This is a genomic window from Lysinibacillus sp. DFXJR4, assembly GCF_057196045.1.
The window spans coordinates 1,261,640-1,319,310 of sequence record NZ_JBXUNW010000001.1 but is presented as its reverse complement, the minus strand read 5'-3'; the positions used below and the strand labels follow the sequence as shown (position 1 = coordinate 1,319,310).

The following is a 57,671-nucleotide window of genomic DNA, read 5'->3' as shown; positions in this document are numbered from 1 at the left end:
ATATTTATCCTTACCCTGACAGTGAGGTGCTTGCCGACTCGCAGCGACTAAAAGTTGTAGTTGTGTATGAGTATTTGTTTCAAGATAGTGTGCCACTTCAAATGCAATGGCAGCGCCCATACTATGACCAAATAATACTACCTTTTTATTTATTGAAATCTGTGAAATTGCCTGGGCTATTTTGACACTTACCCCTTTTATGTTCAAAATCGGCTCTTCACTTCTTCTTGTTGCCTTCCCCGGCAGTTCTACACTATACATATTTACTTGCGTACATTTACTTACCCACTCTTTATAATTTGAGGCTGATCCACCAGCATGATGAAAACAAAAAACATTGATATCACTATGATTATCACATGAGAATGGAAACCATATTTTCAAATCCATTTCAGCTTTCTCCTTCCGTATTTTCTAAAACAAATATTCGCTGTCCTAGTGGGTATAGTTTATGACCCTTATCAGGTTGTATCGAAATACATCTGAAGCCCACCTCATTAAAAATTTCCAGCCATTGTGCAGTCGTTAAAAAAGTAGAGGCTGTTTCCATTCTTTTATCATTCGCGGGCTCCATCATAAATACTTGCGAAATTAACATTTGTATAGACTCACCATCTGCTTCTGTTAAAATGACTAAACCATCTTTTTTTAATAGCGATTGAAGCATCAATAATATTTCCTTTGTATTTTTTACATTGTTTAACACACCAGCGGCTAGAATTATATCCTGAGAATTACTCTCAACTAAAAACAGATCCTTTCTATCTTCTACATCTATTTTCATAAATTCAAGCCAACTGATGTGCTGCAATGTTTTCTTTGCTTCATGAATAAAATAATTTGAAATATCACTAAATAAATAGCAGTTCATGTTATTTTGTAGCTGATTGTTTAGAATACTTTCAATGACTACTGTTGTGGTTGCACCAGTTCCTGCCCCAATTTCTAAGATATTTACCTTATCTTTTATTGCAATCTGTGCCGTGACAATGCTGGCGACTTCTTTATTCAGAAAATAAGCAATCATTGTATCCTTATATAAGGATGTAGCTACATCCATCTCACCCTCTTGAAAAAGCAACTGGACAGCAGATTGTTTACCCTTTATTAAATCTCCTAGTAGTTCAGCGTGTTTATAAAAGTAATTCATGACTTTGGCAGGCATCAATTGATCCGCCCATACTGATTTAAGCTCTTGCCACGCCATCTCTAGCTCTTCTGAAGTCAACACTGGATAATTTAAAACAAAGCCTGTATTTAGACAAAAAATATAACCATGATTCGTAAGTGCCGTTAACCATCTTTTAACTATAAATTGAAATCTATCATCGATTTGGAGAGCCTGAGAAATTTCTTCAACACGATATATCTTGTCCTTTGAAGTGAAGATATTGTTTTTTTGAAGCTCAAGTAGAATCGTTTTTAAACAAACCTCATTAAATTTTGTTACAGCCTGTTGAACACCATCCGTTGTTAGCAGCTCATAGCGCGCTTCCATTGATTTTTCTTTCCGAAGCTGTAATTTTATGTCTTCAATATTTAAAAATGGCTGAGGGATTCGCTCACAATCATTTGGATAACCTAAGGCACTCGTTAGTCCGCTCCATAGCTGTGCAGCTTGAATCATCTGCTGCCCCTCTTTTGCCATCTCGATCGAATGTATATCATGGGTAATCCAATTCGCTAATCTTTCAATATCCTGTAAAATAGCAGAAGGCCAAGTTTTTGTCAGAATGTCATGATAGGTAGCGTTATTGTTTGACGCAAAATCCTCTATCACAGGGCTAGTGAGCGGAAGAGAAGCCTCCTGTTTCAAGCCTTTTGGAACTAGTGAAATAGCAGGTATTTGCATTCTAGGTGTCCATATTACGGGTCCATTCGTATCAAAAAGAGTCAATTTTCCACTATCGAACCCTAATGTAATATGATGCATTAAGTGCATATAACTATCAGAGACAGCAACGTCTACTTGATTTTGTGCTCGTATCGTTGTTGGAATATCTTTTAGCATGGCGGAAAGCAATTGAAACGGCATATTGCCAGTAATCGTATCCTTTACCTCCCAGGGCTGAATATTCCCAAGCAGTTTTGTTAAAATATGAGCTAGTGGAAATGAAACCTGGGTTGCCATATCGATATTCAAATATAAAGGTTTTTCTTGCTGTATTATCGTTTGAGCCGCTTCTATAAATTTCTTGACGAAGGGTAAATGACCGTATAAATCTCCAACCATGAACTTAACACGCCGTTGTTTGGCCATCCGGTAACAGTCTATTAAATTTTGATAATGTACAGGCTGTTCTAATATGACATGAATGCCTCTTTTCAAGAATGCTATTGCAAGCTCTGTGCCCGAACCTCCCATAACGCTTGTAGGAACAACAATGCAAGCAATATCAATGTCATGAGGTATGTCCTCTATATCCGTATATAAATTTGTCTTATATACACTGGCACACTGCTTTGACCTTTGACTGCCTTGTGCAAGAATGCCTGCTAGTTCAAAAAGCGCCGAATATTGGATAGCCTCTAAATAAAATTGGCCAAATCTTGTGCCGCATACAAGTACACGTAACTTTTGGGTCACTACTGTATCACTCTCTCATTTATCTAGTTTTTATTAATCGAATAAATGACACGGTGGTGCCACTGCAAAAATGGCACCACTGCACATTTTGTTTAGAGCTAGTAAATATTCAAATAAAAAATACCTTCTTCTCTATGCAACATTTTATAATGTACCAATAACATGTGCTTCTTCCTTATTCTGATCATTCTTCTGTGCAACGAGATGTGCAGCCATGTCTTCAATGGTAGGATGTAAAAATAATTTCTCTAACGTTAAGGTATACCCTAGTTCACTAAGACGATTAATAAATCTAATTGCTTTAAGCGAGTCACCACCATGCTCAAAGAAGTTATCATCCACACTGCTATACGCCGTTTCCAAAATTTCTTTCCAAGCTTGAACAATAGTTTGCTCTTCTAGCGTTACTGCTTGTCTCCCCTGTTCTACAAGCTCAGTTTGATAAGAAATTTTATAGTGTGCTAGCTGCTTGCGGTTAATTTTTCCGTTAGCTGTTACTGGGAAGGATTCATGAACGAAATAATCATCTGGACACATATATTTAGGAAGAGTATGCTCTACCTCTTCTTTAAATTGAACAAGGTCTAATCTTTGAATATTAGAAGGTCCTTCTACCATCATGATGTATTCACCAAACCATTTAATGTCATCTCGCGGCCACTCCAATAAATAGTTAAAACCTTCCTCTTTCCATAATTGTTGCCAAGTCTCGCAATCTAGTAACGGTAATTTCTCTACCTTTCTAGCATCAGCAAGTTGTTGGTAGCCTTCTTCATAAAATGCCACGGTAATTAGTAATAGTGCATTATTCTTAACATTCTCAGTTAGTATCATAAGACCATCTGGCTTTAAGAGTCGCTTTAAATAGGTCATCGTATTATTTAAATGACGACTTCTATGGAGTGTATTTTCTGCAATGATTAGATCATAGGTATGAAGATCCATATCCTGATTATCAGGAGGGAGATTAACATCATATTGCTTAAATTTTACATACTCGTGAGTTGCCGCCGCCTTTTTACGATGTAGAAAATCAGATGATTCATCAGCATAGGTATATTGACCAGAGCTACTAAAATGCTGAGCAAATTGATGACTCCCCTGACCTGTTCTTGTGCCAAGCTCCAAGACATTTAGTCCTTGTTCTTCATTAGATTTTGATAATATGCTTATCATATTGTTCACTAAATCCTGTGTATATTGACTCCATAAATTATAGTGACCTAATTGTTCAGGTGTTAAAAATCCCTGAGAATCTACTAAATAAATCTTTGCTTGCTGCTCGCCTTTTAGAATGGCAAGTCTGGCCTCTTGAGAAGCGATTAGCTGCTCCTTTAATTGCCGGAATATTGGCTGTGTTTCACCAAGATGAAAATCATTTAATTTATTATTCATATATTGTAAAGCGTCTTCTTTACTGAAATTAACGATATAACTTGCCTGTTTCCTCTCTATAAAACCATATTCGACTAGATAATCTAGCCAATGACCGATTAACGATTCATACGTATTCGCAACAGCTCCTATTATTTCTGCTTTCATCAATACTTGACCCTGATTTTTAAAGATGTTCAATACAGATAAATCTAAAAACATCGTACCGACACTAAGCCATTCAATTGCTGCTGTATAATCGGAAAGTTCAGTCATAGGAAGGGTTGGCTTCATATGCTCTAATTCATTTTTTATTGTCTCAAGACTGATAGAAAGTTTCGTATCTGTTGTCATTGTTTCAACTAGATCATGCTGAATACCCTTATGAAGCTTTAGATGGCCTATTAACTTATTATCCTGCATGATGACAGCAGCCTGCTGTACAATCGGAAGCTTGCATAAATTGGCTTCAATATCCCCTAATTCTACTCTATGACCATTCATTTTAATTTGTTGATCTTCACGACCTAAAAATTCAATATTACCGTCAGGAAGATATCTGGCTAGATCTCCCGTTTTGTAAATCCTAGCTCCTGTTGTTGGATGGTATATAAAATGGGCATTCGTTCTCTCCTGATCATTACAATATCCTGTCGATAAACCGGTACCACCAATATACAAATTACCTTTTACCCAAACAGGACTATCCTCATAATTGGCATTCAATACATACAACTGCTGATGTGAAAGTGATTTCCCATATGGAATGCTCTTCCATGAATCTTCTATCATTTCTACCATAAAATAGTTGGACCAAATGGAGCATTCTGTTGCTCCTCCTAGACTGACAACTTGCGTATCTTTGAAAATACTTTTTATTTTTTTGGGAAGGGTTAATGGTATCCAATCACCACTTAATAGCACCCATCTTAGAGAATGCCCCTGCTCTGCAATAGTAGTAGCTGTTTGATGGTAATTCACAAACATTTCCATAAAGGTTGGTACTGTGTTCCAGATCGTAATGTGATGTTTATGCATTACCTCTAACCAATGCTCAGGGTCCTTTTGCCTCTTCACTTCAGGTATGACCACTGCCCCACCTGCAGCGAGTAAGCCAAATGCATCGTACACAGATAAATCAAAAGTAAAATTCGATAAAGCTATACTACGGTCAGAAGATGTTACTTCAAAACGTTTGTTTATATCTAAAATGGTATTCACCACACTCCGATGAGTAATTTCAACCCCCTTAGGCTTGCCTGTAGAGCCTGATGTGAAAATAATATAAGCTAAATCATCAGGTAATACTGTACGAAGTGTTGTCATTTTCTCTGACCGAGCTTCAATAAGTGACTCAACTGTATAAATGTTTAAACTTAAATGCCTGAATCGACTATATAAAGACTGTGTAGTAATAATTGTTTGGATATGTGCTTGCTGGATAATCTGCTGTAGTCGTTCTAAAGGTGTATCCACATCTACGGGCAAATATGCTGAACCTGCTCTCATAATTCCTAGTGCTGTAACAATTTGCTGCCATCCCTTTTCCATTAATATGATGATTGTCTGAGGTGGCTCTGTACGAATAGCTGATGCTATATTTTTTGACATTTCACCTAATTCTTTATAGGTAACTGTCTTCGTTGCATCAATAATTGCTGGATTCGCCGCAAATGTAAGCCATTGTTTTTCTATTAGACTGACAAGCGTTTCTTCCGATGTTGGTATTATGGCAGCCTCATGAATGATCTCCCGTTGTTTTGCATCTGGTAGGCTAATAACAGTAGATATCTGTTGCCACGCTGTCATACCCTGACTTAGTTGATCTAAAAGCTGCAGATACACATCAAACATTTCAGCCAATAAGTCTGAAGGGAATAAATCCTCTACACCGTCCCAGGATAGGATGAGCTCCCCATCTTGCTCGAATACTTGATGATCTAACCAAACTTGAGGTGTTTGTGATGCCCCATAAATGATTTTTCCTAGATAAGAAATATCCTCCAAATGATCTTTATTCACGCCAATGCCACTAGTAAAGACGATTGGCATCACAATATCGTTAAAATGGTTCCTGTCTTTTCGCAGCATTCGCTCGACTTCCACACCACTCACAAGTGTATGTTCAAGATCCTGCAATAATTGCTTTTGCACATCCTGACAGCGCATAATGAAATTACTATTGTGACGATGATCTATTTCAATCAATACTAAAGAAGTAAAATCTCCTACTAACTTATGAACATCTTCGTGTAAAGGTAGACGGTTAAAATGCGTTAAATTTAATGTAAAATGCTGATGACGGCTATATCTGCCTAATACCTCTGCATAGGCTGCCATAATAATTGTAGAAGGCGTCAAATGAAGTAGGTGAGCCATTTGTTTCATAGCACCCCATTTATCCTTCGTTAAAACTGCCTGATAGCGTGTAAATCTTTGTTCTTTGATTTCATTTGGCTGCTTCGCTAGTGGTAGCTCTGGGGCAGACGGTAGCTTTTGAACACGGTCTTCCCAATAATTCATATCATTTTTATACTGAGTGGAATTTTTTAAATCCGCCAGTGCAATAGCATAATCTCTAAAGCTGATATTGATGGTAGGTAAATTTTGAGTCGGCGTATAAGATAATTTATACCACTCATCAAATAGCAGAAAAATGCTATAGCCATCAAATACGGTATTGTCAAAGCTAACATGTAATCGTGTTGTCTGATCTGGACTTAAGCTTGCCTCAATATCAAATAATGGCCATTTGCTAACATCAAACCTACGCTGGGACATTTGATTTCTAGTTGCTTGTACTCCATTAGTAAAAGCTAAATGATCCTCATTCCTGTAATCATTAATGTGAATTTGATAAGCTGGTACATCCTTCAAAATTTGCTGAGACAATCCATTATTCAATACAACCACTCGCATGACATCATGACGCTGAATTAATTGATTCCAAGCCGCATTTACTGCCTCCATATCCAGTTCGCCACATTCAAGCTCAAAATAACAATGAGCTGACACATCACTTAAGTCATATACACTATTTCTTCCGAGCCAATAGGATTGTTGAATATCCGTTAATGGGAATGGCTCATATAGATGGGTTGTATCACTTTCTATATTTGCAAAAGATGTAATCATTTTTTCCTCTGTTTCAGCCATTGTTTGCTCAGCAATATAATGAGTAAAATCACTAAACTTTGGATATTTAAAAATTGCCTCTAAGGAGGTGGGTACATTCAATTTTTTCTGTAATTGACTATTAAGTTGTGTGGCAATTAATGAATCTCCACCAAGTTGATAGAAATTATCGTCTAGGGAAATATGCGATTTCTCTAATACCTCTTTCCAAACATTTGCAATTTTTTGCTCCATAGTCGTCATTGAACGTGTTGGTTCTGCCTGCTCCTGAGCCTCTATATCAATGCTGGCAAGTAATAGCTTACGATTTAGTTTCCCATTATTCGTTAAAGGCATTTTGCGAAGTAAGGTTATATGTCTAGGAATCATATAATCTGGCAATTGCTCTCTAGCATAGTCCTCTAGCCTTCTCTGATTAAATTGTTTTTTCACAGGAGAGGACTGAGCAATAAAAATATGGTGCGCATATAGGTGTGGATGATTCATCACATTCACATTTGAAAAACCAGCTTTTTTAAAAACCTCTAGCCATTGAGTATCCGCTAATAATGGCTGACAAATTTCTTTTCTTTCATCTTCAAATTGTGTAAATCCTTGTTCCTCAAAGCCTGTTGTAATGAGCTGCAGACTACTATTCATCGTGTTTTCAGTAGTGATCATCAAGCCATCCACATCTAAAAGCTGCTCAATAAAAGGCATCGTTTCTGGTAAATTTTTTATTCTGTGTAGCGCATTATTGGCAATTATCAGGTCATATTTATGACATGTATAGCCTTGTAAAATAGGGTCAATTTTCATATCCAAAGTAGCAAATTCTATCTGGTCTGAAAGAATGGAATCGAATTTACCTTTAAAATACATAGAAGCATCCGTGATTGTATAATGATAATCAACACCTGCCAATTGCTGAATGATAGCTTTTGTAAATGAGCTACTTCTCGCTCCAAGCTCTAAAATGTGTATCGGCTTTTTCTTAGCTGTACTAATCCTATTAATAATGGTTGCTACTAGACGATGACTTTCTATAGCCCCTGGTTCTTCACATATCACCTCCATCGGTGATAATGCATTTTCAGAAAATAATAAAGAAGCTGGTGATATTTTTCCTGTTAGTAGTGCTTGCCCATTCTCAATAAAGGAAGTACTGAATTTCATCATATTCGGGTAATGTGCGAGAGGAGGTAGCTGACAGGCTGCTAAATCCATCTTATTTGTATAGGTGATATGATCTATAGTCGCTACTACATGTAGCTGATGTAGTAAACTAAACCATTGGAAAATAAGCTCATAATACCTCGTATCTACCTGCTTTTCTTCTATTAGTTGTTTAATATTGTAGCTTTCTCCTTTATTCATAGGAAAGTCCATTTGCTGTAGAATCGATGTTATCCCATAGCAAGTTAATTGATCGATTTCTTGCATAAATTTCTGCATCGCTTCTAAATAATCAAAGTCACTAGTGTCTGAATTTTGAGAAACTGATTCTATCACGCTTCTAACAAGTTTAGGGATGTTGGAAGATGTCGTCTGAAAATCAAAAAGATCACCAACATCCTCAGCTGTGATAAAAGCATGAAGTTGATTTCCGTTTTTTTGTTTAGTGGCGAGAACTACCGCATCTTTAATACACGATTTATTTTTCAGGCTTCTTTCAATCTCACCTAATTCAATCCGATGTCCGTTAACCTTGACCTGTTCATCTTTTCGACCTAAAAATAATAAAACGCCATCATCTACATACTTGCCATAATCCCCTGTTCGATACCATCTTTGTCCATCAATAGAGATAAACTGGTTATTCGTTTGCTGGCTATTTCCCTTATAGCCCTCAGCAATACTGTTACCGCCAATCCATAGTTCACCTGCAACTTGGTTTGGACAATCCTCGCCTCTTTCATTGACGACACGATACTGCTGATTTGGTAACGGGAACCCATAGGGAATACTCGGATATTTATGAACAGTATCATCCGTTACTTTAAAATAATTAGACCATATCCCACCTTCAGTGGCTCCACCCATGGCTATCAAGGTACCATGAGGCGTTTTTAATGATATCTGCTGTACTAAATCTGGTTTAATCCAATCTCCAGATAAATAAATATGCCTAATTGATGGGAGGCTTTTCTCCTCATGCTCTAGCTCTGCACATAACATCTCAAATAAAATAGGTACAGAATTCCATAATGTAACACCAAATTCTTTAATGTAGTGTACCCATTTATCTGCACGTCGCACTTCCTCTTCACTTAGTAATATGAGCTTGCCACCAACAGCCAACAAGCCAAACATATCATAGACTGATAAATCAAATTCAGATGCAGATACAGCTAATACACAATCTTCACTATTGATTTGATTAAGCTGATTGACAGCATAAATGGTATTCCATGCAGCTTCATGCGTCATCTCTACACCTTTTGGCACACCCGTTGAGCCAGAGGTGAAAATAATGTAAGCAGGAGAGGCTGCATCATAGATGATTTCAGAACATTGCTCGCATCGTTCTGCATCTTCAACAGATAAATACCAAACGCCACTGTCATCATCTAGGTGAGGTTGGTCTGTTACAATAAACCGGATATCCGCTGCTTCATAAATTTTTCTTCTTCGAGACAATGGCTGCTTTAGACCAATTGGTACATACACTCCTCCTGCGGCTAAAATCCCTAAAATTGTAGCAATCTGAGAAATGCCTCGTTCCATTAATAGTCCAATTGCCTCCCCCTTTTGGATACCGTTTAGGTGCAAATATTGAGCAATGCGTCGTGCCTTTTCCTGTAAAGCACCATAAGTGATTGATGTCTGTAGCGCAGGAAATATCAATGCTTGCTCATTAGGGATTTGTTGAGTTTGTGTAAAAAATGGCGCATGTAGGCAAGTTGGCTCAACTGTCATTTCCGACTGAACATTTTTTCTAATCGCTAATTGCTCTGTTATCGGAATATGGAGTGGCATCGACCAATCATCCCTTTTAGCAACACTATCCACTGTTTGTTTAAAGCTTGTAAACATTTCATCAAGGACCTGTGGCTTAAATACATCATCAATACTATCCCAAATTAATAGTAAGCCACCATCCTGCTCAAACACTTGGAAATCCAACCAAACCTGTGGTGTTTGGGAAATCATATAATGGATATCGCCAAATACTGATTTAAACTCTTCATTCAATAAAGGCGATCCGATATTACAGGAAAAAACAACAGGAGCAATTTGTTGTTCACTGTTATGCAGACGCACATAATCCCTTTGCACATCCACACCAGAGTAGGCTGTATATTTCATATCTGTATGAAATTGGTTTTGAATGGTTTGTATATCCTGTAAAAATGTTCGTTGCTCCTGTAAATCAACCTCGACTAGAAGGATTGTTGTAAAATCAGCCACCACTTCTTCAATCGTATGCTTTGTTGTTGATTGCCGATTAAATAATGGGAGATTGATCAGAAAATGATTATTTTCGCTCCATTTATTAAGAATTAGACTATAGATGGTTAGTAGTGTCATAGCAGGAGTGACGCCTGATCTTGCTGATGTATATTTTAGTTTTTCCCATAGCTCCGCTCGTAAAAAATAAGAGCGTCGATAAAATGTTGCATCTATTTCAGACTTATTCGAGACTGGTAATTGAGGCTTTGTGGGTAGTGTTTCTAGCCTGTTAGTCCAATAGACCATTGCCTCTTGTCTCTCCTGGTGATTTTCTTCGTTTTTTTCCACTAAATATGATGCAAAATTCCATTCGAGAGGCGCTTGGGGCTCCGCGTTGCGATTATACAATGCAGCTAAATCCCTTAATAGTATTTGATAGCTTTGGACATCTGCTACTAATAGGTCTATATCGAAAAACATACGGCCTTTATTTTCTGGTAATAAAGTGATTTGTAATTCTGCCACTTGCCCCTCGTCAATCTTTAGTAGTCTATGAGAAGTTTGCGTTCGTATTTCCTCTAAATGGTGTTTGATCTGCTGCTCATCCGCCATTCGATAATCATGAACGATTAAGGGCTTCACCTGTGATTGTTTTAAAATAAATTGTTGCCCATCTGCTGTAAAACAGGATCTCAGCATTGGATGATGCTCCTGTAGCCTCTTCCATGAAGCTGCTAATCTGTCTGTATCAATCTGTTCCACATTAATTTCTAAATAGCCATGACAGCCTACATTGCCTAGATACTGTCCATCGTATCTACCAACCCAATAGGCATGCTGAACTTCGGTTAAAGGGAAGGGCTCATACATATCCACATACTTTTGGTTCTGCATATGAGGGAACTGTTCCTCAGAAATTGCCTCCTCTAACAATAATTGTCGCCAGTCCTTTAAGTAAGGTTTTTTTACCAACTGCTCAAAAGTCAATCGATAACCAAGTTTTTTACTTACGTTAATAAGCTTCATCATTTCAATAGATGAAAGGCCCATATGTAGTAGGTTTGCATCGTCCGCTATTTGCCCACCAGAATTCAACATATTGCATACTTCATCTCTAAATGCTTGCCATTTTAATAAAACCTCTGTCTCCATTGAAGTTCCTCCTAAGCTAGATATTGTGCGACTAATTTTTTCTTGTCGGATTTCCCTACATTAATATAGGGAATAGATTCTACATACACTAATTGATCAGGAAGTTTAGTATTTGCTACACCGTTCTCTATCATAAATTGACAAAGCTCCGTTAACGAAAGCTCCCTATCTTTTTTTACAACAAATGCACAGATTCGTTCCCCTAATTCCTGATCAGCAACACCTACAACGGAAGCATCCACAATGTCATTATGCTCAAGAAGATAGCTTTCAATTTCACTCGGGATTACGTTTTCCCCAGCTCGATTAATCTGCTCCTTCACTCTTCCAAGAATTTGAATATTCCCCTCCTCTGTTATACGTGCTTTATCTCCTGTTTTAAAAAAAACATCTGTCGTAAAGCTTAACTGATTTATTTCTGGTAACTTATAGTAACCAAGGAAAGTGTAGGGGCCTTTTTGAATCAGCTCACCTGCTTCTCCCAGCGCAACCTCATCACCGTTCTCATCAACAATTTTAAATTCATCCCCTTTTGAGATCGGCTTACCTTGACATGAAATAATCGTGTCAATATCATCATCTGGTGAAGTGAAGCAAGTAATACCTTCTCCTAGACCATAACCCTGAATTAGCTGACATTGAAATTGTGTCATCAATTGGAGAGCCAATTGCTTCTCTAGCTTAGCTGCTCCTAATAAAATATAGTCAAGGGAAGATACATCTGCATGCTCCTCCAAAGCGAGAGACTCTACCCATAAATTTGCTATAACAGGTACGATAGAGGTAAAGGTAACTCGCTCTTTTTCAATCCATTCTAGTGCTTCATCAAATGTACTCGTTGAGCTTAATACAACCTTACCGCCTTTACTTAAAGTCCCTAGAACACCCGGTGAACAAAGCGGATAATCATGTGCAATGGATAATACCGCAAGATAAGTACTATTTTCTGTCACCTGACAACGGTCTGCTGCTGCTTTTGCATTACATAAGTAAGCAGTATGTAATTTTGGAATGACCTTTGGCGATCCTGTCGTACCTCCTGATAGTAAAAATAAAGCAATGTCTTGATAAGAGGATTGATGCTCCATGAAGTCATCCTTCTGTGCACAAAACTGGTTTTCTAAATCTCCCAATGAAATACATGTATCGTTTGGTTCATCTGTAATGATTAAGGAAATACTTGGCTGTTTCATTGCTACCTTTTTAGCCATAGATTGATAGTCATAGCCGTGGAATGTGGATGGTATAATGATTGCTACAGGCTCTGTAAGGTTAGCGACATTCGTAATATCTTTTTCTCGATGTGTCGGCAATAATAATATAGGTCTTGCGCCTATTATAAATAGTGCAAAACAAGCCTTTACAAAAAATATATTATTTGGTAATTGTAGTAGTACATTGTCCCCCCTTTTAATACCTTTCGCTAGTAATCCCTGTCCTAAGAAGTTAGCTGATTGATACAGCTCCTCATAAGTTAATGATCCTGCTTGATCCACAAGGGCTACCTTCTTCTTGTACATAGTTGCCCAATTTTTTAAAGCATCTGCAAGCGACAATGGTTCCAAATAGCCCTCTTTCTCATAATGCTCCAAAAATTTCGTAATCTTTTCCTCTATCTGTATGCTGCTCATCCTTTTTAACCTCCAGTATGACAATATCTGAATCCGTAAAATGTTTCCTAGCAATATATAAGTTGACCGGTTGGAGCAGTTGCTCGAACTCACTTTCAGTTCTTTCCTGGCCATTACACAATGTCCAAATATGCATATCCCCTAAAAAAGCGGGTAGTGCTTGTCTTGACACTTTTTCAGGAAGTATTTTTTCAATAATCAACAATACATTATCGTTAGCCATTACCGCTGCAATATTGCTGAGTATGGCTGTAGCCTGACGATCGTCCCAATCATGGAGAATTCTTGATAAGACATACATATCCGCCTTATGCTCAAGAGGTAAAAAGAAATCTCCTTCGATGAATTGGCATCTCTTCTGTAAGCAGGATATACGAATCGTTTCCTCTGCTTCTGCTTTGATATAGTCTTTATCAAGGATGATTCCCTCCGCTAATGGAAATCCTTGTAAAAGCTGTGTTATTACAACACCAGCACCACCTCCTATATCAACAATTCTCTTAATATCAGCCACTTTTCTTGTCTGAAATAATAGCTCTAAATTTAACTGTGAACTTGATTGACGCATCATGTCATTAAATGTACCTAAGCGATTTTGGCTCATTTCATTGATTTCAAAAAATGCCTCTCCCTCCATCAATTCAATAGGAGAAAGATTATTTTTTAATCCTTCATAAAAATAGCCCCACGCTTTCATGCATATACGGCCATTAAATAAAATCATTGCAGCCATGGAATCTTCACTATCATTTGATAATTTTTCACCTAGAGATGTTAACGAGTATTGATCATTTTCTTGATAGACGAAATCCATTGCTATCAGAACCTTCATAAATCGCTCTAATAATAAAGGAGAAAGATGAAGCTCTTTGGCCAATTGTTGATTTGTCATGCTTTTGGAAAACAAAGCATTAAAAATGCCAAGTTCAACCGCGCTATATACGATATATGAGTGAGAATAGCCCTGTATCATGTTAATGACTTTCATTTTTTCTACATCCACATTATTTCTCCCCTATAATTGAAATACATTCCGTTTTTATGAGTTGTTGCATCAACTCTTCCACATCAACTATTGATTGCGCAAAGTAACACCCTTTTTTATTTGTACTATTCCTTTCTTGCATTTGCATCGCCACACAAGCAGCTACAACTCCAGAGCCATAGTTCCAATTCATATTACTTTGTAAGTAACTTGTTTGTGTTTTACCATTTTCTTCTGTTTCAACATATATAATAAAACCCTCATGTTCATCATCTTGTGTATGGTAGGTCTCAATTAAACGATGAGCAGAGGCACGCTTTTCCTCCTCAGTTTTATATAGCTGCATAGCCTTTATCATAATAAAATCACTCAGTATTTTAGACGTAGCGAAGGTATTATAAAAATAGGCATTGGCAATTCTATATTCTTTTATACAGGCTATAAACTCCTCGTTCATCAAGGGGAGTGTGTATACTTGATGAAATGGAGCAGGTAAAAGCTTTTGGCTCCCTATTCCTGAAGTTAATTTCTTTATATCCCCATTCCTGTAATAGGACATTCCATAGCCCTCATCTTTTTCTAAGCTGGAGATAATATCATAAGCCCCTGTTTCAGAAAAGCTACCTTTACCAGCAAAATAGCAGCTAATACGTTCGACCCATTTTTGGCGTAATAAATATGCTACAAACATTTCTGTCAAGCCAGGATAGACACCGCCAGATATGGCACATGTTATAGGATTATTGTGTTTTGCAAGAGCATCCTCTATTGCCAATTTCATTGCTTTATCACCAGATACATCAATATAGGTAGTATTCGTTACTAGACAAGCTTCAGCAACTCGTGCAAGTATGAGGGAAGAGGGTCCAGCCGCATTTATAACCAAGTAACAATTCTCACAGAAGGCTTGAATACTAACTTCATTAAAGACATCTACTGCTTGGTATTTCATTGTCTCAGACTCTTCCCCAAATTGTTCCATAAGCTTTGCTATCTTCCGACCTCCTAGTAATAATGAAGCTGAATAATTGTTCAATAAAGTTTTAACAGTTCCCACACCAACCTGACCTGTTGCGCCAATGATTCCTAAGTATTTTTTATTCATATTGACTAATACTCCCCATTTGAATTGGTGCTAGCAAGATGTCAGCCACACGAGATGCATTGTCATCATCTTCAATACATGTAATGTGATTCCCAGCAATCGCTATTTCCTCAAAATGACCAATGCACAGGTCTTTCCAAAACTTTAATGTGTCCTGCCTATCAGTAAAAATAAAATCCATATCCTCTTCTGCCACTAAATAGCGAATATCTCCGAAATATGCCATTGGTCGCACATTGGACCCTTTAAAGCTGTGTAAATAAATGTTATAGTATCCCTCTAGCATCTCATCTGGAATGATTTCACCCGTTTTTTTCTCTATGGCAGCTCGATAATCCTGAAAGCGCTGTTTTCTGCTTCGTTGTGATAAATTCTTGATAAAGCGGTAAATTTCTTTAAACTCTTCTACATGTTTAAGCTCCTCAAGACTTGATGCGCTTAAACTCTTATTATGTTGATAGAAAATATGCATAATAGCTTCCATCAAATGTTGATTGGATGCACCTTTATAAACATCCTCAACAGTAATATAGAAATTCGTAATAAAGATTAATTCTAGTGCTATAGAATCCTCGATATCATATAAAACCGGCGCACTATCAATTAACGTAAAATCAATTATTTCCACACCTCTTTCCATCAGTCTTCTAGCCATTTCAAGAGCAATCAGCCCACCCATGCAATAGCCAATTAATTGAACTTGCTTCACTTGTTTTGCCATAATTTGTTGTACATAATCATCTGCTAAATGATCAATTAACATGGCACTATCTAGGGCTAAATACTGGTCAATATCTTGAATAGAAATACTGATAACTGTTCCTAAATCTTGTTTTGCTAAATGCTTGTTTAAATATTTAAAGGCGTTCATTGTGCCTAATCCTGCATGAACGACAATTCGGTATGGTTCACCATGAGAGGAGGATTCCTTCTTTAATAAACCTATCGTCTGGGCTTGATTTCTTTTATTTATATGTTGATTTTCCTGCGTCTCTGTCACTGTATGTTGCATTATTTTTTGTGCAAGTAATTTAATAACTGGCTCATTTAACAATTGACGAAGAATAAAGTCAAAAGTAATTTTATGATATTGATTTTCATTCTCAATTGATTTTTTTATCTTCCCTGCCAATTGTGATAAGGATAAGGAATCTGCTCCATAGTCATATAAATTTTTATCCACCTGAATATGTTCGATCTGAAGAATATCTTGTGCAAAATGGAGTAGTGTTCCCTCTAATTGAGTGATTACTTTTGCCTGTTGTAGGTTCTCTTCAGCTTGAACCTCCTGTACTAGCTGCTGCACCTGTTTCTTGATCAATTGGCGATCTAATTTATCATTTGCATTTAGTGTAAGCTTCGATAAAATAAATAATTTGACGGGAACCATATAGGACGGTAGTAGCTGTTCAAGATAATCAATGAAATCATTACATAGTACATTGTTTGGAGCATACTCTGCTAGTTGAACGACAGCATAAAGATGCTTATTATCTAGTACGACTGCACAGGAATCGTCTACTTGCTCATGTTTATTTAATAATGATTCAATTTCCCCTAGGTTAATAAGATTTCCACGTAACTTCACTTGATTATCAAGACGTCCGATAAATTCAATTTCTCCATTGTCCAAATATCTTCCATAGTCACCAGTTCTATAGAGCCGCTGCTGTTTAATCGTTGTGATAAATCGTTCATTTGTCATTTCAGTATTCTGATAGTAGCCTTGTGCAAGACTATCTCCCGCAATATACAGCTCTCCACGAACCCAATTCGGGCAGTCCTCATTATGTTCATCTAAAATATAAAAGCATTGATTTGCTAAAGGGTAGCCATAAGGTATAGACTCTCTCTCAAAGTCTTCTTCACTGCAAATATGATAATTGGACCAAATACCCGCTTCTGTAGCACCGCCTAGGGCAATTATGGTACTCTTTGGAAATGCAGTTGCACATTGCTTAACCATTTTTGGTGGTACCCAATCTCCTGATAACAGTATCGTTTTCATGGAATCTATTACGAATTGCTCCGTTTCATCAACAGCTAGTAGCATTTTCATTAATGCTGGCACTGTATTCCATAATGTTATCTTTTTAGTTTGCAGACATGATAACCAATAGTTTGCATCATACAAATGACCTTGTTCTGGATAGACAATCGTACCACCAGCAGTAAGCAAACCAAAGATATCATAAACTGATAGATCAAAGTTAAGCTTAGATAGGGCAAGAACACGATCATGGCTAGTAATACTAAATCGCCTATTAATATCTGTAATTGTATTCATGGCTGCAGCATGAGACATGGCAACACCCTTTGGCTCTCCTGTTGAACCAGATGTAAAAATAATGTAGGCTAGTTCATCCGGATCACCCTTATAAACGTCATAGGAAATGCTTTCTCTTTGTTCTAGTAAATTAGCTGCAATGCATTGTACCTCTAAGCTTTCATAGATTGGCTGATGTTCATCCACAAGGATAGCCTTTACTTGACTTTGATCGATTATTTTCTTGATTCGACTAATCGGCTGAGCCTTATCAATCGGCACATAGACTGCTCCTAGCGATAGAATAGCCAGCACACTTGCCACTTGACAAATGGATTTTTCAGAAATGATGGCCACCTTATCCCCTTGTTGTAGCTGATGTTTTTGAAGTAGATTACCTACTGTAAACACCCTATCTCTTAGTTCAGCATAAGAGTATTCCTGCTCCCCTTCGATGACCGCGATTTGTGTAGGCTGCTGACTTGCTTGTTCGAAAAAGCCTTGGTGTAACAAATGTTTTGCTTGGTTCAAATAGGTATTATTGACACTTGCTCTTTGTCTTGTTTGTTCATTTGGCAAGTTTACCAAAGCTGCTGATTCCCAGGCTTGATCTTCATGGACTAATTTTAATAAGGCGATTTCGAATGCGGAAAACATATCAGCTATTACATTGGCTGGAAATACACCCTTCCTCACGTCCCAGTTCACACGCAAGCCATTGTCATCATCCATGACCTGACAATCAATAAATACTTGTGGTGTTTGACTAATACCATACTCATTCATTTTTCCGATTAATCCATTGGAATCGATAAGATTAATAGCACTTGTGAAGACAAAAGGCATTAAAGCATATGCTTGTCCTTTTTGTCTTGTTATTTCTCTCAGTACCTCTACGCCCGAGAAGCTGCTATGGTCTAAATCTCGAAACATTTGCTGTTGAATCTGACGAACATGATCTATAAAAGGCATTTCAGCTCTTCTACAATCAACCTCTGTTAAATTAATAGATGTGAAATCGCCAACAATTCGGTGAACATTTGGGTGGACAGGTAATCTATTTAAAAGAATTAAATTGATGGTAAAATGCTTGTTTATGCTCCATTTCGCCAGACATTGGCTATATAAGGCGAGCAAAACACTAGTAGCCGTTTTACCTTTATTGGAAATGGAAGATTTAAATTTATCCCAAGCGGCTTTATCTAATTGAATAAAATAGCGTTCAAAGCATTTTTCATCCTGTACTAATGACAATTTAGGTAATGTCGGTGAAGGCGGAAGTGTTTGAATTCGGTTATACCAATAGTCTTTATCCTCTTGATAGTTCTTCTGGTACCTCATCTCCTCCTCTATCTTTACATACTCTTTAAAGGTGAAATCATTTGCTGGTAATATAACATCCTCATGAAAATAAAGCTCTTCAAATTCTTTTAATAAAATCCAAATACTTGCCCAATCGACAATTAAAAAATCAAAGGAAATATGCATAGTCGTGCCATGTAATCGTTGACTCAATGAAATATCAAAAAGCGGCCAGCTTTCAGGTGTATAGATTTTATGCCCCAAATGTTGCCTAATTTCCTGTAGTCGCTCCTTATCTTCGGCACCATTCCTCATTAAATCTTCAAATGCAATTTCAATGTTCGGTATGTCATCCATGACACTTTGATAGCCATTCCGATGAATGGTCGTTCGTAGCATTTCATGCCGCTCTATTAACGTCGTCCATACTTGTTTAACCCTCTCACAATCAAGATGGTCATATTCAAGCTCCATGTAAATATGGCTGGAAACACCACCATATTCAAAGCTGTTCATGCTGCCCAGTAGATAAGCAGATTGAATAGGGGTTAATGGGAATGTGTTAGCTTGCGCTTCTTGCTCCAAAGCAGTAATTATCGCCTCTTTATTCATTTTTAGAAATCCCATCACTTCTTCAGTCATCTGATTCTTACCTGCTTTAAAATGAAGCTTTCCCTGATTCGTCCATAACTCAATTCCCTGTGCCTTTAACTGGATTATTTCTTTTTTTACTTGCATCCTATTTTCACTCCTCACCTTTTTCGTAACTATGTACCCTCAGTGTATTAAATTTGCTCCATGTAGTAATTTAGTATCAACTTTGTCTGTCAGTCCTTCAATGGTAATACCATCTATGTTAAATTTTTTAGATTCCTTAATTGTTAGCATTGCCTTATCAACTAGCAGGGTATTTAATATTTCTGCCATTTCATCTGGACAGCTAATCGTCAAGGAATGAATATATTGAGAGCCGTTTGAATGCTCAATCTGCTTTGGCCTCTGAGGTGTATTATAGGCTGATACAACAAAAGGTAAATCGCAAGGGGACAGCGAAAAGAATCCATAGGTAACAATTTCTCCTGTCGGTTTCTTTCGTCGTCCATTTAACACCTTTGATGTACTAATACCTAAATGATTGAGTTCATTTCTCACTAAATGTAAATTTTCTTGCTTTGCAATATCCTCTTCATAGCCTTCTAATGCAAAATCTATAAGCCCTTCACGCTGAATCATCCATTTCACCCAGCGCTCTCTCATCGATCTACCATAGAGAATCCCTAATGGAAATTGTATCGGAGACATAAATCGCTTCATTTCAAATAGTTCAATAAATGGCCCTTGATTGAACCAGATAAATGCATTTAGTGAATTTTTAGGGTCTCTTCCCCATTCAACCTGAAATCCAGCTTTTTCATAATCATGGACAGCCTTTTTAATATCATATACCCTGCACTGAATATGACTAATTTTTAACACATAAATTCAACACCTTATAAGTTATTTCAAATCCTTGAAAGTTCAGTCTACTTAATTGATAATGATTATCATTATCGACTACTAACATAGATTCTAAAATATTGTAAAAATAAATACAATAGTCTTTATTGGTTATTTTTGAAAAAATATTTTACCTAAAATAACAATTGACAATGATTCTCATTTTCAAATATACTCGACATGAGTATAACCCTAAATATTCCAAAAAAAAAGGAAATAACCTGTGATGATTATTTCTTCATTTCGAAAGGAGCTATTCACATGATAAAAAATCTCACATTACGGACGGAAGACTTTATGACAGTAGGCATTTATACAAGCATTTATTTTGCCTTATTATTTACCATCTCGCTATTAGGGTATATCCCCATTTTCAATGCTATCTTACCAGCCCTAATCGGTATTTTTGGAGGTGTTCCCTTTATATTATTTTTAGCAAAAACTGAGAAATTCGGCATGATTACGATGAGTGGTATTATTTGTGGATTAATCATGATGTTAATGGGCGGTAATGGCTTTTATCCCCTTCTAACAGGTCTAATTTGTGGCTTCATTGCAGACATACTTTTTATAAAGCTAAAATCAAGTACATTTTCCATGACATTATCCTTTGCTGTGTTTAGTTTATGGACAATTGGTCTATATCTTCCTATTTATCTTCATCGAACTACTTACTTTTCTAATATTACTGTTCAATATGGTGCTGAGTACGCCAATAAATTAAACAGCTATATTCCTGATTGGACACTATTTCTATTTATTGTCATGACTTTTGCTACAAGTCTAATAGGAGGCTTGATTGGTACTAAATTATTAACAAAGCACTTCAAGAAATCGGGGATTGTTTAATGAAACGACGGATACAAATAGATCCACGTACTAAGCTGCTGTTGACAGTTACAATAAATATCATTACTGTAAGTGCTCCACAAAATGGCTGGTTTCTGTACATATTACCGATTCTATGGGGAATTCCGGCTATTTTGCTATTGCTGTATCAGAAATACAAAATAGCCTCCTATTATTTGATTTTACTAGTATCCGTTACAACTTTTCAGTACACGGTAGCCCCTTATATACACGGTGTATTGTTCTTTCTGTTATTAGGGATTATCTCCATTTCCCTAAGGCTACTTCCAGGTATTATGATGGGCTATTTTCTTCTATCTACAACATCTATAAGTGAACTTGTTGCTGCTTTGGAAAAACTACATATGCCAAGGGGATTCATTATTTCACTCTCTGTTATGTTCCGTTTTTTCCCAACATTAAATTATGAATATATTTATATACAACAAGCTATGGCATTCCGAGGCTTAACAGGATTTTCAATGCTGCTGCACCCAGTAAAAGCTATGGAGTATCGTCTTATTCCACTTATGGTATCAGCCTCAAAGATTGGTAATGAATTAACAATGGCATCCTTAACTCGCGGTTTATCTGCTCCTAACAAAAGAACAAATGTCAGTCAGCTTCAATTTTATCTGCAGGATTTTCTATTAATCACCACTTGTATTGTCGTTTGGCTTATTTTTATTTGGGAGGTGTTTTTATGATTCAGCTTCAAAATGTTTCCTTTCAATATCAATATCAATCGAAAAAAGCGCTAAACGCTATTGATCTAGAGATTTCAGCTGGAGAGGTTATTGTGCTCTGTGGAAAGTCGGGCTGTGGAAAAACTACGATTACTCGATTATTAAATGGCCTTATCCCCTATTACATTAATGGCGAATTACAAGGGACTATTCGGGTAGCCAATCAAGATATTCAAGCAATGGAAATTCACGAAATTTCAAAGCTTACAGGCTCGGTTTTTCAAAATCCTAAAACCCAATTTTACAATATCGATACTGACAGCGAGCTAGTTTTTACAGTAGAAAACTTTGGCTTGCCCTCTGATGAAATACTAAATAGAAAAGCTATGATGGTAGAACAGTTTGAACTACAGCCACTTTTACAAAGAAATTTATTCCATCTTTCAGGTGGAGAAAAACAACGAATAGCCTGTGCATCAGTTGCCATACATAATCCTCCCATCATTATTCTAGATGAACCTACCGCAAATTTAGATAATGAGGCAACAGCTCAGCTTGGGGAAATGATTGCTTTTTGGAAAAGTCAGGGGAAAACGATCGTTATTTCTGAACATCGACTTCATTACTTACAGAATCTTGCAGATCGATTTGTTTATTTGGAGGACGGGCAAATCAAGCATATTTTTGCCCAAAAGGAGATGCTCACTATGTCAAATGAAGCACTTTATCAATTAGGGCTTCGAGCGATTCATCTTGAGGAATTGATGCCTCAGCATGATCGTTTGTTGGATCAAGGAGCACGTTTTAAATTGGAGACACTCTCTTATTTCAATCATGATTTTCAGCTAAAAATTGAAGGGTTTGACCTTCCATTCCCTGCTATCATGGCTATTACTGGTCACAATGGTGCTGGGAAATCGACATTCGCTAAATCCCTGACAGGTCTCAACCGAAAAGCCTCCCCTACCTTTCACATCAATAATGTGAAATTTAGAAAAAAGCAATGCCTTCAGGCTAGTAGCATGGTTATGCAGGACGTACATCACCAGCTTTTTACAGAAAGCGTGCTAGCAGAAATCTTACTCTCTATGCCAGAGCCAAATGAAGAGCTAGCATTAGATCTACTGGCTTTACTGGGCGCCTCTGAATTAAAAGACGCACATCCACTGGCTTTATCAGGTGGGGAGAAACAGCGTGTAGCCATACTTTCTGCAATTGCCGCAGATAAACAAGTGATGATTATGGATGAACCAACGAGCGGACTTGATTATCATCATATGAGAAAATTTGCAAATTGCATGAATATTTTGCGTAATCAAAATAAGCTTGTGTTCATTATCACACATGATCCTGAGATGATTGCACTTTGCTGTGACGGAACCATTGAATTATCGCAGGGCATGATGAAGGACATTACATTATTTAACAAGCAAAGGGTGTGAAATGGTGGAACAGATTGAAAAAAAAGAACATTGGATAAAGTCTATTCTCCAATTTACAGGGAGCTCTAAAGTACCACTTGCTTTATCCGTTATCTTGGCCATTATGAGTGTCATAGGCGGGCTAGTTCCATATGTGGCTGTTTATCAAATACTACTGCTTTTAATTGAAAGAACCCAAACAATGCAGCGTCTTCTTTTTTGGATTGCTATTGCAGCTGCTGGGTACATCGCTTTAACAGTATTTCATGCAATTTCTAGTTATTTCTCTCACCGTGCTGCCTATCATATTTTGGAGGAAATTCGTCTGCAACTAGCTGAACGATTAATAAGAGCACCTCTAGGTCATGTTTTAAATCAACCAGTTGGTACGATTAAAAATGTCCTCATTGATCGCGTGGAAACTTTAGAATTGCCATTAGCACATATTATTCCAGAAGGTATCTCAAATCTCTTTCTGCCTATAGGTGTTTTTATCTATATGCTGACGATTGACTATCGACTAGCTCTTGCCTCTCTTATTACAGTTCCAGTTGCACTGATTGTGTATGCCTTTATGATGAGAAATTTCAACACCCAGTATCAACACTATATGGAGGCAAGTAATCATGTAAATAGTGTTATCGTAGAATATGTGGAGGGTATTGAGGTCATTAAAACCTTTAATCAAACAAATGCTTCCTATGAAAAATTCACGAATGCTATTACAGATTTTAAAAATTATACAATGCAATGGTTTCGTGGCACATGGCCATGGATGACATTAGGCAATGCTATTTTACCATCTACCCTTGTCGGTACTCTGCCCATCGGTTTATGGCTATATTATCAGGGTGCTATTAATCCTGCACAATTAATTATTTGCCTTATTTTATCCATGGGGCTTATTTATCCACTTATGAAATTTACTGTTTTTGTCAATGATTTCAAGGCGATTGAATATGCCATTGCTGATACAAAAGCATACTTAAATTTGGAATCACTTCCTATTACAGAAGAAATAATAGCTTTGGAGCATTATGATATTGTCTTCAATGATATTTCGTTTAGCTACAATGATGAGCAGAATGTACTTCACCAACTTTCTTTAACCATTCCTGAAAAAAGCTATACAGCACTTGTTGGCCCTTCTGGAAGTGGAAAATCAACAATTGCCAAGCTATTAGCTCGTTTTTGGGATGTTACTGAAGGCTCCATTACGATTGGACATACCAATATTCAAGATATTCATCCTAATGAGCTGGCAAAAAAGATTAGCTATGTAGCACAGGATAATTTTTTATTTAAAACTAGTCTTTTTGAAAACATTCGAATGGGAAATCCACACGCTAGTGATGAGGAAGTCTATCGTGCCGCACGTTTAGCAAGATGTGATCCGTTTATTGCCCGACTAGAGAACGGCTATGATACTGATTCTGGTGAAGCAGGCAACAAGCTATCTGGTGGGGAAAAGCAACGTATCGCCATAGCACGTGCTATCTTAAAAAACGCTCCAATTATAATACTGGATGAAGCAACAGCGTTTACTGATCCAGAAAATGAAGCAGAAATACAAAAAGCTTTTAACGAGCTAGCGAAAGATAAAACACTCATTGTCATTGCTCATAGATTATCCACGATTAAACATGCTGATCAAATTGTCGTGTTAAAGGATGGCAGTATCCATAAAATTGGCACCCATAACGAATTGCTCGCAACGAATGAACTTTATCAAACATTATGGAAGGCTCATATTGGTTCAAAAGAACATGGACTCCTCTCTGATACGAATCCATCTCAGGAGGTATCTTTAAATGATTAAAATAATAATGAGAATTATCCAGTGGATTGGCCCATACAAAAAACGTTTATACCTTGGATTTATACTGTCGTTTTTGCAGTCTATTTGTATTGCCCTTCCGATTGTTATAACTGCCCATGGTTTGCAAATGATGCTTGATGACTATTATGGAAAAAATGCTTTAGAGATAGATGCAATCTGGTTGCTGTTACTGCTATTATTGCTCACCATTTTCGGTCGTTTTATCTTTGCCTATTTAAAGGCACGTTATCAGGAGAGCATTGGCTATGAAATAACAGCAGATCATCGGATCAAAATGGGACATACCTTGAAAAGGGTCTCACTTGGATTTTTTCAGCAGCATCGGATAGGTGATATTAATAGTACTGTTACCACAGATTTGTCCTTCTTTGAAATGATGGGGATAAAAATGATTGATGTCGTTATCAATGGCTATATTCTAACATGTACAATGATTTTATTTTTATCATTCTATCAGCCAATTATGACTCTCGTAGCAATTAGTGGTATTGTTGTATCGTCTATGTTCCTACGACTATTACAAAGACATAGTCGTAGAAATGCTACCTTCCATCAGCAAAGTCAGCATCAGCTTGTTAGTGCTACTTTAGAGTACTTACGTGGCATGTCTGTTATTAAGAACTTTAATCAGGAAGGTATTGCTTCCCGTAATATACAGGATGCCTTTCGCAATAGCAAGCAAGTTAATATAACTATTCAGAAAGGTTTCGGTGTTTTCAATGTCGGACATCGACTAGCCTTAAAGTTGGCTTCTATATTACTTGTATGTGTTGCCTGTTATTTAGTGATGAATGGAGAAATGACACTTGCGGATATGTTCCTAATTACGTTATTTTCATTTGTCATGTTTGATAGTATAGAGCCCATTAGCGATGCAACACATGTGTTGGAAACGATTAATCATACGCTCAATAAACTTGAAGCCATTGAAAATACCACATTTATTGACGAAGAGGGTCAAGATACCGAGCTAACACAATATGCGATCCACTTTGACCAGGTTTCCTTTGCCTATGATGAAAGACCTATCATTCAGGATGTATCCTTTACCGTTAAGGAAGGTACAACTACAGCGATTGTTGGACCATCTGGCTCTGGAAAAACAACCCTTTGCAATTTGATTGCCCGATTCTATGATGTTGATTCTGGAGAAATCTCTATTGGTGGCACTAACATTCGCTCTATGCAGTTAAACAGTTTATTATCATCGATTAGTATGGTATTTCAAAACGTCTATTTATTTAATGAAACCATTTATAATAATATACTTTTTGGGAATCCGAACGCTTCTAGAGATGATGTTATAGAAGCTGCAAAAAAGGCACAATGCCATGACTTTATTATGTCGCTGGAATATGGCTATGATACGGTTCTTAGTGATGGTGGTTCCTCTTTATCTGGCGGGGAAAAGCAACGAATCTCGATTGCCCGCGCTATTTTGAAAAATGCACCCATTATTATATTAGATGAAGCAACTGCAAGTCTTGACCCAGAAAACGAAACACTTATTCAAGCTGCATTAGAAAAATTAATTCAAGGAAAAACAACCATCATCATTGCCCATCGATTAGCAACAATACAGAATGCCAATCAAATTATTGTTTTAGAAGATGGTCAAATCATTCAACAGGGAACACATCACTCATTAATGAAAGAAAAAGGTGTATATCGTCGCTTTATTGAAATTCGACAGGACGCAGAAAACTGGAATCTTACCACTTGAAAAAATACCAAAAAACAAAAAGTAGTACAGACTATGAATAAATGGTTGTACTACTTTTTTAAAATTTACTATTTCCCCTCCCCTTATTTTCTAGCAAATATTTTATTCTTCTATTAACAAGTTTGTAAATATTGTTAAGTTTTAACATTTATGTTTGAATTACCAATAAATTATGCTACTCTATAAATAGGGTAAAACCTACAAAAATTCCTATAAAAGGATTTTCATTAATGAAAGCCTTGAGGGATAATTTCAAAGGAGTGGTGTTCATGTTAGGTTGTAGTAGTTTAGCGATTCACACAACAGATCAGAAAAATCTATTTGCTCGAACAATGGATTTCACAATGGAACCAGATAGTAAAGTTATCATTGTGCCACGTAATTATGGAATACGACTGCTTGAAAAGGAAGATGTTGTTATAAATAATCAATATGCATTCATTGGGATGGGTAGCACTGATATTTCATCCCCTGTTCTATACGATGGTGTTAATGAAAAGGGCTTAATGGGAGCAATGCTATACTATGCAACATTTGCGACGTATGCAGAGGAGCTTGAGGAAGGTAAAAGAGGCATAAATCCGGTTTATGTAGTATCACAAATTTTAGGTAACTGTGTAACCATTGATGATGTGCTGACAAGATTAGAGGCATTTACACTTATTAATGAAGCCAATGCCATTCTTGGATTCGCTCCTCCTCTGCACTTTACTTTCACAGATGCCTCAGGTGAAACAATTGTAATTGAGCCAGATAAAACAGGAATTACCGTCCACCGTAAGACAATTGGTGTAATGACAAATAGCCCTGGCTATGAATGGCATCAAACGAATCTGCGGGCTTATATTGGTGTTAATCCTTACCCACCAAATGATATTACAATGAGTGATTTAGAGCTAACACCATTTGGACAAGGTGCAGGTGCATTAGGTCTTCCAGGCGATTTCACCCCATCAGCTCGTTTCCTACGTGTTGCTTACTGGAAGAAGTATACGGAAGAAGCGAAAAATGAAGTGGAGGGCGTAACAAACCTATTCCATATCCTTTCTTCTGTTAATATTCCAAAGGGTGTTGTGCTCACAAAGGAAGGAAATACGGATTATACAATTTATACGTCAGCAATGTGCTCACAAAGTAAAAACTATTACTTTAAGCTCTATGATAATAGTAGAATTTCTTCTGTTTCTTTAATGGATGAGAATTTAGATAGCTCAACATTAATTACCTTTGAATGGGAACGTGCACAGGATATAAAGCAACTCAACAAAGTTAATGTTAAAAGCTAATTACTCTTTCGTTCTATAAAACAGGTAAAGGACCAGACTCCATCTGAATGGAGTACCTGGTCCTTTTGATTGGATTAGTTACTGTAAACTTATTCAAGTTTGTTTTTCTTATTACTTATAAAATCGGTGGAAACTAGAATACCAACTATTATAAAGCTTAGGCTAACAAGACGGAAAATCATCTCTAAGCTCATCCATTCTGCTAAAATTCCTAATACAAAGGCGCTAATGCCAACACCAACATCAAAACTAGAAAGGAAAGTTGCATTGGCTGCCCCACTTTTTGCTTCATCTACTTTTTGAACAGTCCATGTTTGTAGGCATGGCATCATTGTTCCATAACCTGCTCCGAATAAAATCGCTGCAATGATCAGCATTAAATTATCTGTGGTATAGGATAACACGACAAGTGATAAAAATCCTAATATGGCTGACACAATGATAATAGACCATGGTCCATTTTTATCAAACCATTTTCCTGTAAATGGTCGTAATAAAGTGGAAACAGTCGCATTGATAAGAAAGAATAAGAAAATATGTTTTATATCCTTTTGTTCCCCATAAAGTACTAAGAAGGTTATAATCGCTCCAAAGCCAAGTGTCGTAATAACGGTCAATAAAGCTTGGAACCTTACATCCTTTTCAAAAATCGCTTCTACAAATCGAAATGACTGCTTCTCATATTTAACAGGAGTAGATGAAGAGACAAATTGAAGTGCTACTATCGCTAACAGACTAAGTATTACTGATGAATAAATTAATATTTGGAAGGAAAAGGTATTATAGATAAGAATACCTATACTCGGTGCAATAATAGCGCCAACTGTTGTTGAAATAGAGAAATACCCCATTCCCTCTCCTAATCTAGCTTTAGGAATTAAATCGACAGCCATTGTACTATTGGCCGTAGTTGATACCCCCCATGCCGCTCCATGGAAAAACCGTAACAATAGGAAAAGCCAAATAATGTTAAGAAAAGGATACAGCATAGTAACGATCAATAAAGTCATACCTGCTCCGATAGCAAGACTTTTTCCTTTATTATCAATCAAATAGTAGCCTACGAAAGGTCTGATTAAAATTGCACCTATCGTAAATATAGTTGTTACCAAGCCTACTTGAATAGAAGAGGCATTTATGCTTAATAAATAGGCTGGTAAAATTGGTAATAACATTTCAAAGCCAATAAAGATTAAAAAATTACTTATAAATAAAAAAAGAAATGATGGTGTAAAAATTTTTTGCTTTTTCATAGTTTGTGTCCTCGCTTCTAATTATTTTCTAAATTAGAAGCGTATCGCACACTGAAACATTCCTAAATTGTCTAAGTTTTTTAAACAACAAGTCTCACCCTTTCTAACACTGTTATATTGAGGGATTACAATAATCTTTGTGACAAACATCTCATCATTGTGTCCATCCCAATTCTTCACCTGTAGAACACAAAAAGACGCCATTAAATCCGGCGTCTAATCATGGCTTTGTATATGCACAAACATTAAAAGTTCTAATTTTAGAGAACAAAGGCAAAAAGCTTCCGGCTATTTTCTATATGAAGTTTACTTAAAAAAGTACAGACTGGTCCCTTTGACAGTAAATCATCAAGTTGTAAATATGTTTTTACTTCTGTTGCAATTCTTCTGAAAACAGTTTCCATGACTTTTTGCCTCCTCTCTCATTATTAATTAATAGTATTAGTATAATTTAATACAAGTTGATGAAAAAAGCAAATTCTCCTTTCAATATTTATTGCCTCTACATGTCATTTTCGAGGAAATAGCCCCCTTATCAAAAATAAGAGAGCTATATATATATTTCAAAATCTATCACTTATCTACAACTGGCTTTAATAGATTTGCTGGAATAAAATCAAAATTCTTATCTCCCACCATCAAATAACCATTGATCTCAATTCCTGATGAATAAAAGACAGTTCCCTTCAATTCTTTTCTAGAGTATCTTGTAATCATTGGACCATTATATAGCTCTGTATCTTCTGTTAATATATAGGAGCCTTCATTTCTTGTTATCTTTTCAAAAATTCGAATATCAGTGCTATCAAAAATACCGGTATTAATTACAGGTCCTCCTTCAATATCTCCTGCACAATAATGGCGATATAATTTGCCCTTCTCAATAGAAACTAGTAATGATGCTGGAATACAAACCTCTTCACGTTTTCCAACTTTTAAATACTCACCATATTTGATGTAGGAATATGGATATCCAGGATTTTCAACACCAAGATGATTAATCATGACCAATGCCGGATTGTTATAGAAAGATGTACGAATATCGATTGGTACTTCTTTGAAAACTACCAAATCCGTTGCTTGTACCCGATATTGCCCCATTTGATAAAATGTTTTGCCATCATATTTCTCAATATCATACGTTTTAAAGAAATTATTGCGCTTAACCATCAACGAATCAAATGTGCCATCTGGATTTTTCTTGTATACCTTGATGTCTTTTTTAAAGGTCATTTTTCCAGTTTGACCTTTCACAACTTCTGCTCCATCATACATCACTTTTGCTTCTGAATTTGTTGGACTTACTACTGCAAATAAAAATGCTGCTAGTAACACAATAAATGATTTTTTCATTATTCTCCTCCTACTCAGGTTTAATTTTGGAAAAATTAATTTCTGAATATACTACTGATTTTAATGGAAATATAGCGATGTAAAAAATCAATAATTTCAGAGTATTTAATATAATTTTCCCTCACTTCTTGTCCTCACCAAGCTAAAACAAATACAACTAACCACTCATTCTTTATAGTATCTATTAGTTTTGAATCAATTAATAAATCAAGTATTCATTAATTATTTGTATTCCAAAACCCAATACTTTTCTCCAGGTTTCCCTTCTTCAACAACTTTCCTCCAACCCTTATTTTCATAGAATTTGAGTGCCTTATAATTTTCTGACACACATTTCAAACTTAATGGTGTATTCATTTTATTGATGGAGGCATTCAATAATAAACCACCAACACCCTTACCAGAGCAAGTAGGATCAACAAAAAGACAATGTATAAAGTTATCTGCTAAGTATAGTGCCGCAAACCCTAGAATTTTACCGTCTTCCTCAACTAAAATTACATAATCTTCAGTTGTATCATTATCAAAATCCTCTAATGTCAATTCCTCTGCATTTTCCCAATGGAAGTTTTTGCGGCGTGATTCCAGATAAATGCGCCTTAAATCAGGATAATCTAATTCATTTGCTTCTCTAATATTCATCATATCACCCTCCAATTCTATTAAAATATAACATAAACCCCATCTATCAACTTATTTTTTTTAAATTGAAATCAAAATTTTATTTCTTTCACTAAACCCTGGAACAGAGGTACTACCTAAATGATATATATCTATGATTTTATTCCCAAAAATAAGATTCAGTTCTTCAACCTCTTACATAAACATTGGAATCCATTTCTCATAGTACGAACTTACTTCTACCTTTCGTAAATTATCCCCTCTAAATCATTTTTTTATTTTATCTCACTTGATTTAATAAATTTCTTAAACAACTATTCTGCACCGTTCGTATTATAAGGTCAGCCAGATATTTCTGGTTGACCATTTTTTATATAGTTTTATTATAGCAGTAGCCAGGGTAGAACGTATCTGCACGTGGGGCTTGACCCCGTCAACTAAACCGTTCGCCCCCTACTTGCAGAAACATGATTGAGGCTGGTTGGGACTTAGATCTCGTATAACAAGCGAAGCTATGACACTGCATGGAGGATTAGGGGTAACTGGCAAACTATGATTTAGGAGGAGATTAATAATGAATCCAGTCGTTGGTCTGGATATTTCAAAAGGAGAAAGTCAGATTCAAGCATTCTTAGATAAAGGCAAACCATATCGTAAAAGTTTTAAGGTGACTCATACTTTAGAAGGTCTTAATGACCTTGCTATATTTTTTAGAGGATGTAAAAAACGAGGCTGGTATGAAGCCTACAATCATTTTAGAAGCCACAGGACATTATGGTGCTCCTGTCATACATCATTTAGAAGAACGAGGATATTTATTGATTATTATTAATCCGTTAATTTCTTATAAGGCAAGAGGATCGAGTTTGAGAAAAGTAAAAACGGATGCCATTGATGCCTATCTACTTTGTGAATTGTTCTATAAAGAGGTATTAGAGCCATATAAAAAGCGTGGTGTACAGTTATTAAATCTTCGTAACCTTACAAGACAACATGAAAATATAACTGGCGTAATGATTCAAACTAAGTTGCAATTTCAGGCAGTCCTTGAACAGGTATTTCCTGAATATAAAGGGGTATTCGGAGATTTATATTCTAATGTTTCACTATTAACTCTTTCAGAGTTCCCTTCTTCAGAAGATATTTTGAAAGCAAGTGAGGAATCCATTACAGACAAAATATATGAACTATGTAAGAGTAGGTCCATTAGATGGGCAAATGAAAAAGCCTTACATCTAAAAGCCGCTGCAGCTCGTAATCCTTTTGAAAAAACAGTTTACCAGAGTCATATTTTAAGTCTTGATATGTATATCAAGATCCTTCTTCAATACAAAGAGCATCTATCAAAGTTAGAGTCAGAAATAAATGCCCTCGCTAAAGAAATTGAAGAATATAGTATTATCAAATCTATCCCAGGTATCGGTGAAAAAATCGCTGCAACGATTATTTCTGAGATTGGTGAAATAGATCGATTTAACACCCCTAAAAAGCTTGTGGCTTTCGCTGGAGTTGACCCAAGTGTTTTCGAATCAGGTAAATTTTCAGCGACCAAAAATCGAATTGCAAAACGAGGTTCAAGCAGACTTCGTCATGCCTTGTTCATGGTTGTTCGTTGTGCAATACGAGATTGCAGGAAAACTAAAACAGACGATACAATCATTCCTCGAAACAAGAAATTACGTGAATTTTACGATAAAAAACGTGACGAATGAAAACCTTTCAAAGTAGCAATGATAGCTTGTATTAATAAACTATTACATTGGATTTTTGCCTTATTAAAAAACAAATCTGCGTACCAAGATTTAGCTTGATAAGTAAGTACAGCTAAATCGAACAAAACCTTCCAAAAACAAACTTTAGGAAGGTTATTTGTCAAGCACTTTTTAGTATAGCACTCTCCTATTAAACTTTTAACAGAAAATTATTGACAAACTATTAGCTGGTTTAGTTTATTAGTACACATTATTTAAGCAACGTTTGAAGAGTTATTAACAAAGGTGTACACGATTAGTGTACACTGGAATTATTAGTTGGGTTTATTTAATGTTCAATCTTTATTAGAAATCATTTCACAGAATTTCAAAGAACAATATTATTGCAATAATGTATTTTTATAGTTAGTTTTAAGTATTGCCATAATAATTTCATCCGAATAATTGCCATTGTAATATAACGATTCACGCAAGACGCCTTCTTTTACAAAGCCAACCTTCTCATAGGCTCTTATTCCTCGCAAATTATGGTCAAATACTTCTAACTGAAGACGATTTAAATGTAGTTCCTCAAAAACAAATTGTAATACAATCTTAATAGCCTCTGATCCATATCCTTTGCCAGTTAGCTCAATCGAGCTCATAGAAATTCTAAATCCTGCTTTTTTATTGTCTTCTTCAATATCTAAAATAGATAGTTCACCTATCATCTGGTCATTTTCTTTTAAACAGATTGCAAAATCATAACGTGATGAATCATTATTTATCTTTTTAATATGGGCTTTAATCTGATCTAATGTAAAGTTAGGTTTCGTTCCTGTCATATATCGAATTTCTTCTTCTGTAGTAATTCCAAGTATAACAGGTGCATCTAATTCTTGAAGGGTGCGCAAATAAATTCTTTTACTTTCTAAGTTCATATTAAATTCTCCTCAAATTATTATTTAGTATTGATTCCTACTTCCATATTACATTAATCTTGTAATGCTTCGATATGCCTAAAACAATTAATAAATGTTTTATACCTACTAAAAAAATTCGCTATTTAGTTGCCATTTAACTTGAACTGAAAAAAAAAACTAGAACATTGATGTAACAATGCTCCAGAAGGGAAGACAATTCTTGACGACCATTAAGAATTATTTTTTATTTTGATGGGTAAGTTTAATCAAGATTTTCATCATTTCCTCGATCAATCTTTTTTGAGTAAACAATTTTTTTTATGGTTTCAATTGAGAGACAATATTCAACAGCTAATTGTTGAATACTTATTCCATTGTTAAAAGACGCTTTGATATTACTGTTTCGGTGGTCAATGAGCTGCTTTCCACCACTTACAGTTCCCCATTTTTGATAGTTTGTTTCTTGTTTAGGTATGTACAGATTTTCTCCTTGGACATACTGTTGTATTTCTAGTAATAACTTCTCAGGTAAAACTTTTGAGGCATTTACATATTTCAATCTTGCTCGCTCCCTATTTTAAATTAGAATAAATAAGGTGCAAAGCCAAAATATTAGTTCAGTTTAGTTTGTATGGCGATAAAACTAAATATTTAACCCCATGCAAAGTATCGCTCTTCTAATAATTAGCTTTGCATGAGTGTGAGAATTTGTTCCAGATAATCTTAAATGATTTTTCATGTCTAAACTCCTCCTTTTAATTATCTATTATAACAATATGTACCATTATGAATGAAATAGTAGCTTTTAGATATTTTTATGTGTTAACCCTAATATAGAGTAGATTTACAAAAATATGCTATTTAAATATAAAAATTTCTCTCTATTTTTTAATGGCTAACCTTTATTAAATTTCATTAACCATTCAGCCAATTATCTTACGATGATTCACCATACACTGTTGATTGTGTATGCCTTCTTTTAACCGGTTATAGAAAGATACTGACGTTTTTATATGGTGTTTCTTCTATAATGTGATGTTTTACTAGGCTTCAATTTAGTACGCCTTACAGCTTTACAATCAGATTGACCTTGAAATCCGATAAAAGATGATGATGGAACTCCCTTAAATTTTATCTTTACAAATTTATGGTCAGTCGGAATGTAAATTTTAAGATCATCCAGGAGCAACTAGGTCACTCTGATATAAAAATACAATCAACCATATAGTCATTTAACCAAAAGGATAAAAATGATGCAAGCGACCATTTCGATGATTTAAATTAATTAGTCACTTGCTCAATTTTTCATTTTATATCTGCTCACATAATTCCCTAAAATTACACCCACGACAATGCCATTTTTCAAGTGTTTGATCAAAATCCTCGATGTCTAGAGGCTCATTTGAAAAAATATCAGCTTGGTACTTTTTCATTTCCAAGACACTACGCTGAAAAATATACAAAATATTATCCATATCGATGTTAGTAAATACATATTTCTTGCGTTTTCCTGTTAATAAGTATTCGTTATATACCTCGATTTGTTCAAGTGATACACGGTATTTTTGCTGTACATAATAGGCATAGAGCGCTAATTGCTGACGGTCATCGTCAGACTCACTCCCCGTCTTCCAATCGACAATCACCCACTTATCCGTAAGCTCATCATAGTAATGGAAATCCATTACGACAAATACTTGGATATCGTCTATTTTCATGGAGCGAAATTGTTCAGGCTCACCAATACGTAGAGAGCCTTTTTGTGCTGTAATTTGCCGGAATGTTTCACTCATCAGAAAATGGTTAAAGACAAGCCGTAAACGTTCTTTATAGTCCTGAATAAGTTCAGGATTAAGCTTCCCATTATAGTAGATTTCCTGCATCATATAATACTTTGTGGGCTTTTGTCTCCATAATTCAGAATGGCGTGTAGAGTCAATAAAAGCTGCATTAAGCTGGCCCCGTGCCCAATGTATCAGCTCCTCTACAGTTGGCGCCTTTCCTGTTTGTAAATAATCATTAATTGCCTGCTCGATATACCGGTGGACAATTTGCCCAAATAAAATCGGCATGGATTGTAGCTTTTTTAGGCGATAGACATGTTGATGAAAAGGCTCTACATTGTAGCTTAGCCAGCCATTATGTGAAAAATAATAGTCATAGCCATATTTTCGTGCACAGCTGGTTAAGGTTTTATGACGAGAAAGTGACCACGAAAAGGTTGGGTATGGTGTAATGTCGAACATATGAATCGCCTCCTTAGAGCTGTTTCATAAAATCATAGACAAGCTGTAATATTAATACAATGGTTACAATACGCAGCAACAGCTTTACTTGTTTGGCATTGACCTTCCGAGCAAGGACAATACCAATCTGGGCGCCAATCGTTGAACCGATCATTAAAATAAGTGTTAGTGGCCATTCGATTTTTCCTGTGGCAATATACGTTATCGCTGCACCAGAGCACATGGCAAAAACGCCAACACGTGATAGCCCTACCGCTTTTATATAAGATAATTTCTCATGGGCATATGTATAAAGTGCCAGTGTACTACTCCCTGGACCAAACATTCCATCATAAAAACCAACACCCAGTAGAATCGGACCATTTTTACGATTCATAATAAAGTGCTCCCTATCGCCAAAGTCAGCCCCGCCGATAAATGACATAATCAAGGCAAACCCTAATAAAATAATGGCGATAAGCGTCAATGCCTGACTGTCCATTAATGATGCAAATAAGCCACCAAGTGTCCCTCCAATCAGCGATACCAGTAAAACGGAGCGCATTTCTGACCACGCCAATTCTTTTCTTCTATAAATTGTATAAAAGCTGGAAAAAGCACTTACCATATTAGACACCTTATTAGCGCCAATCGCTGAATGGACGGGCACTCCCATTAGCATCATGGTCGGTAGGGTTATCAATCCTCCACCTCCGACCAATGTGCCAATAACATTACCAGCAATTCCAATGCTTAAAAATAATAAGTATTCCATGTAATCCTTCTTTCTGTACCACACATGTTGTCATTCTATGATACAGTATAACAGAATGCTATTTTGAATGACGAAAAGCGAGGTGAATCAATGCACGGGCAACAAAAAACACCTACGCCACGTTTTTGTATGCAACTAACATGGATTGTCGGCACTATTTTTCTTGCGGGTGTTACTGCAACGCTTATTCAATATCATAAGCTGCCAGGTTCAATACCCGTTTTACAAAGCTTTACAAGTGAACATGCACAGTTTGGTCCAAAAATCGCTATTTTTTATTTACCTTTTGTTGCACTTATGCTATTTTTGCTACTACATTACTTAGAGGTCAGGGCTGCCTACCCAGTTTTACGTAAAAATAAACCGACTCTTTCCCATGGTCAGAGACAAAATGGAATTTTAACGTTTTGTCTCATTAAAAATAGTATCTTACTATACTTTACGTACTCACTTTTCAACGACTTAACGGTTGCATTAGGCCATAATCGTATTTTACAGCAATGGCATGCCTATCTTTTTCTAGTTTTATTAAGCCTAATATTTATCGTAGGCATCATACGTGGTGTTTTACTAGGAAAAAAAATTTAACAGTTTACCATTGAAAAAACACCTCATTGTTGATGTACTCAACAAAAGGTGTTTTTGAATTACTAGGATTAATAGGTCATGATCACAAAAACAAGTGCAACAGTAATAATACAGATTTTTATGGTTTCTACTTTATAGATAGCATAATGCTTGATGTCTCGTTTGAGATTATACCAAATGATGACACCATAGAAAACGGCGAGCACAAGCATCAATGGCTTATATAAAGGGCCCACCCAAGTTGCCCAAGCAAAGATACCGAAAACTACTGATAGGATTAATAGTAATAGCCACCATTTTTGCTTAGGTGGTTTATAATTATCTAATTTACGCCGTTTATAGTAGGAGGCTGAGAATAAATTGACTATGATGACGACAAGAGGCAGGATTAAAAACCAGGGTTTTGTATTTACACTATATAATAATCGAAATACTTCGCCATACATATCTGATGTTCCCACAAAAAACTGCCCACTATCAATATTTAGCATGCCTGTATCAGAAATCTGGTAGTGCTCCTCTTGATTATCCCTTACAACGACTACATCTGTAATATAATTACCTAGCCTACCATCTCCCTCTTCAACATAATGTGTAAGGTCTTGAAAAAAGTTATAGATTTTTCTATCGTTAACCCTTTCCACTGATGTATACAAGTCTGAACCTCGTGCAAAGAATTTCCCTTCTTCTCCTCCAAAATACTTATATATCGTTTGAATGGATTGATTGGCGCTCTGTGGTAATGGAGAATTTTGTGGTAATAGGATTAAAAATAGAGCAATCATAGCCGTTGTTAATAATAAAACACCTTCCTTCCAGATTGTTAACCCCTTTTTCTTCTTGTGCTGAATACGCTCATAAATACGCGACTTTACAGCCTGATCCTCTGGTAAATTATTGAGTTTCTTTAGTCGATTGTTCAAATCCAAATTCGTCACCTCCCAATATTTTCTCTAATGCTTTTAGTGCATTTCGCTGTGTATTTGCTACTTTTACTGTAGACCACCCTAAAATTTCACAGGTTTCAGCTAATGTCAGTTCTTCAATTTTTCTGTATATCACTACTTCACGATACGCTGGCTTTAATAATTGGATGGCTTCATAGAGCAATCGACGATCCTCAGACTGGATAATCCATTCATGTGGCACATAATGTGTCTCTCGTTCCTCATGACTTTTTTGAAATGGTAGCCATTTAATTAACGCTTTTTTTCTATACGAATCATAGACCATATTTCGTGCGATTTTTCTGATATAAGTACCTAAAGCAGCCTCATTTCGAAATTGTCCTTTATAAACCCGCAGAAATGTTTCCTGTGTTAAATCCTCTGCTAAACTAGAATCTGAAACCATATAATAAATAAATTGATAAATACGTTGAAAATATTGTTCATATAATTCATCAAATTCCATCTTTTCACCTCTCTTACATCGTTCAACTGGCGATTTCTACTACATTTTTTAAGCTTCACTATAATAGACGAAGCAGACAGCATAATTTGTATAAATTTTTTTATTGCAAGAAAAATAAGCTACCTGATGCCAATTAGCGTCAAGTAGCTTAGATTCTTTTTTACATTTTCTTTTGCATCTCTTTAAATGAATGGGTTAATGCATATTTTTGTACACCGCGTGCCAGATTAATGCTTTCTGTCTGATACTGCTGAAATGCGTCTTCATTTTTTATGGTATATGCATAAATCGCTTCAATCGCTGGCTGCATCCATGGCTGTGTAAGCTTAGCACTTCGCATATCTGCTGTTCGTCCTTCAAGAGCAGCGATATAACATTTTGCATAGCTTGCTAATGGCTCTTTATTTATTTTATCTGCTGCATCCTTTGCTTCCTCTATATTCTCTTCCATGATAGCTTTTATAAATACATAATTGTACTTCACTGCTGGCTGCTTATACTTCTTAATAACCACATCTAATGACTGTAACTGATCTTCCTTTGTTTCATAAGCTACTGCATAAAGATAAGCAAAAAATGGCTCTTTTTTGCGATCTTTCACAAGCTTATCTACCGACTGCATATTATTTGTTCGAAATAAAATATGTATTTGTCTATATATTATTGCTAGTACAATAAGCGCAAATATAGCAAGTGAGATTGATAGACGAACGCCTGCTAGTGATAGCATCATTGCTAGTATAATAATAACCAAATAAAAAAGGGTAAGTTTTACAAGCCTCATATAATCCTCCTACTGTAGTTTCCTTCGCATTTTTCGAGAAAAGATATAGCCCGCTCCAATAAAGAATACAAGTGCCATAAACTTCATGATCGGAATGATAAATAATTTGCTAATGATGAAAACCACCAAAATATAATAAACGACCATCGCCAGCAAAAATAAAGTCAACTTATTCATCTTGCATCCTACTCTCTTTCAATGCCGCTTCAATTGCCGCAAGTGCTTTCGGACCCATACCATGTAAATGCTTTAACGTTGATAAATCCACCTTTTGCAATTGCTCTAATTGAGTATATCCGGCTGCATTTAATGCTCGTATAGCAGGCTTCGCTACACCCTTTGGCCATTCTGTCATTTATGCTCGCCCCTTCCTTTTTCGACTGTTAAATATCTCTGTACCTATAATGCCTATCAACAGTATAACGATGGATGCAACATGATAATCAACAAAAAAAGAAGTAAACGCTATTTGAAAGTAATGGAGTATTACCGTAAGAATACGTCCTCCCATTAAAACTAAACCAATAATTAAGCAAGCCTTTACTATTTGTTCGATAAATTTCACTTCTAACACCTCTAAGCTATTATGCAATTGAAAAGGATGAAATGCAAATTAGTCAATATGCTTTACATATAGAAAATACTCATTAGATGTTGCTATCAGCAAATTCTAAAAAAGATGAAAGGAGTATATTTGTTTTATTTCCTAAAATGTATTTTAAAAAGTTAAAAGCGCCTCCCCATTTTTTAGGGGGCGCTATTGCTATGCAGCCATTTCCGGACGGTATAACCATATAGACGATTTGGTTGAATATATCTATAAAAAAGTTTGATTGATTTAATGATCTTGATTTTCAAATTCACTCTTTAATATAGACATAATATGTAAAGATTCGAAGCCTTTTTCATTTTTTAGGCATTCTCTTAATGTTCCCTCAACCACAAATCCCTGTTTTTTATAAAGATGAAAAGCACGCATGTTATTTACTTTTACATCTAACCATAGACGATTAGCATTATGGTTCGTAAATACCCAATTTTTGATAAGCCTAAATGATTCCTTCCCATAGCCCTTTCCTTTTTCACCTATCGTTATCCTTACAAACTCAAGGCTTAAATTAGGATTCTCTAATCCAGCAATAATAATATATCCTACTGGATAATGCCATTTGCTATCTTCTACAATCAAATGTAATATATCAGTGTTTTCAATTGCCTTTTCATGCTTTTCTTTAGACCACGGGATAATAAATTTTGCATTTTCTTCATTTGATTCTAAGCTACAAACAAAATCTAAATCTCTTAATTCAGTTTTTCTTAGTGATAAAATGTCAGATTTTAAAAACAAACATATCTCTCCCTATTTTTCTACACCTGTATGTATTTTTTAAAATTTGCTAAACATAGAATAAACAGTACACTTTTCCACCCTAACGTCGTTTTCAAAACTTTTCGATTGCCTTTTCATATTCTAGTTCGACATCTTTGCTTCATAACCTTTCTGGATTTCTTACTAGAATGTTTTTAAACCTATCTTGTATGAACTAGTCTATTATTCATTGTTGCATTAAAAAACATTAAACAAAGCGAAGAAGGAAACAATCAGATTGCAAAAGCTGTGTATACACCAGCTCGTGATTATGGAGCCATTGGATTTTTTTTCGTTCATCCACCCCATTAAATAACCTGCTAATCCCGTTACAATCACAACTAACACTACAACTCCAAAAGGAATGGAAGAAAATAGCATCAATCCATGAATACTACCAAAAAGTAAGCTTTGCAGAATATTTCCTATCTGAAAGCCAAATGTATGTGCAAATCTTTTTAATAAAAAGCCCCTAAAAAACAGTTCCTCTGACAAGCCCGTTTGGATAATTGCGTAAAGAAGCACGGGGATAATCGCCGCAAAGCCAAGTCCTGCAAAACGATTTGATGCTAAAAGTGAGCTGTCTATATAAAAAAAGACGATTAGGTTAGACGGTGCGAATAATAAAAAAATCGTGAGTAAAAACCATACAGTATAATTTCCTTTATTTTTGATGACAGGCTTTTTAATACCGAGCCATGATAAAAATGATTGTTTCTTTCTTGCTGTGAAAAACCACCAACAAAATGGTATTACTGAAAATAAAATAACTTGAATAATGGCACTGATAGCAATGTTGATAATCATAATTTTTCCCCCTGCTTCGTTTTCTTGGTCATTTCTTCATGTTAAGCATATAAAACAATTGAGAGGAAATCAATATAATTTTAATGATAAACATTAAATAATTAATTTAAATGATTAAATAATGAATGTTAATCATAAAAAAGCGACTAGAATCTACTAGTCGCTGTCATTGTTTATTCGGATTTCGTTCAATAAAATCAGTAATTTCATCCTTTAGATCATAAACCAATGTAAAATACTGATGCTCGTTCATGGCACCCTTCTCTCGCCATTTTTGCATTTCTTGATAATGAAAAGTCACAAAATAGCTGATGATCTCACGACGCTCTAAACCCACTTTATCAGCCATATCAATGATGGATAGACCCTCTTTCCAGTATTGATCATATACCTCTTGCGAAATACCGAGCACCTTACAAATAGCATTATAATCGTACTTTACATGATAAACGACCTGACCTTCCTCTCCATTCGCATGTTGTTGAATGACATTATTAGCATAGCCGACTGGTGCAAAGCTCATTAAAAGTATGCTGATTAGCATTAAATTTTTTACTACTATTTTCACGCTAGACCTCCTTCACAATTTAGTGTGTGAGGTTTTAACAATCATATTCCTTATTAAGATTTTTAAGCTGACTACTACCAATATTTAATATAATGAAAAACATCCTGATCTATTTTCATTCCAAGCTTTTCATATAGCTTTTGAGCTTGTTTATTATCAGTCGCTGTTTCTAAGGTTATATATCGTGCATCCTCATTTTTACAGTATGCATAACATTCTTCAATTAAACGCATTGCCACTCCTTGCTTTCTCGCATGTTCTGCCACAAATAGATCATTTAATAGAAAGGCTTTTTTCATCGCAACTGATGAAAAAATAGGGAAAAGCTGGACAAAACCTACTGGCTGAGCATCTAAATACGCAAGGAAAATAATTGATTCCTCCTTCTGCAAACGCTCCTTTAAAAATTGCTCAGCTTGCTCTAAATCTGAAGGTTGGTTATAAAATTCTCGATAGGCATTAAATAATGGGACTACCTCTTTTACTGTTGCAAGTGTTACTGTTTTCATTTCCATTGCAAATCTCTCCATTTCTTTTTATCGGTCTTTCTTGTATGATAATAAAAAACATTCTGACATATAAAAAGTGACAAAAATAAATATTTCAACATGTCAGAAAGGAGCCTTATGAATGATTTTATTTTTTTCTTTACAGATAAAGAGGCAAAATATAAGCAAATTTATCAGCAAATCAGAACTTTAATTGAGCAAGGTAGCTTAAAAACAAATGATACGCTTCCCTCTATTCGTAGGCTAGCAGATACACTACAGGTGAGTCGCAACACGACCTTAACTGCCTACGAGCAGCTTGTCGCAGAGGGATATATACGTGGAGAAGGACGAAAAGGATATTTTGTCAATGAATTTGAGCAGGTATTTTTACATGATAAGCCAGGACCAAGGATTCCCAATAAAAAGCAAATCACTGGAAATATCACCATTGATTTTCGAGCAGGTGCTGTCGATCAAATGTATTTTCCGTTAAAGATTTGGCGACAAATGGCCAATCAAATATTACATGGGGAAGAATGCTATACATATGGGGACCCGTTTGGTGAACCTCGTTTAAAGGAACAGCTTGTGGGTTATTTATTACAAGCTCGCGGTGTTCATGTTGATGCAGAGGACATTTTTATTGGCAGCAGCACACAGCAACAGTTAATTTATTTAGGCTTTTTATTAAAAGAGGATTTTGACAGTATTATTTTGGAGGATCCCGGTTATAATGGAGCGCGTGAAGCCTTTAAATTACATAACTTCAAGATAGAGTCATTGCCTGTTTTGGAAAACGGGGCACAGCTTCATCACTTAGCACATTTACATGCACGTCTAATTTATATTACACCTTCCCATCATTTTCCCTATGGCGTTTCGATGAGCATCCAGCAGCGACAAGCCTTGATTCAGTGGGCTAAACAAGTGGATGGCTATATTCTAGAGGATGACTATGATAGCGAATTTCGCTATACACAGCAGCCATTCCCTGCCCTTGCCTCTATTGATAAATCACGTGTTATCTATATTGGCACTTTTTCAAAATCCTTTTTACCAGCAGTTCGCTTAAGCTATATAGTACTGCCCAAAACATTTGTCTCAAAATATAAAGAACGCTTTCAATATTTTGAGCATAATGCTTCCTCTCTCCATCAATTAACAATGGCAGCATTTATGGAAAAGGGCGAATGGACAAGGCATATTAAACGAATGCGGATTACCTATAAACTAAAGATCAATCGTCTAGTACAGGAGCTACAACAACAATTTGGAGACAAGATTACAGTATTAGGAGCACAATCAGGTCTCTATATTTTAGTGAAAGTACATATGCAGCTTTCTGAGCAGCAACTCATAGAAAATGCCGCACAGTATGGCGTTAAGGTATATCCAACCAGCCCCTTTTTCCTTAGGCAAACAAGCACTGAGCCTATCATTCAACTAGGCTTTAGCAAATTGCAACTAGATGAAATTGTTTCAGGAGTACAACTATTAAAAAAAGCTTGGTTAACTTAATAGATAAGCCATAGCAACCATGTTATGGCTTATTAGTATTTTCCGCATGATCTCGATAATCATAGGTTTCATTTGGTACATCCAATATCACGCCGTTTATTTTGACAGTATCATCATCAACCCATGTAATATCGGCTGCATTCTCCCGGTATTGCCAATAGATCTTCTTTGATTTCTTATTTTCTTTATTAAACATTAATTCACCCAAAACCGTGTAAGATGTAGTGGCCCCTCCATTTGAAACATAAGCATTCACTGTATAGGTGCCATCAGGGGAAGTGGATTCGGCAATCAATTCCTGTTTAAACCTACTCCAATCAAAAAATAACCAATAAACCCCATATCCTATAATGCTTGCAATAAATAAGAGCCAGACACCAAGTACAATAAGCACTTTTCTGTAAACTTTTTTCCGTCCTACCCTCTCTGTCGTATCCAACAATATCCCCCCATTTTAAAATACAATAACGAAAATAAGGGTGGGTTTGTTTCCTAGTTCTAATTTATTATCCAAAGGAGGTGGCGTTTATTCAAAAAAAGTATTGTGTTTTTTAGGCCAGAGCGCTTTTCTTTTCAATTCGAGCTACTTTGAGGTTAAACCAAGCACTTTCCTTTTCAAACCGAGCGACTTTGCGGTTGAATCGAGCGCTTTTCTTTTCAACCTGAGCGACTTTGAGGTTGAACCGAGCACTTTTTTTTTCAACCCGAGCGACTTTGCGGTTGAACCGAGCACTTTTCTTTTCAACCTGAGCGACTTTGAGGTTCAACCGAGCTCTTTCCTTTTCAAACCGAGCAACTTTGAGGCTGAACCGAGCTCTTTTCTTTTCAAACCGAGCTACTTTGAGGTTCAACCGAGCTCTTTCCTTTTCAAACCGAGCGACTTTGAGGTTGAACCGAGCGCTTTTCTTTTCAAACCGAGCGACTTTGCGGTTGAACCGAGCACTTTTCTTTTCAACCTGAGCGACTTTGGGGTTGAACCGAGCGCTTTTCTTTTCAAACCGAGCGACTTTGAGGTTCAACCGAGCACTTTTTTTTTCAAACCGAGCGACTTTGAGGTTGAACCGAGCGCTTTTCTTTTCAACCTGAGCGACTTTGAGGTTGAACCGAGCGCTTTTCTTTTCAACCTGAGCGACTTTGAGGTTGAACCGAGCACCTTCCTTTTCAACCCGAGCGATTTTGCGGTTGAACCGAGCGCTTTTCTTTTCAACCCGAGCTACTTTGGGGTTAAACCGAGCACTTTCCTTTTCAACCCGAGCTACTTTGAGGTTGAACCGAGCGCTTTTCTTCTCACACCGAGCAAATATGGCTTTAAAACCTAGTACTTTTCTACAAAATAAAACCTTCACACTCAAAAAAGGTGAAGGTCATCCTCTTGCTATGTATTATTTTGGGACATACTTTTGCAGATGCTTTGGGATTTCACGTACGTCCATTAAAAAAGGCATCATTAGGACTAAGGCAAATAAGTAAATCGCGATACCAATTGCTACTGCAGAGCTTTTTACCTCTTCATCAATCACATAAGGCATTGTTACATATGGTACAAAGACTAATAATAAAATGGAAATGCGTGTCATAGAAGTTAGCATTTGTTTTTTCCCACAGTATGGACAGCCAATAAAGCGAGAAAACGATACAATTGACCGCATTGACTGCTTCCATGACCATTTTTCCTTACATGCAATACATTTTGGCATATCAACTATCCCCTCCATTCACTAATTATGCCATAATTACCATTCCAGAAACATATAAAAAAGAATTTGCACAAGTTAAACCTGTACAAATTCCCTAAGAAGGTTAAAAATAATCGATAAATGTTGGAATACCGACAGGGAGCACTGTCTCAAGTAATGCAATTTCAATGGCATTGCCCTGTAAGCGTTCGATTTTTTCCAAATAGCTTGGTCGTTTATAGCCTAATAGCATTGTGGCTAACGTTTGCACTGTTAGATGAACAGCATTTTCGGACAGTGTATCACTAATCTTATCAACACTAACCTTTCCTTCCTTTACCGTAATCACAAATGTGCCATTATTCCATGCCACAATACGGTCACTAACAGCCAGTCGTAACTGAAAATCATTTCCCACAAATGGATAACGTAATAAAAATTCTTTGACATCCACGATACGTGCCATAAAATAAGGGGAAACCTTTTGTATAATCTCACTATCCTCCAGTAAAAAGGCAACTGCTTCATTGCCAGTCGTTTTGCCATAAGCATTATAAATCATTGAGCTATGAGCAGAGACAAAATTCCATAAGCCTTTACGTGCCTCTTCCTGTAAATAGACGATTTCATCAATGTAATAATTTTCTTCCATAATACGATAAAACATATAGCCCTGTGGCACATCATCCTCATCATAATAAACAGCTGCCTGAAGGTTAGCATCGCTATCAATAAACTTTTCTTCCCAAAAGTCTTCCTGAAACTTCTCATTCCAGGCAATGCTATTGCGTACCATCACACCATGCGTTTTTTGGGCATAGCTTGCATAAATCGCTACAACATCCTCATGCTTTGGATCAACTCGACGTATCTTTCCATTTAGTCCTGCATAATGGGGTAGCTGTGTATCCTTGACCTGAAATTCCACAATATCACTCATAATTTCCCAGCCCTTTTTTCGGTAGTACGGAATTGAATATGGAAATAAATAGGATATATATTGCCCTTCATTTCGCATCTGCTGTAGACATTCCATAATTAGACTCTCCATTAATCCATGTCTTGAATATTCTGGATATGTTCCGACAGCCGTTATACCGCCCATTTCGTAAATCCGACCATGTACGTTTACCTCAAAAGGTAGGCTTAAAATTTGTGAGACAAGCTGTGTTCCATCAAACCATCCTATTGCATGTCCTTCATCGAATTGCTTGCTTTTTGCATTGACAAAGCGGCGATCCTTATGAATAGACATGGACATTTGAAACACATAATTGAGTAAATCTATGGATTGTGCCATTTCATCTAATCGAATTTCTCGCATGATTAAGCCTTTTCGTTGATTCATGATTCCCTCTCCTCATCAAATAACTCTGAAAAAATGGTTTCTGGTGCATTTAAAAAGCGCTTCGTAACAATGTAATGTATGGTCTCTTCATAACGGATAGACTTAATTTCCTCACCATCAAAACTGTAAATTGTTGCATTTGGATAGCCAAGTAAAATTGGTGAATGTGTAGCGATAATAAACTGTGCCTCATGCTCTAAATCCTTTATAATCTTTAGGAGACTGAGTTGCCTTGTTGGCGATAGTGCTGCTTCAGGCTCATCCAATAAATAAATGGCCTTACCTTTAAAGCGATGTATAAATAATGATAAAAATGATTCTCCATGTGATTGATGATGTAATGATTTGCCACCAAAAGCAGCATACTTTTTCTTTTTGTCAAGTTCTTCTAACATATCAATATGACTTGCAAATTGATAAAATGTTTCAGAACGTAGGAAAAAGCCATTTGAAACCTTCGGCCACCAAGATAATCGAATATATTCCCCAAGTGCAGATTCCGCTTTATGTACCTCATATAAATTTTGTCGCCCACCACCTGCTGTATTAAAATCACAGCAATCAGCAATTGCCTCCAGTAGTGTTGATTTACCAGAGCCATTTTCTCCAACAAAGAAAGTGACATTTGTCGGAAACTCTAGTTCCTGTAAATCCTGCAAGCTTGGTATGTTAAAGGGATATACATGCTTATCTTCGATGTTGTTTTGTAACACCTTACATGATTTTAAATACATTTCGTTTCCTCCCTTACTACTATTATAACGCGCTCATGCTACTCTGAAACCGACTTTTTTTCCAAATACAAGCTACAAACACCTAAAATAAATAATAAACTAATGCCTATAAAGGAAATAGGTGACCATGAGAGCCTTGGATCAAACAGCTGAAAGAAAAATGTGAATATTGGAACAAAGCATAAACTCATCATTACAATCAATGATGAACAATACTGAATGCCTATCTGCAATAAATACATCGGTAGCATGACACCTATTACTGTGACTGCAAGTATCCATGAAATATTTCCCGAGAAATAATTAAAAAATATGTCGAAAGTTGCAGAAAAAGATAATAAAATTATGCCATAATAGCGGTTAGCTAAAATCATAGAAGTAGTCCAACCAGCCTCACTTAATCGCTTTGAGTAGATTGTACAGAGAACTGCACCAATCCCACAGCCAACACTCGCTATTAATGCCACAATTACAGGCAAGGTTAGGTCCATTTGAACAGCTGATTTCCCACTAATAACAGCTACTATTAGTATCGTACAAGCAATAAATGTTCCTAAAGCAATTGCCCATTGAACCCGAGGAATGGACTCCTTAGCAAAAACAGCTACTATTAAAACAAAAAGCGGTCCAATGCCCATTTCAAGTGCACTTACAATCGCGGACTCAACATATTTTAAGGCAAAATAAAAGCCCATAAATGTTATCACTGTAGCAGCGTTCAACTTCACTACATCCTTAATATTTCCCTTCCACACATTCACTTGCTTTCGTTTTCTGGCAAAGAATGAGAAATAAATCGCTGTAATGAAAAAACTAATACCCGTAAATAAAAAGGTGGGTACCTCCTGTACTTGCTTGGCATAGAACACTTGGCTCATCGATGTTAGAAGTGCTGACAGAACAAGTGCAGTTAAACCTACTGTTGTTGTATGCTTTTTTATTATCTCCACTCTATTTCCCCCCTTGATCATTTAAGCGCCAGTTTCTTTCTTCATTTCCCAAATAAAAAACTTCGTCTCCAAAAAATATAGAGACGAAGTTATCCGCGGTACCACTCTGATTAGCTAGAAAGCTCACTTGACTATAACGGTAGCAGCCGTTTATACCTACTATCTTCAGCATAAAGAACTCCTGGATGAGTTCATAAATGGTTTGCGATGATTTTCACCAGCCATCATCTCTCTAAAGCAAACTACATTCACTACTACTTCCAATCATTGTTAAATTATTTTCGATACATCATAATTCATTTCACCCTTTTCGTCAAGACTCCCTGATATCTATTCTTTTGGACTTATAGAAAATGTTCTACTTTCTAAATGATTGTCATACATTGAGTAAAACCTTTTGCACCTTATTTTACCTAAAAAAAGAACAAGGGAGAAAAGTGATATGTTTGTGACTCATTTTTATGAAGGCAAGATTTCCGTATTAAGTCAGCTGCTCGTCAATCTACCTACTGTAGAAGAAAATATTAAAATTAAAGGACGAAAAGCAAAAATCATTGAGGTTAATCAAATCGACAACAATAATTACCAAGTACGTATCGTTTTTGAAATTTTACCTAAGAAACAGCCTATTAAAGAACTTGGGAAGAAAAAAAGATAGCCTTTTATAGTTTAAGGAATAACGCTATTGTTGATAAATGCAATGATAGCGTTTTAAATTTTTTTAAATGGGTATCAAAATAGTAAGTTACCAACTGTTCTCAATTCAGAATAGTTGACTTTTTAATTGATAACAATTATCATTATCATTAGATTATTTCTTTACTCCAAATTGCTTAATTCAGAATCCCCCTCTTTTTTGAAATAAGCATGTATCAAACGGATATTCTTACATCAGACTAAGAATATCCGTTTTTTAACTGTATTTACGGAATATTTACATAAACAAAGGAGCTGTTTTACATGGATTATCGTATTGAAAAAGACACTATGGGTGAAATTAAAGTACCTGCTGATAAAATTTGGGGTGCTCAAACACAGCGTAGTAAAGAAAACTTCCAAATCGGTACAGAGCAAATGCCAATCGAGCTCGTACAAGCGATGGCTATTTTAAAGAAAAGTGCTGCTATCGCGAACCATAAACTTGGAAAGCTTTCAGCCATTAAAACAAACGCTATTGCCCAAGCAGCTGATGAAATTTTAAATGGTCAATGGGACGATCAATTCCCACTTGTTGTATGGCAAACAGGTAGTGGTACACAGTCGAATATGAACGTCAATGAGGTTATTGCACATCGAGCGAACCAGATTTTACAAGATGCTGGAGAGGCTGACCGTATTCATCCTAATGATGATGTTAATAAATCCCAAAGCTCAAATGATACATTCCCCACTGCTTTGCATATTGCAGCCGTGTTAAAGGTTGAGGATTATTTATTACCACGTCTTCGTTTATTAAAAGCAACGTTAGAAGAAAAAGCTGAGCAATTTAAAGACATTATCAAAATTGGCCGCACACATTTACAGGATGCAACTCCCCTTACATTAGGTCAAGAGATTAGTGGCTGGGCAGCAATGCTATCAAAATCCGAGCATATGATTATCCAAAATATAGAATACATGAAGGAACTTGCGATTGGTGGTACAGCAGTTGGCACGGGCATTAACGCACACCCTGAATTTGGCGAACGAGTAGCATCCGAAATTAGTGCACTGACGAATAAGCATTTTACTTCTGCAGCAAATAAATTCCATGCTCTTACAAGTCATGATGAGGCTGTCGTTGCTCATGGTGCCTTAAAAGCACTTGCCGCAGACTTAATGAAAATTGCCAATGATGTACGCTGGTTAGCAAGTGGTCCTCGCTCAGGAATTGGTGAAATTACCATTCCCGAAAATGAACCAGGCTCCTCAATTATGCCAGGTAAGGTCAATCCGACTCAAAGTGAAGCCATGACAATGGTAGTAACACAGGTTGTTGGAAACGATGCAACAATTGCCTTTGCCGCTTCACAAGGTAATTTCGAACTAAACGTCTTTAAACCAGTCATTATTTATAATTTCTTACAATCCACTCGTCTATTAGCAGATACAATGAAATCATTTAACGACCATTGCGCAATAGGCATTGAGCCAAATAAAGAAGTACTTGATCATAACTTACAAAATTCATTAATGCTTGTAACGGCATTAAATCCTTATATCGGCTATGAAAATGCAGCAAAAATTGCGAAGAAAGCCCATAAAGAAGGGACAACTTTAAAAGAGGCAGCAATTTCTACAGGATTGCTAACAGAAGAACAGTTTGATGAATATGTAGATCCTGCAACAATGATTTATCCAAACGTAAAATGATGTAAGTGCAAGGTGATTCCTTGAAGTCGCCCCACCATTGATATACCAATTATTTTTAGCATCTCGTATCATTTTGTTTAATGCAAGATAATGCATAAGATCTTTAGGTCCTGGGGCTAATAAAATACGTTGAGCGTGCGTGAAGGAATGTGTGAGTAAGAAAGATTGAGGCTAGTTTGCTTCAATCTTTTTTTCGTTAAAGAGGCTTTTCAGTCTTTAGATATTTGCCGTTTTCTATAGTCAATTAAAGCAAGAATCGCAAGAATTAAAACTAAAATACTAGAAGTCAAAAAGAATAAAGATAAAGTTCTCTTTTCTTCCCAGTTGTTAAACGCTTGTGAAAAACCGATAAAAACCATTACAAAAGATAGTGTTAATTGGAATTTTGAAACATTTTCAAACAATAGAATACCTCCCTTATGTATTCTCAATAATATTACCATAAAAGACATATATTAATAATGCATTCAATATAATATGAACAACCAAACTAAAAAGCACCCACATATCTGCAGCTGCTTGATTATATATATTAATTATTCAAAGCATGTTTTAAAAGATTAAAAAATTAATGATTAAGATTTGACTCCCACAATGATTTTCAGCATTTCAACGGTTGGACATTTATAGTTTATTATTTTTGCCACCCATCAAAGAGTGGTCTTTTTTTGTGGTTTATTTAGGTAAAACACCTCGTTTGTTTAAGTGAATAAACTGACATTTATAATTCCTGATTGTAATTTGCTAATCGATATGTTTGTGTAACCACTGTCCAAATATCTTTAACTGTTCTTCAGTATGAAAGTAATGTTCACCTGTTTCCATGACTTCTAATTCACAACGATGTTTTTTTGTAAAATAGTTAATAGTTTCAAATTCGCACAGTTCATCTTTGGCTCCATACATAATATATGTATCTGTATTCCATGTATTAATAGGATGTTCTTTTACATAGCATAAATAATCCCAATACAACTTTTGACCAATTGGTGTCTCTATAGTCATCTCTTTTTGCAAAAGCTCTGGTGTTACATTAAACCATTTCATCATATTTTCGATAATTCGTTCCATATTAACTACTGGTGATAAAAATAATGCCTTTTCTAACACAACATTTTGATAGGCTAAAAGGCTAAAATAAGCTCCCATACTACATGCAAACACGCTTACTTCTTTCCAATGTTCTTTTGCGTAATCCATAATTATAGATAATTCACTAACACAAAACTGTACTTTGCAAGGAGTATTATCATTTTTTCTTTCTCCATGCTCAGGTAAATCAATGCTTAATACTTGATAACCTTTTTGATTGGCTTCTTCAGCTAATATTTGAATCACTGCATCTTCTTTATTTGACATATTTCCATGTACTGCAATATAAATTTTTTCACTCTTTGCTCCCCATAAAACTGCGGGAATATTACTAATTTTAAAATTGTCTTTAAGCATATTTCCTCCATAGAATAAGACGTATGGGATTTCAAACAATCACATACATTTTATATTCTTCTACTTAAATAGACCAAACTATTCATAACTTACCACAAACTAATTATATATCTCTCTATATCTGTATAACATAGTCTATTTTATATTTTAAACCTTTCTTTTGTCCACTTCTTCAGAAGCTTACAAGCATTACTAACTCCCCTATGATTTTGAGATACTCCAATATGTTTTATTTCACACCGGTTTGAACTTAAAAATTCTATTCCAATACAGCCAACACAATCTCATCTTCAAGGTCATATCCATATAATTTTCTTACTGGAGAATGCATTTTTAATATAATTCATATTCTTTCACGACATTCTTTTCTGAGGTTGCGAAGGATAAAAGTTCTCTTACATTAGGTTGATGTCGATTTAATTAAATGTTCATTAGTAAAAAAGCGACTGCTCTATTGAACAATCGTCCCCGTTACTTTAAGTATTCACAAACTTTACGACATACTGATTCTCCTTATTCCTTACCACAATTATAACAACGTTTGTCTCTGTCATTGTCTCCGTACATACGAAGTTCCTTTTCTAATCCACAAACACTGCAAAAGTCAAAATGTATTTGCGGAAGTATGCCCTCTTCGGCTAACGGAACCCACTCTTTTTCATATAAACTCTTTGTCATACCATAATCGGTAAAAACAAGTTTACCATTATTATTTAAACCGTAATTACTACTGTCTTCTAAATCAAAGCCATCGAAGTTTTTATCTAATATTTCTAAAACCTCATCAAACAAATTAGGGATCAAACATTGGTTTTCTTCATCCTTTACCTCATACGTTTGATTATTCTTTAGTTCTAAAGGTTTGTAATATTTTTGTACAGATATGAAATCATCAACATAGTATGTCTGAGCGAATAACTGGGCGAGACCTTTATCAACCATTGAAGTGTAAATTTCTAATTCTTTTTTCGATTGTTTATAACCGATTGGATGCAAATGCACTTTTATTACATAATCTAAAACTCTATATACTTTTCTTGTAGAACCTATGCCAACAAAATTTTCATCTCTACAATACTGATCCCAACTTTGAATTATTTGTTTAAGCATTGTTTTCCCTCCTTACACAACTAAAAAACTTAATGTTATATAAATTCAATACTTTAGTTACTTTTTCCACCTTAAAGTAACCTGCTCCGTTAGCACAAGAAGCAGTTGCTCTAATTGAATTCTTTTGGCCTCCATAAAAAGCAACCACATCTCTGCAGCTGCATTATTAAAAGGGCTTGTTTTAAAAGATTAAAAGAGTAAATGATCGGACATTAAAAAGTATTTTAATTTTACCATCCCTCACGGAGGTCATTTTACGGATTATTTACTGAGACACCTTAATTTAGGAATTATGGAGAAAATAGAACTGTTAAGAAATCTGGTCTAGGTATTGAGAAAGAATACTTACAATTTCGGATACGGGTAAAGTCCCATCAACAATGATGTCGGAATTCGGTTTTACTGTTTCTAACATCTCTAGATAGCCACGCCTTCCTTGTGAAATATAACCCTCCATATCCATTAAAATATTTTCTACCGAATTATTCTTAAAATCTCTACATACTCGACGTGCCATTGCAATATCCAAAGGAGTATCAACAAACACAGCAAAATCTATGAATTTACTCGTTTCAAAGTGTTTATAGGCAAACGGAAAGTCCAGCACTATGTAATCTAAAGGTTCAGTTAGTAACGCTTCTATATCTCTAATTAGAGGAGCCAAGTTCCACTCATCATAATTAGCTCCATTGTCAATCCAATCTATAATATCATCAGGACCATCAAAATCATATTCATCAAATAAAAGTATTTTAGAATCTTTTAATCTTTCGTTTAGGTGAGTCGAGATAGTCGTTTTTCCACCGCCCGAAACCGCAGCAATAGCAATAACTAGTGGTTTCTTTTCTTTTTTCATAAAATCCCCCCATTTTTATTTGTTTGGATCACTATTTTACTTATCTCTATACTGTAATTATTTTTTATAGAGAAGATCCATGATTTTGTTCAAATTCTTCTCTTGTCATTCCGTAGCAAATACCATCATGATAAGCACCTTTAGTGAAAATAATTTTTCTTAGTTGACCCTCTTTCATAAAACCTAATTTTTCATGAAGGCGTATGGATGGTTCATTAAAGGAGTATACTGTTGTATTTACTTTTTGATAAGCACGCTCTGAAAAGAAGAATCGTAGAACCATGAGAATCATTTCTTTTGCATATCCTTTACCCCTGTAAGGTTCGAATACAGCTAAATAATAATCAAAGATACCGTTTTTCAAATCACAATCAAATGTTTCAATCAACCCAACAATATTATTATCTCTATCTACTGCAACAAAACGGAATTCATCATCTTCTTCAGATTGTTCTTCTACCCATTCTGACATTTTATTAGCTGAGCGAGGAAAATGAATCGAATCCATATTTCGAAGAATTTCATCATCTAAAAATTCAAATATAATGATATCTTCTGGTTGTATCGCTCGTAATGTAAGATTTTGTCCTGTCCAATAACTAACTGTCATTTTTCTAATCCTCCAATGCACCAAAAAACGGTAATTATAATTGGTTATATAAACCATTATTTTTACGTTTAAAGTTTACATTTAGTTTCAGTAAATTTTATCTCTTTTATTATTTCTCAATGATTGTTCAAATAATATACACAAATGATAAATTCCCCCACTATAATTGCAATCAATTCTCGATGGTTGTGGGAGACAATGATGCTAAACAACTATGGGATTTTGGAATTAATCGTGAAATGACAAAAACAGCTACTCATTCAAGAGCTGTTTCTCTTTAATGTCTAAGTTTCAAGTTTGGATGATTCATGCATACTCCTTATGGATGTTTCATTATTTCAACGGTAGGACATGGCGGTGGATATAGATAAAAACTAATTCCTACAATCATCATTTTGTAACTCTTATGACATTAACTCATTATTACCGGAGGGCACGTCAATTCTTAAATTCCCTCGATGTTTAGATGCTAACTCTTTTATTAGTAATGCTGTTTCAAAATTTGGAGCTACAATAGGTCCTAATATTGATAATCCAAAACCAATAATCTTAGCCACTAATAGTCACTCAAATGAGTGGCTTTTTTCATGTATAAAATTACTTCTCCAATTTTCCTGTATAAATTAGAATACTTTTAGAAAACCCTTCTTTTTAAAATTATAACTGTCTATATTTTTGTCTAAACTGAAAGTACCAACTTCCAAAATAAAAACTTCTAAAAGTAGGGATGACAAATTGAAAAGAAAAATTATCTTAACCATATGCTTTACCATGATACTGTTTCTCGCTGGATGTTGGGATGTCTCTGAACCCCAAAGAATGTATTATGTCCATGGAGTCGGTGTAGATTTTAAAGATAATAAGTATGAAGTTTATATACAATTGATTAACTTTGCCGATGTTGCAAAATCTGAAACGCCCAGTCCTGAAACAACACCATCAGAGATTGGACATGCTAAAGGGAATACCATGGAAGAAGCTATTTATAATATATATCGCTCAGTTGACCAAGAAATATTTTGGGGGCATATGACCTATGCTATATTCACTGAAGAAGTTTTAAAAAGTGAACATGCTATCTCTGTTATAGATAGTTTTTTACGTTTTAGAGAAACAAGATATCAGATTTTTGCCCATTGTACAAAGGATTCATTAGAAGAGATTCTTCTGATAACACCTTTAGTAAATAAGCCACTTACAAGTTCAAAACTAAGTAGTCCATTAAATACAAAAGCTTTAGAAACATTTATTGAGCCTATCGATTTAAGAAGTTTAATTATTGGATTAAATGAACCCAGTCATGAAGTGGCTTTGTCATTAGTCTCAATCAACGAAAGTTGGGAGTCTAAAAATGAGAAGCCCGCAAAGGAAACTTCCGTAAATGGTAACTGCATCCTTTCAAAAGATGGATTTAAAGGAACGATGAAAGGTAACACTGCAAGAGGAACCCAATGGATGCTGACCAAAAAGAATAGAGGGGACATAACCATTCAAGTGGACGATAGCGAAAGAGATTACTTAACGTTAGATTTAGAAAAAATAGATCTTGATGTTAAACCAATTGTTAAAAACAATCAGGTGACATTTGAAATAGATATTAAATTCAACGCTACACTCAATGGTTTTAAAACTAAAGTAACTTCAGACGAGATAAGAAAAGGTATTATTAAGAAGGTTAAAGAAGAAATAAAGACAACATATGAAGAGGGATTGAAATTAGACGTTGATATTTACCGTTTATCCGAATACCTGTACCGAGACAAAGTAAAAGTATGGAAGAAAATAGAGAAAGACGGGAAAATACCCTTGACTAAAGAGTCAATAAGCAAAATAAATGTTTACGTAAATAAAGTAAATCCTGGTAGAAAAACATTTGAAGAAACAATTGTAGAGTAAAAAAATCCCAGGCTCAAAAATATTGAGTACCTGGGATTTTTGTTAATAAAGATATTTTAATCGGAATCATTCTCCTCTTCAATTTTACGAATTACACCTG

49 protein-coding genes, 1 pseudogene and 1 other annotated feature (2 of these 51 running past the window's edge) are annotated in these 57,671 nt (G+C 35.7%); of the genes and pseudogenes, 12 read left to right on the top strand and 38 right to left on the bottom strand.

Going from position 1 to position 57,671, the window contains the following annotated elements; translation table 11 throughout:
- From AC2CGN_RS06650 to AC2CGN_RS06615, 8 genes are all read right to left on the bottom strand, one after another.
- On the bottom strand, nt 1-390 hold the 5' portion of the coding sequence (locus AC2CGN_RS06650; protein WP_484512804.1) for a thioesterase II family protein. It extends 363 nt beyond the left edge of the window; 390 of the gene's 753 nt are visible here — the first part of the coding sequence; its start codon is at nt 388-390; its stop codon lies off the left edge, out of view.
- Between the two features lies 1 nt (nt 391).
- Nucleotides 392-2,587, bottom strand: a complete 2,196-nt coding sequence (locus tag AC2CGN_RS06645) for a Gfo/Idh/MocA family oxidoreductase (protein WP_484512802.1) — start codon at nt 2,585-2,587, stop codon at nt 392-394.
- 144 nt (nt 2,588-2,731) lie between these two features.
- The gene (locus tag AC2CGN_RS06640) at nt 2,732-11,620 is read right to left on the bottom strand and encodes an amino acid adenylation domain-containing protein (protein WP_484512800.1); all 8,889 of its coding nucleotides are present in this window, start codon (nt 11,618-11,620) and stop codon (nt 2,732-2,734) included.
- Between the two features lie 11 nt (nt 11,621-11,631).
- On the bottom strand, nt 11,632-13,251 hold the full coding sequence (locus tag AC2CGN_RS06635; RefSeq protein ID WP_484512798.1) for a (2,3-dihydroxybenzoyl)adenylate synthase: 1,620 nt from the start codon (nt 13,249-13,251) through the stop codon (nt 11,632-11,634).
- The gene (locus AC2CGN_RS06630; RefSeq protein ID WP_484512796.1) at nt 13,199-14,254 is read right to left on the bottom strand and encodes a methyltransferase; all 1,056 of its coding nucleotides are present in this window, start codon (nt 14,252-14,254) and stop codon (nt 13,199-13,201) included. Before AC2CGN_RS06630 ends, AC2CGN_RS06635 begins: the two co-directional genes overlap by 53 nt.
- Before the next feature lies 1 nt (nt 14,255).
- On the bottom strand, nt 14,256-15,341 hold the full coding sequence (locus AC2CGN_RS06625; RefSeq protein ID WP_484512794.1) for a saccharopine dehydrogenase NADP-binding domain-containing protein: 1,086 nt from the start codon (nt 15,339-15,341) through the stop codon (nt 14,256-14,258).
- Nucleotides 15,334-19,647 (bottom strand): amino acid adenylation domain-containing protein, encoded by a 4,314-nt coding sequence (locus AC2CGN_RS06620; protein WP_484512792.1) that lies wholly within the window; start codon nt 19,645-19,647, stop codon nt 15,334-15,336. Before AC2CGN_RS06620 ends, AC2CGN_RS06625 begins: the two co-directional genes overlap by 8 nt.
- Before the next feature lie 39 nt (nt 19,648-19,686).
- Nucleotides 19,687-20,385: a VOC family protein gene (locus AC2CGN_RS06615; RefSeq protein WP_429981479.1), complete on the bottom strand. Its 699-nt coding sequence runs from the start codon at nt 20,383-20,385 to the stop codon at nt 19,687-19,689.
- Between the two features lie 282 nt (nt 20,386-20,667).
- Between AC2CGN_RS06615 and AC2CGN_RS06610 the strand changes: the two genes are divergently transcribed.
- The 6 genes from AC2CGN_RS06610 to AC2CGN_RS06585 all read left to right on the top strand — a co-directional run bounded on the left by AC2CGN_RS06610 (nt 20,668) and on the right by AC2CGN_RS06585 (nt 28,211).
- Nucleotides 20,668-21,255: an MptD family putative ECF transporter S component gene (locus AC2CGN_RS06610; RefSeq protein ID WP_484512790.1), complete on the top strand. Its 588-nt coding sequence runs from the start codon at nt 20,668-20,670 to the stop codon at nt 21,253-21,255.
- Nucleotides 21,255-21,962 carry an energy-coupling factor transporter transmembrane component T gene (locus AC2CGN_RS06605; RefSeq protein WP_484512788.1) on the top strand — a complete coding sequence of 236 codons (708 nt, stop codon included), beginning with the start codon at nt 21,255-21,257 and terminating at the stop codon, nt 21,960-21,962. The genes AC2CGN_RS06610 and AC2CGN_RS06605 overlap by 1 nt, the downstream gene beginning before the upstream one ends.
- On the top strand, nt 21,959-23,383 hold the full coding sequence (locus AC2CGN_RS06600; RefSeq protein WP_429981476.1) for an energy-coupling factor ABC transporter ATP-binding protein: 1,425 nt from the start codon (nt 21,959-21,961) through the stop codon (nt 23,381-23,383). The genes AC2CGN_RS06605 and AC2CGN_RS06600 overlap by 4 nt, the downstream gene beginning before the upstream one ends.
- A gap of 4 nt (nt 23,384-23,387) precedes the next feature.
- A complete protein-coding gene (locus tag AC2CGN_RS06595) occupies nt 23,388-25,181 on the top strand; it encodes an ABC transporter ATP-binding protein (RefSeq protein ID WP_484512786.1) in 1,794 nt (597 codons plus the stop codon).
- On the top strand, nt 25,174-26,925 hold the full coding sequence (locus AC2CGN_RS06590) for an ABC transporter ATP-binding protein (protein ID WP_484512784.1): 1,752 nt from the start codon (nt 25,174-25,176) through the stop codon (nt 26,923-26,925). Before AC2CGN_RS06595 ends, AC2CGN_RS06590 begins: the two co-directional genes overlap by 8 nt.
- A gap of 269 nt (nt 26,926-27,194) precedes the next feature.
- Nucleotides 27,195-28,211, top strand: coding sequence for a linear amide C-N hydrolase (locus AC2CGN_RS06585; protein WP_283872150.1), 1,017 nt, complete (start codon nt 27,195-27,197; stop codon nt 28,209-28,211).
- 89 nt (nt 28,212-28,300) lie between these two features.
- Here AC2CGN_RS06585 and AC2CGN_RS06580 read toward each other — a convergent pair whose 3' ends face one another.
- The 4 genes from AC2CGN_RS06580 to AC2CGN_RS06565 all read right to left on the bottom strand — a co-directional run bounded on the left by AC2CGN_RS06580 (nt 28,301) and on the right by AC2CGN_RS06565 (nt 31,459).
- A complete protein-coding gene (locus AC2CGN_RS06580; RefSeq protein WP_429981473.1) occupies nt 28,301-29,464 on the bottom strand; it encodes an MFS transporter in 1,164 nt (387 codons plus the stop codon).
- 260 nt (nt 29,465-29,724) lie between these two features.
- Entirely contained in the window at nt 29,725-29,868 is a 144-nt protein-coding gene (locus tag AC2CGN_RS06575; RefSeq protein WP_429981472.1) for a hypothetical protein, read from the bottom strand.
- Between the two features lie 169 nt (nt 29,869-30,037).
- Nucleotides 30,038-30,817: a hypothetical protein gene (locus AC2CGN_RS06570; protein WP_484512783.1), complete on the bottom strand. Its 780-nt coding sequence runs from the start codon at nt 30,815-30,817 to the stop codon at nt 30,038-30,040.
- 222 nt (nt 30,818-31,039) lie between these two features.
- A complete protein-coding gene (locus tag AC2CGN_RS06565; protein WP_429981470.1) occupies nt 31,040-31,459 on the bottom strand; it encodes a GNAT family N-acetyltransferase in 420 nt (139 codons plus the stop codon).
- Nucleotides 31,460-32,012: 553 nt separating this feature from the next.
- Between AC2CGN_RS06565 and AC2CGN_RS06560 the strand changes: the two are divergent.
- A pseudogene (locus AC2CGN_RS06560) lies at nt 32,013-33,249 on the top strand (IS110 family RNA-guided transposase).
- Nucleotides 33,250-33,530: 281 nt separating this feature from the next.
- Here the strand turns inward: AC2CGN_RS06560 and AC2CGN_RS06555 are convergent.
- The 4 genes from AC2CGN_RS06555 to AC2CGN_RS06540 form a co-directional block, all read right to left on the bottom strand.
- The gene (locus AC2CGN_RS06555; RefSeq protein ID WP_283872141.1) at nt 33,531-34,070 is read right to left on the bottom strand and encodes a GNAT family N-acetyltransferase; all 540 of its coding nucleotides are present in this window, start codon (nt 34,068-34,070) and stop codon (nt 33,531-33,533) included.
- 244 nt (nt 34,071-34,314) lie between these two features.
- Nucleotides 34,315-34,611, bottom strand: a complete 297-nt coding sequence (locus tag AC2CGN_RS06550) for a CD3324 family protein (protein ID WP_283872140.1) — start codon at nt 34,609-34,611, stop codon at nt 34,315-34,317.
- A 751-nt stretch (nt 34,612-35,362) separates the two neighbouring features.
- On the bottom strand, nt 35,363-36,298 hold the full coding sequence (locus AC2CGN_RS06545) for a PD-(D/E)XK nuclease family protein (RefSeq protein ID WP_484512781.1): 936 nt from the start codon (nt 36,296-36,298) through the stop codon (nt 35,363-35,365).
- A gap of 13 nt (nt 36,299-36,311) precedes the next feature.
- Nucleotides 36,312-37,052 carry a sulfite exporter TauE/SafE family protein gene (locus AC2CGN_RS06540; protein WP_286926789.1) on the bottom strand — a complete coding sequence of 247 codons (741 nt, stop codon included), beginning with the start codon at nt 37,050-37,052 and terminating at the stop codon, nt 36,312-36,314.
- A 90-nt stretch (nt 37,053-37,142) separates the two neighbouring features.
- Here AC2CGN_RS06540 and AC2CGN_RS06535 point away from each other — a divergent pair, with 90 nt between their 5' ends.
- Nucleotides 37,143-37,640 carry a DUF1648 domain-containing protein gene (locus tag AC2CGN_RS06535; protein ID WP_429981466.1) on the top strand — a complete coding sequence of 166 codons (498 nt, stop codon included), beginning with the start codon at nt 37,143-37,145 and terminating at the stop codon, nt 37,638-37,640.
- Nucleotides 37,641-37,708: 68 nt separating this feature from the next.
- Here AC2CGN_RS06535 and AC2CGN_RS06530 read toward each other — a convergent pair whose 3' ends face one another.
- From AC2CGN_RS06530 to AC2CGN_RS06490, 9 genes are all read right to left on the bottom strand, one after another.
- Nucleotides 37,709-38,569: a hypothetical protein gene (locus AC2CGN_RS06530; RefSeq protein ID WP_484512778.1), complete on the bottom strand. Its 861-nt coding sequence runs from the start codon at nt 38,567-38,569 to the stop codon at nt 37,709-37,711.
- Nucleotides 38,535-39,053 (bottom strand): RNA polymerase sigma factor, encoded by a 519-nt coding sequence (locus AC2CGN_RS06525; protein ID WP_429987102.1) that lies wholly within the window; start codon nt 39,051-39,053, stop codon nt 38,535-38,537. The genes AC2CGN_RS06530 and AC2CGN_RS06525 overlap by 35 nt, the downstream gene beginning before the upstream one ends.
- Nucleotides 39,054-39,213: 160 nt before the next feature.
- The gene (locus tag AC2CGN_RS06520) at nt 39,214-39,837 is read right to left on the bottom strand and encodes a hypothetical protein (RefSeq protein WP_484512776.1); all 624 of its coding nucleotides are present in this window, start codon (nt 39,835-39,837) and stop codon (nt 39,214-39,216) included.
- 169 nt (nt 39,838-40,006) lie between these two features.
- Complete coding sequence (locus AC2CGN_RS06515) at nt 40,007-40,192, bottom strand: helix-hairpin-helix domain-containing protein (protein ID WP_429985130.1); 186 nt, start codon at nt 40,190-40,192, stop codon at nt 40,007-40,009.
- Nucleotides 40,193-40,402, bottom strand: coding sequence for a hypothetical protein (locus AC2CGN_RS06510; protein WP_054772066.1), 210 nt, complete (start codon nt 40,400-40,402; stop codon nt 40,193-40,195).
- Nucleotides 40,403-40,675: 273 nt separating this feature from the next.
- Nucleotides 40,676-41,185, bottom strand: a complete 510-nt coding sequence (locus tag AC2CGN_RS06505; RefSeq protein ID WP_484512773.1) for a GNAT family N-acetyltransferase — start codon at nt 41,183-41,185, stop codon at nt 40,676-40,678.
- Between the two features lie 219 nt (nt 41,186-41,404).
- Nucleotides 41,405-42,013: a CPBP family intramembrane glutamic endopeptidase gene (locus AC2CGN_RS06500; protein WP_429981460.1), complete on the bottom strand. Its 609-nt coding sequence runs from the start codon at nt 42,011-42,013 to the stop codon at nt 41,405-41,407.
- Between the two features lie 166 nt (nt 42,014-42,179).
- The gene (locus AC2CGN_RS06495; protein WP_484512771.1) at nt 42,180-42,581 is read right to left on the bottom strand and encodes a hypothetical protein; all 402 of its coding nucleotides are present in this window, start codon (nt 42,579-42,581) and stop codon (nt 42,180-42,182) included.
- A 74-nt stretch (nt 42,582-42,655) separates the two neighbouring features.
- A complete protein-coding gene (locus AC2CGN_RS06490; RefSeq protein ID WP_429985127.1) occupies nt 42,656-43,096 on the bottom strand; it encodes a GNAT family N-acetyltransferase in 441 nt (146 codons plus the stop codon).
- A 111-nt stretch (nt 43,097-43,207) separates the two neighbouring features.
- Between AC2CGN_RS06490 and pdxR the strand changes: the two genes are divergently transcribed.
- Complete coding sequence (gene pdxR / locus AC2CGN_RS06485; RefSeq protein WP_429985126.1) at nt 43,208-44,590, top strand: MocR-like pyridoxine biosynthesis transcription factor PdxR; 1,383 nt, start codon at nt 43,208-43,210, stop codon at nt 44,588-44,590.
- Between the two features lie 22 nt (nt 44,591-44,612).
- Here pdxR and AC2CGN_RS06480 read toward each other — a convergent pair whose 3' ends face one another.
- From AC2CGN_RS06480 to AC2CGN_RS06455, 6 genes are all read right to left on the bottom strand, one after another.
- A complete protein-coding gene (locus tag AC2CGN_RS06480) occupies nt 44,613-45,029 on the bottom strand; it encodes a DUF5412 domain-containing protein (RefSeq protein ID WP_429981456.1) in 417 nt (138 codons plus the stop codon).
- Nucleotides 45,030-45,141: 112 nt separating this feature from the next.
- Nucleotides 45,142-45,936 carry a hypothetical protein gene (locus tag AC2CGN_RS06475; RefSeq protein ID WP_484512768.1) on the bottom strand — a complete coding sequence of 265 codons (795 nt, stop codon included), beginning with the start codon at nt 45,934-45,936 and terminating at the stop codon, nt 45,142-45,144.
- 36 nt (nt 45,937-45,972) lie between these two features.
- Entirely contained in the window at nt 45,973-46,287 is a 315-nt protein-coding gene (locus tag AC2CGN_RS06470) for a TIGR04104 family putative zinc finger protein (protein WP_429981453.1), read from the bottom strand.
- Nucleotides 46,288-46,390: 103 nt separating this feature from the next.
- A complete protein-coding gene (locus AC2CGN_RS06465; protein WP_484512766.1) occupies nt 46,391-47,614 on the bottom strand; it encodes a GNAT family N-acetyltransferase in 1,224 nt (407 codons plus the stop codon).
- Nucleotides 47,611-48,348 (bottom strand): AAA family ATPase, encoded by a 738-nt coding sequence (locus AC2CGN_RS06460; protein ID WP_429981451.1) that lies wholly within the window; start codon nt 48,346-48,348, stop codon nt 47,611-47,613. The genes AC2CGN_RS06465 and AC2CGN_RS06460 overlap by 4 nt, the downstream gene beginning before the upstream one ends.
- Nucleotides 48,349-48,386: 38 nt before the next feature.
- Complete coding sequence (locus tag AC2CGN_RS06455; RefSeq protein WP_286926811.1) at nt 48,387-49,298, bottom strand: DMT family transporter; 912 nt, start codon at nt 49,296-49,298, stop codon at nt 48,387-48,389.
- Between the two features lie 76 nt (nt 49,299-49,374).
- Nucleotides 49,375-49,575 (bottom strand) — a binding site (T-box leader).
- A 165-nt stretch (nt 49,576-49,740) separates the two neighbouring features.
- Here AC2CGN_RS06455 and AC2CGN_RS06450 point away from each other — a divergent pair.
- Both AC2CGN_RS06450 and fumC read left to right on the top strand, forming a co-directional pair.
- On the top strand, nt 49,741-49,956 hold the full coding sequence (locus tag AC2CGN_RS06450) for a hypothetical protein (RefSeq protein WP_429981450.1): 216 nt from the start codon (nt 49,741-49,743) through the stop codon (nt 49,954-49,956).
- Between the two features lie 302 nt (nt 49,957-50,258).
- Nucleotides 50,259-51,650 (top strand): class II fumarate hydratase, encoded by a 1,392-nt coding sequence (gene fumC, locus AC2CGN_RS06445; protein ID WP_484512763.1) that lies wholly within the window; start codon nt 50,259-50,261, stop codon nt 51,648-51,650.
- Nucleotides 51,651-51,859: 209 nt separating this feature from the next.
- Here fumC and AC2CGN_RS06440 read toward each other — a convergent pair whose 3' ends face one another.
- From AC2CGN_RS06440 to AC2CGN_RS06415, 6 genes are all read right to left on the bottom strand, one after another.
- Nucleotides 51,860-52,054: a hypothetical protein gene (locus AC2CGN_RS06440; RefSeq protein ID WP_484512761.1), complete on the bottom strand. Its 195-nt coding sequence runs from the start codon at nt 52,052-52,054 to the stop codon at nt 51,860-51,862.
- Between the two features lie 340 nt (nt 52,055-52,394).
- Nucleotides 52,395-53,099, bottom strand: a complete 705-nt coding sequence (locus tag AC2CGN_RS06435; RefSeq protein WP_484512759.1) for an alpha/beta hydrolase — start codon at nt 53,097-53,099, stop codon at nt 52,395-52,397.
- A gap of 513 nt (nt 53,100-53,612) precedes the next feature.
- Entirely contained in the window at nt 53,613-54,209 is a 597-nt protein-coding gene (locus AC2CGN_RS06430) for a protein kinase (protein WP_429981446.1), read from the bottom strand.
- A 310-nt stretch (nt 54,210-54,519) separates the two neighbouring features.
- The gene (locus AC2CGN_RS06425; RefSeq protein WP_429987097.1) at nt 54,520-55,065 is read right to left on the bottom strand and encodes a nucleoside/nucleotide kinase family protein; all 546 of its coding nucleotides are present in this window, start codon (nt 55,063-55,065) and stop codon (nt 54,520-54,522) included.
- A 64-nt stretch (nt 55,066-55,129) separates the two neighbouring features.
- Nucleotides 55,130-55,675, bottom strand: coding sequence for a GNAT family N-acetyltransferase (locus tag AC2CGN_RS06420; protein ID WP_429981445.1), 546 nt, complete (start codon nt 55,673-55,675; stop codon nt 55,130-55,132).
- Between the two features lie 404 nt (nt 55,676-56,079).
- On the bottom strand, nt 56,080-56,232 hold the full coding sequence (locus AC2CGN_RS06415) for a GNAT family N-acetyltransferase (RefSeq protein WP_484512757.1): 153 nt from the start codon (nt 56,230-56,232) through the stop codon (nt 56,080-56,082).
- A gap of 178 nt (nt 56,233-56,410) precedes the next feature.
- Between AC2CGN_RS06415 and AC2CGN_RS06410 the strand changes: the two genes are divergently transcribed.
- A complete protein-coding gene (locus AC2CGN_RS06410; protein ID WP_429981443.1) occupies nt 56,411-57,571 on the top strand; it encodes a Ger(x)C family spore germination protein in 1,161 nt (386 codons plus the stop codon).
- 56 nt (nt 57,572-57,627) lie between these two features.
- Here the strand turns inward: AC2CGN_RS06410 and AC2CGN_RS06405 are convergent, their stop codons facing one another.
- A protein-coding gene (locus AC2CGN_RS06405) for a PepSY domain-containing protein (protein WP_484513179.1) crosses the window boundary here: on the bottom strand, nt 57,628-57,671 show its 3' end. 154 nt of this gene lie beyond the right edge of the window; the window shows 44 of its 198 coding nt (coding positions 155-198); the start codon falls outside the window, past its right edge; it ends in the stop codon at nt 57,628-57,630.

Bases quoted from the DNA above. Each gene is read 5' to 3' on its own strand.
- AC2CGN_RS06460 (WP_429981451.1), bottom strand. From the start codon at position 48,348: ATGTATTTAAAATCATGTAAGGTGTTACAAAACAACATCGAAGATAAG.
- AC2CGN_RS06465 (WP_484512766.1), bottom strand. From the start codon at position 47,614: ATGAATCAACGAAAAGGCTTAATCATGCGAGAAATTCGATTAGATGAA.
- AC2CGN_RS06435 (WP_484512759.1), bottom strand. From the start codon at position 53,099: ATGCTTAAAGACAATTTTAAAATTAGTAATATTCCCGCAGTTTTATGG.
- AC2CGN_RS06620 (WP_484512792.1), bottom strand. From the start codon at position 19,647: ATGCAAGTAAAAAAAGAAATAATCCAGTTAAAGGCACAGGGAATTGAG.
- AC2CGN_RS06525 (WP_429987102.1), bottom strand. From the start codon at position 39,053: ATGGAATTTGATGAATTATATGAACAATATTTTCAACGTATTTATCAA.
- AC2CGN_RS06575 (WP_429981472.1), bottom strand. From the start codon at position 29,868: ATGGAAACTGTTTTCAGAAGAATTGCAACAGAAGTAAAAACATATTTA.
- AC2CGN_RS06520 (WP_484512776.1), bottom strand. From the start codon at position 39,837: ATGAGGCTTGTAAAACTTACCCTTTTTTATTTGGTTATTATTATACTA.
- AC2CGN_RS06640 (WP_484512800.1), bottom strand. From the start codon at position 11,620: ATGGAGACAGAGGTTTTATTAAAATGGCAAGCATTTAGAGATGAAGTA.
- AC2CGN_RS06500 (WP_429981460.1), bottom strand. From the start codon at position 42,013: ATGATTATCAACATTGCTATCAGTGCCATTATTCAAGTTATTTTATTT.
- AC2CGN_RS06625 (WP_484512794.1), bottom strand. From the start codon at position 15,341: ATGAATAAAAAATACTTAGGAATCATTGGCGCAACAGGTCAGGTTGGT.
- AC2CGN_RS06420 (WP_429981445.1), bottom strand. From the start codon at position 55,675: ATGACAGTTAGTTATTGGACAGGACAAAATCTTACATTACGAGCGATA.
- AC2CGN_RS06580 (WP_429981473.1), bottom strand. From the start codon at position 29,464: ATGAAAAAGCAAAAAATTTTTACACCATCATTTCTTTTTTTATTTATA.
- AC2CGN_RS06605 (WP_484512788.1), top strand. From the start codon at position 21,255: ATGAAACGACGGATACAAATAGATCCACGTACTAAGCTGCTGTTGACA.
- AC2CGN_RS06590 (WP_484512784.1), top strand. From the start codon at position 25,174: ATGATTAAAATAATAATGAGAATTATCCAGTGGATTGGCCCATACAAA.
- AC2CGN_RS06585 (WP_283872150.1), top strand. From the start codon at position 27,195: ATGTTAGGTTGTAGTAGTTTAGCGATTCACACAACAGATCAGAAAAAT.
- AC2CGN_RS06490 (WP_429985127.1), bottom strand. From the start codon at position 43,096: ATGGAAATGAAAACAGTAACACTTGCAACAGTAAAAGAGGTAGTCCCA.
- AC2CGN_RS06540 (WP_286926789.1), bottom strand. From the start codon at position 37,052: ATGGAATACTTATTATTTTTAAGCATTGGAATTGCTGGTAATGTTATT.
- AC2CGN_RS06430 (WP_429981446.1), bottom strand. From the start codon at position 54,209: ATGCTTAAACAAATAATTCAAAGTTGGGATCAGTATTGTAGAGATGAA.
- AC2CGN_RS06535 (WP_429981466.1), top strand. From the start codon at position 37,143: ATGCACGGGCAACAAAAAACACCTACGCCACGTTTTTGTATGCAACTA.
- AC2CGN_RS06570 (WP_484512783.1), bottom strand. From the start codon at position 30,817: ATGAAAAAATCATTTATTGTGTTACTAGCAGCATTTTTATTTGCAGTA.
- AC2CGN_RS06555 (WP_283872141.1), bottom strand. From the start codon at position 34,070: ATGAACTTAGAAAGTAAAAGAATTTATTTGCGCACCCTTCAAGAATTA.
- AC2CGN_RS06565 (WP_429981470.1), bottom strand. From the start codon at position 31,459: ATGAATATTAGAGAAGCAAATGAATTAGATTATCCTGATTTAAGGCGC.
- AC2CGN_RS06450 (WP_429981450.1), top strand. From the start codon at position 49,741: ATGTTTGTGACTCATTTTTATGAAGGCAAGATTTCCGTATTAAGTCAG.
- AC2CGN_RS06545 (WP_484512781.1), bottom strand. From the start codon at position 36,298: ATGTTCGACATTACACCATACCCAACCTTTTCGTGGTCACTTTCTCGT.
- AC2CGN_RS06425 (WP_429987097.1), bottom strand. From the start codon at position 55,065: ATGAAAAAAGAAAAGAAACCACTAGTTATTGCTATTGCTGCGGTTTCG.
- AC2CGN_RS06635 (WP_484512798.1), bottom strand. From the start codon at position 13,251: ATGAGCAGCATACAGATAGAGGAAAAGATTACGAAATTTTTGGAGCAT.
- fumC (WP_484512763.1), top strand. From the start codon at position 50,259: ATGGATTATCGTATTGAAAAAGACACTATGGGTGAAATTAAAGTACCT.
- AC2CGN_RS06610 (WP_484512790.1), top strand. From the start codon at position 20,668: ATGATAAAAAATCTCACATTACGGACGGAAGACTTTATGACAGTAGGC.
- AC2CGN_RS06515 (WP_429985130.1), bottom strand. From the start codon at position 40,192: ATGACAGAATGGCCAAAGGGTGTAGCGAAGCCTGCTATACGAGCATTA.
- pdxR (WP_429985126.1), top strand. From the start codon at position 43,208: ATGAATGATTTTATTTTTTTCTTTACAGATAAAGAGGCAAAATATAAG.
- AC2CGN_RS06470 (WP_429981453.1), bottom strand. From the start codon at position 46,287: ATGCCAAAATGTATTGCATGTAAGGAAAAATGGTCATGGAAGCAGTCA.
- AC2CGN_RS06600 (WP_429981476.1), top strand. From the start codon at position 21,959: ATGATTCAGCTTCAAAATGTTTCCTTTCAATATCAATATCAATCGAAA.